At 64.7% G+C, this 53,387-nt stretch carries 41 protein-coding genes (1 of these 41 running past the window's edge); 18 read left to right on the top strand and 23 right to left on the bottom strand.

What is annotated here, in order from left to right; all coding sequences use genetic code 11:
• Positions 1–78 precede the first annotated feature (78 nt).
• From ACYVN4_RS41050 to eccD, 4 genes are read right to left on the bottom strand one after another with little or no spacing between them, the layout of a single operon-like run.
• Complete coding sequence (locus tag ACYVN4_RS41050) at positions 79–1,386, bottom strand: serine/threonine-protein kinase (RefSeq protein WP_460728977.1); 1,308 nt, start codon at positions 1,384–1,386, stop codon at positions 79–81.
• A 45-nt stretch (positions 1,387–1,431) separates the two neighbouring features.
• The gene (gene eccCa / locus ACYVN4_RS41045; RefSeq protein ID WP_460728975.1) at positions 1,432–5,454 is read right to left on the bottom strand and encodes a type VII secretion protein EccCa; all 4,023 of its coding nucleotides are present in this window, start codon (positions 5,452–5,454) and stop codon (positions 1,432–1,434) included.
• 17 nt (positions 5,455–5,471) lie between these two features.
• Positions 5,472–6,980 carry a type VII secretion-associated serine protease mycosin gene (mycP, locus tag ACYVN4_RS41040; protein ID WP_460728973.1) on the bottom strand — a complete coding sequence of 503 codons (1,509 nt, stop codon included), beginning with the start codon at positions 6,978–6,980 and terminating at the stop codon, positions 5,472–5,474.
• Positions 6,977–8,398, bottom strand: coding sequence for a type VII secretion integral membrane protein EccD (gene eccD, locus ACYVN4_RS41035; RefSeq protein ID WP_460728971.1), 1,422 nt, complete (start codon positions 8,396–8,398; stop codon positions 6,977–6,979). Before eccD ends, mycP begins: the two co-directional genes overlap by 4 nt.
• A gap of 210 nt (positions 8,399–8,608) precedes the next feature.
• Here eccD and eccA point away from each other — a divergent pair, with 210 nt between their 5' ends.
• The 4 genes from eccA (at position 8,609) to ACYVN4_RS41015 (ending at position 15,236) form a co-directional block, all read left to right on the top strand.
• Complete coding sequence (eccA, locus tag ACYVN4_RS41030; RefSeq protein ID WP_460728969.1) at positions 8,609–10,444, top strand: type VII secretion AAA-ATPase EccA; 1,836 nt, start codon at positions 8,609–8,611, stop codon at positions 10,442–10,444.
• 14 nt (positions 10,445–10,458) lie between these two features.
• Positions 10,459–12,645 carry a type VII secretion protein EccE gene (gene eccE / locus ACYVN4_RS41025; protein WP_460728967.1) on the top strand — a complete coding sequence of 729 codons (2,187 nt, stop codon included), beginning with the start codon at positions 10,459–10,461 and terminating at the stop codon, positions 12,643–12,645.
• A gap of 25 nt (positions 12,646–12,670) precedes the next feature.
• Positions 12,671–13,912, top strand: a complete 1,242-nt coding sequence (locus tag ACYVN4_RS41020) for a DUF7373 family lipoprotein (RefSeq protein ID WP_460728965.1) — start codon at positions 12,671–12,673, stop codon at positions 13,910–13,912.
• A gap of 70 nt (positions 13,913–13,982) precedes the next feature.
• Positions 13,983–15,236 (top strand): DUF7373 family lipoprotein, encoded by a 1,254-nt coding sequence (locus ACYVN4_RS41015; RefSeq protein ID WP_460728963.1) that lies wholly within the window; start codon positions 13,983–13,985, stop codon positions 15,234–15,236.
• Positions 15,237–15,239: 3 nt separating this feature from the next.
• Here the strand turns inward: ACYVN4_RS41015 and ACYVN4_RS41010 are convergent, their stop codons facing one another.
• A complete protein-coding gene (locus ACYVN4_RS41010) occupies positions 15,240–15,464 on the bottom strand; it encodes a hypothetical protein (RefSeq protein ID WP_460728961.1) in 225 nt (74 codons plus the stop codon).
• A gap of 310 nt (positions 15,465–15,774) precedes the next feature.
• Between ACYVN4_RS41010 and ACYVN4_RS41005 the strand changes: the two genes are divergently transcribed.
• From ACYVN4_RS41005 to ACYVN4_RS40965, 9 genes are all read left to right on the top strand, one after another.
• A complete protein-coding gene (locus tag ACYVN4_RS41005; protein WP_460728959.1) occupies positions 15,775–16,737 on the top strand; it encodes a helix-turn-helix domain-containing protein in 963 nt (320 codons plus the stop codon).
• On the top strand, positions 16,734–16,916 hold the full coding sequence (locus ACYVN4_RS41000; RefSeq protein ID WP_460728957.1) for a DUF397 domain-containing protein: 183 nt from the start codon (positions 16,734–16,736) through the stop codon (positions 16,914–16,916). The genes ACYVN4_RS41005 and ACYVN4_RS41000 overlap by 4 nt, the downstream gene beginning before the upstream one ends.
• A 68-nt stretch (positions 16,917–16,984) precedes the next feature.
• Entirely contained in the window at positions 16,985–18,220 is a 1,236-nt protein-coding gene (locus ACYVN4_RS40995) for a DUF7373 family lipoprotein (RefSeq protein ID WP_460728955.1), read from the top strand.
• 8 nt (positions 18,221–18,228) lie between these two features.
• Entirely contained in the window at positions 18,229–19,509 is a 1,281-nt protein-coding gene (locus ACYVN4_RS40990; RefSeq protein ID WP_460728953.1) for a DUF7373 family lipoprotein, read from the top strand.
• A 92-nt stretch (positions 19,510–19,601) separates the two neighbouring features.
• Positions 19,602–20,810: a DUF7373 family lipoprotein gene (locus ACYVN4_RS40985; RefSeq protein WP_460728951.1), complete on the top strand. Its 1,209-nt coding sequence runs from the start codon at positions 19,602–19,604 to the stop codon at positions 20,808–20,810.
• Positions 20,811–20,818: 8 nt separating this feature from the next.
• Positions 20,819–22,111 carry a DUF7373 family lipoprotein gene (locus ACYVN4_RS40980; protein ID WP_460728949.1) on the top strand — a complete coding sequence of 431 codons (1,293 nt, stop codon included), beginning with the start codon at positions 20,819–20,821 and terminating at the stop codon, positions 22,109–22,111.
• Positions 22,112–22,217: 106 nt separating this feature from the next.
• The gene (locus tag ACYVN4_RS40975) at positions 22,218–23,462 is read left to right on the top strand and encodes a DUF7373 family lipoprotein (protein ID WP_460728947.1); all 1,245 of its coding nucleotides are present in this window, start codon (positions 22,218–22,220) and stop codon (positions 23,460–23,462) included.
• An 8-nt stretch (positions 23,463–23,470) separates the two neighbouring features.
• Positions 23,471–24,784 (top strand): DUF7373 family lipoprotein, encoded by a 1,314-nt coding sequence (locus ACYVN4_RS40970; RefSeq protein ID WP_460728945.1) that lies wholly within the window; start codon positions 23,471–23,473, stop codon positions 24,782–24,784.
• 9 nt (positions 24,785–24,793) lie between these two features.
• Entirely contained in the window at positions 24,794–26,302 is a 1,509-nt protein-coding gene (locus ACYVN4_RS40965; RefSeq protein ID WP_460728943.1) for a serine/threonine protein kinase, read from the top strand.
• Between the two features lie 11 nt (positions 26,303–26,313).
• On the opposite strand, the gene eccB is transcribed toward ACYVN4_RS40965, so the two are convergent.
• The 12 genes from eccB to ACYVN4_RS40905 all read right to left on the bottom strand — a co-directional run bounded on the left by eccB (position 26,314) and on the right by ACYVN4_RS40905 (position 35,981).
• On the bottom strand, positions 26,314–27,906 hold the full coding sequence (gene eccB / locus ACYVN4_RS40960; RefSeq protein ID WP_460728941.1) for a type VII secretion protein EccB: 1,593 nt from the start codon (positions 27,904–27,906) through the stop codon (positions 26,314–26,316).
• 122 nt (positions 27,907–28,028) lie between these two features.
• The gene (locus ACYVN4_RS40955; RefSeq protein ID WP_460728939.1) at positions 28,029–28,361 is read right to left on the bottom strand and encodes a hypothetical protein; all 333 of its coding nucleotides are present in this window, start codon (positions 28,359–28,361) and stop codon (positions 28,029–28,031) included.
• A gap of 50 nt (positions 28,362–28,411) precedes the next feature.
• Positions 28,412–28,711 (bottom strand): WXG100 family type VII secretion target, encoded by a 300-nt coding sequence (locus ACYVN4_RS40950; protein WP_460728937.1) that lies wholly within the window; start codon positions 28,709–28,711, stop codon positions 28,412–28,414.
• 91 nt (positions 28,712–28,802) lie between these two features.
• The gene (locus ACYVN4_RS40945) at positions 28,803–29,591 is read right to left on the bottom strand and encodes an ESX secretion-associated protein EspG (protein WP_460728935.1); all 789 of its coding nucleotides are present in this window, start codon (positions 29,589–29,591) and stop codon (positions 28,803–28,805) included.
• Entirely contained in the window at positions 29,588–30,625 is a 1,038-nt protein-coding gene (locus ACYVN4_RS40940; RefSeq protein ID WP_460728933.1) for a PPE domain-containing protein, read from the bottom strand. Before ACYVN4_RS40940 ends, ACYVN4_RS40945 begins: the two co-directional genes overlap by 4 nt.
• Positions 30,626–30,641: 16 nt before the next feature.
• Positions 30,642–30,953 carry a PE family protein gene (locus tag ACYVN4_RS40935; RefSeq protein WP_460728931.1) on the bottom strand — a complete coding sequence of 104 codons (312 nt, stop codon included), beginning with the start codon at positions 30,951–30,953 and terminating at the stop codon, positions 30,642–30,644.
• Between the two features lie 33 nt (positions 30,954–30,986).
• Positions 30,987–32,330, bottom strand: coding sequence for a hypothetical protein (locus ACYVN4_RS40930; RefSeq protein ID WP_460728929.1), 1,344 nt, complete (start codon positions 32,328–32,330; stop codon positions 30,987–30,989).
• Entirely contained in the window at positions 32,327–32,641 is a 315-nt protein-coding gene (locus ACYVN4_RS40925; RefSeq protein WP_460728924.1) for a hypothetical protein, read from the bottom strand. The genes ACYVN4_RS40930 and ACYVN4_RS40925 overlap by 4 nt, the downstream gene beginning before the upstream one ends.
• 108 nt (positions 32,642–32,749) lie before the next feature.
• On the bottom strand, positions 32,750–33,037 hold the full coding sequence (locus tag ACYVN4_RS40920) for a YbaB/EbfC family nucleoid-associated protein (protein ID WP_460728922.1): 288 nt from the start codon (positions 33,035–33,037) through the stop codon (positions 32,750–32,752).
• A gap of 23 nt (positions 33,038–33,060) precedes the next feature.
• Positions 33,061–33,426: a hypothetical protein gene (locus ACYVN4_RS40915; RefSeq protein WP_460728920.1), complete on the bottom strand. Its 366-nt coding sequence runs from the start codon at positions 33,424–33,426 to the stop codon at positions 33,061–33,063.
• Positions 33,427–33,513: 87 nt separating this feature from the next.
• On the bottom strand, positions 33,514–34,299 hold the full coding sequence (locus ACYVN4_RS40910; RefSeq protein ID WP_460728918.1) for an ESX secretion-associated protein EspG: 786 nt from the start codon (positions 34,297–34,299) through the stop codon (positions 33,514–33,516).
• Entirely contained in the window at positions 34,299–35,981 is a 1,683-nt protein-coding gene (locus ACYVN4_RS40905) for a hypothetical protein (RefSeq protein WP_460728916.1), read from the bottom strand. The genes ACYVN4_RS40910 and ACYVN4_RS40905 overlap by 1 nt, the downstream gene beginning before the upstream one ends.
• A 309-nt stretch (positions 35,982–36,290) precedes the next feature.
• Between ACYVN4_RS40905 and ACYVN4_RS40900 the strand changes: the two genes are divergently transcribed.
• Positions 36,291–37,028 carry a hypothetical protein gene (locus ACYVN4_RS40900; protein ID WP_460728914.1) on the top strand — a complete coding sequence of 246 codons (738 nt, stop codon included), beginning with the start codon at positions 36,291–36,293 and terminating at the stop codon, positions 37,026–37,028.
• Between the two features lie 43 nt (positions 37,029–37,071).
• Entirely contained in the window at positions 37,072–37,812 is a 741-nt protein-coding gene (locus ACYVN4_RS40895) for a hypothetical protein (protein ID WP_460728912.1), read from the top strand.
• Positions 37,813–37,825: 13 nt separating this feature from the next.
• Here ACYVN4_RS40895 and ACYVN4_RS40890 read toward each other — a convergent pair whose 3' ends face one another.
• Positions 37,826–39,289 (bottom strand): nucleic acid/nucleotide deaminase domain-containing protein, encoded by a 1,464-nt coding sequence (locus ACYVN4_RS40890; protein ID WP_460728910.1) that lies wholly within the window; start codon positions 39,287–39,289, stop codon positions 37,826–37,828.
• A gap of 292 nt (positions 39,290–39,581) precedes the next feature.
• Positions 39,582–39,962 carry a hypothetical protein gene (locus ACYVN4_RS40885; protein ID WP_460728908.1) on the bottom strand — a complete coding sequence of 127 codons (381 nt, stop codon included), beginning with the start codon at positions 39,960–39,962 and terminating at the stop codon, positions 39,582–39,584.
• 210 nt (positions 39,963–40,172) lie between these two features.
• Between ACYVN4_RS40885 and ACYVN4_RS40880 the strand changes: the two genes are divergently transcribed.
• On the top strand, positions 40,173–40,952 hold the full coding sequence (locus tag ACYVN4_RS40880) for a DUF6585 family protein (protein WP_460728906.1): 780 nt from the start codon (positions 40,173–40,175) through the stop codon (positions 40,950–40,952).
• Between the two features lie 223 nt (positions 40,953–41,175).
• On the opposite strand, the gene ACYVN4_RS40875 is transcribed toward ACYVN4_RS40880, so the two are convergent.
• The 4 genes from ACYVN4_RS40875 to ACYVN4_RS40860 all read right to left on the bottom strand — a co-directional run bounded on the left by ACYVN4_RS40875 (position 41,176) and on the right by ACYVN4_RS40860 (position 50,808).
• The gene (locus ACYVN4_RS40875; RefSeq protein ID WP_460728904.1) at positions 41,176–42,042 is read right to left on the bottom strand and encodes an immunity 49 family protein; all 867 of its coding nucleotides are present in this window, start codon (positions 42,040–42,042) and stop codon (positions 41,176–41,178) included.
• A gap of 34 nt (positions 42,043–42,076) precedes the next feature.
• Positions 42,077–42,445, bottom strand: a complete 369-nt coding sequence (locus ACYVN4_RS40870) for a toxin-antitoxin system YwqK family antitoxin (RefSeq protein WP_460728902.1) — start codon at positions 42,443–42,445, stop codon at positions 42,077–42,079.
• A gap of 63 nt (positions 42,446–42,508) precedes the next feature.
• Positions 42,509–43,078, bottom strand: coding sequence for a suppressor of fused domain protein (locus tag ACYVN4_RS40865; protein ID WP_460728900.1), 570 nt, complete (start codon positions 43,076–43,078; stop codon positions 42,509–42,511).
• 56 nt (positions 43,079–43,134) lie between these two features.
• The gene (locus ACYVN4_RS40860) at positions 43,135–50,808 is read right to left on the bottom strand and encodes an alpha/beta hydrolase (RefSeq protein ID WP_460728898.1); all 7,674 of its coding nucleotides are present in this window, start codon (positions 50,806–50,808) and stop codon (positions 43,135–43,137) included.
• Positions 50,809–51,136: 328 nt separating this feature from the next.
• Between ACYVN4_RS40860 and ACYVN4_RS40855 the strand changes: the two genes are divergently transcribed.
• Both ACYVN4_RS40855 and ACYVN4_RS40850 read left to right on the top strand, forming a co-directional pair.
• Positions 51,137–51,892, top strand: a complete 756-nt coding sequence (locus ACYVN4_RS40855) for a hypothetical protein (protein ID WP_460728896.1) — start codon at positions 51,137–51,139, stop codon at positions 51,890–51,892.
• Positions 51,893–52,004: 112 nt separating this feature from the next.
• Positions 52,005–53,387, top strand: partial view of a hypothetical protein gene (locus ACYVN4_RS40850; RefSeq protein WP_460728894.1) — the 5' portion only. Its footprint extends 156 nt past the window's final position; only the first 1,383 of its 1,539 coding nucleotides appear in the window; the start codon lies at positions 52,005–52,007; the stop codon falls past the right edge of the window.

The following is a 53,387-nucleotide window of genomic DNA, read 5'->3' as shown; positions in this document are numbered from 1 at the left end:
CCCCACAGCCCCTTCCTCCGCCCCCACCCCGGCGTAGTCACCGAATCCGGCCCAGCACAGACGACCTGAGTCTCGCGGTCAACTCGCCATCACCGCGATGAGAACCACCAGCAGTACGACCGCAGCAATGACGGCCAGCCACTCACGGTGAGTCCACCACGCGTCCGGCGGCACGAGGTGCCGGACGTCGATGCGGTCCGGGACGGATGAATGCTGTTCGCCGAACACCCGATTGCCACCCGCCCGACCAGTTTTGGCGGCAAGGTTCGCGAAGGACTGCACGCCCTGCCGATCGATCGGCGGCGCCGGGGCGGCTGGGGTCGGAGGCGTCCACCGCGCCTTCGCCGCGCTCTCAGCTGCTCGGCGTTCGGCCTCTCGGCGGGCACGGTCCGCCTCCGCCTCTGCCTTGAGCCGCGCAAAGGGTGTATCGGGGGCGGCCGGGGCGACATTGCTGAGCAGGCCCGCGAACGAACGGGCACCGGCGACGGCATCCGCGGGCCGAGCAGGGTCCGACACTCGTACGGTCGCGGCAGTTCGCCGCGATGCGCCCGACATCGCTTCCATTGTGGCGGTGGTGAATTCGAGGCAGGTGGCGAACCTGTGCGCCGGGTCCTTGGCGAGGGCTTTTGCCAACACGCCGTCCAACGCGGGCGGCAGCGCCGGACGCAGGGCGGTGATGCGGGGTGGGGGCTCGTTCAGGTGGGCGAGCATGACGTTCAGGGCCTCGGTGCCGGGGTAGGGGTTTTGGCCGACCAGTAGGCGGTAGAAGGAGCAGGCGAGGCTGTATTGGTCGCTGCGGGGGTCTAGTTTGCCTGCCGAGAGTTGTTCGGGGGAGGCGTAGGCGACGGTGGCCATGAAGGCGCCGGTGCGGGTTAGTTCGGTGGAGCCGTCGGTGGGTTTGGCTATTCCGAAGTCGGCCAGCAGAACTCGCTCAGGGCCCTGCGGCTGAGGAGCCAGCAGGAAGTTCGCGGGTTTGACGTCTCGGTGGAGCATGCCGTGGTGGTGGGCGTGGTCGAGGGCCTTGGCGATTTCGGTGGTGATGTGGAGGACGCGCATCGGGGTCATGGATGCGGGGTCGTGGGTTTGGGCGGTGGCGGCGTCGGTGCCTGCGACGTATTGGAGGGCGATCCAGAGGCAGCCTTGGTCCTCGCCTCTGTTCTGGACCGCGACGATGTTCGGGTGGTCCAGGGTCGCAGCGAGATTCGCTTCGCGTTCGAAGCGGGCGCGGAACTCCGGGTCGGCGGCCATGTGGGGCCAGAGGACCTTGATGGCGTCGTGGCGGGGCAGGGCGGGGTGGGCGGCCAGGTAGACCGTGCCCATTCCGCCGCTGCCCAGCGCGCGTTCGATGCGGTAGCCGCCGAGTATCGAGCCGGGGCCGATGTTCATGCGGCTTCCTTGTCCTCCACAGGGTTACAGGCGTCCTCTCCTGGGTTACAGGGAGGGGAGGTCGGCGATTTGGATCATCTCGTCGCCGCGGGAGCGGGACCAGAGGATGCCTCGGCCGGGGGGCAGGCGCATGGGGCGGATGTCGCCGATGAGTTTGCCCTCGTCCCGGGAGCCGCTCATGAGGAGGGCGGGGACGGAGAGGTTCTTCATCGAACCGAGCACCTGGTCGTAGAGGGCGCGGGAGATGCCGCCCATATTGCGGGAGATGATCACGTGCAGGCCGATGTCGCGGGCCTGTGGAAGCAGTTCCACCAAGGCGCCCAAGGGGTTTCCGCCCGCGACGACCATGTCGTAGTCGTCGACGACGACGTAGATCTCGGGGCCGCTCCACCAGTCGCGGTCACGCAGCTGCTGCGGCGTGATGTCGGAGCCGGGGATGCGCTTGGAGAGGTAGTTGACGACTTCCTTGATCATGCCGCCGCAGGTCTGCGAGGACGTCGAATACCCGGCCAGCTGATCACCTTCCAGCACCCCGAGCAGGGTGCGGCGGTAGTCGATGAGGATGACGCGGGCGGTGTCGGCGTTGGAACTCTCGGCCAGGCCGCGAACGATGTTGCGCAGCACCGTGGTTTTGCCCGACTCGACTTCGGAGAACACCATGAAGTGCGGGTCGGAGGCGAAGTCCAGGACGATCGGCTGCAGTTCGGATTCGCCGATGCCGATGACCACCTTGGTCGGGCTCTGCACGATGCCGTTGCGGCGAGCCGCTTCCAGCAGCTGGTCGCGAGGCACGCTGGGCGGCAGTGTGCGGACCTCGGGTGCGCGCCGCTCGCCCCACAGGGCCTGCATCTCGGTGCGCGCGGCGGCGACGCCCTCGGCCAGGTTCTGGGCGTTGGTGTCGGAGTCCAGGCGCGGCATGGCGATGAGCATGTGCAGCTGGTCGGGGGTGAGACCGCGGCCGGGCCGGTTGAGCGGAACGTTGACGGCGACGCGGCGGCCCATCTCGGAGTCCGAGGGGTCACCCAGGCGCAGCTCGATGCGGGTACCGATCATGTCCTTCACGGAGGCGCGGATCTCGCCCCAGCGGTTGGCACCCAGGATCACGTGAATGCCGTACGAAAGACCCTGCGCGGCAAGCTGTCCGACCATCGGCTCCAGGCTGTCGAACTCCTCGCGGACGACCTGCCAGTTGTCGATGACCAGGAACACGTCGCCGAACCGGTCGACCAGCACCGGATCGTCGGCCCGCTCCGCGGCGAGCGCGGCGTGTCGACGCCGCCGGAACTCGGCCATCGATTCGATGCCCTGCGCGGCGAACCGCTCTTCGCGTTCCCGCAGCAGGGTGGTGAGCTCGGCGATGGTGCGGCGCACCCGATCCGAGTCGATCTTGCCTGCGACCGAGCCGACGTGCGGCAGGCCGACCAGACCGGCCATCGAGCCACCACCGAAGTCGAGGCAGTAGAACTGCACTTGCTCGGGCGTGTGCGTGGCGGCCGCGGACATGATGATGGTTCGCAGCGCGGTCGACTTGCCCGACTGCGGGCCACCGACCACGGCCACATTGCCTTGCGCGCCAGCGAGATTGATGGTCAGCACATCGCGGCGCTGCTCGTACGGCTTGTCGATGATGCCGATGGGCATCCACAGCTGCCCGTGCCGGTTGACCGACGAGCGCCAGTCCGGATCCGGCAGCAGCATGTCCACGGTCGGCGATTCCTCGAGCGGCGGCAGCCAGACCTCGTGTGCCGGGCGACCGTGACCGGTCAGGCGCTTGACGACCGTCTGCAGCAGGCTGTCGGGCAGCCCCTCGTCACCGGACGGCGGCGGGGGCGGCAGCAGGTCGAGCGGATCGAACGGGTTCTCCGGCTCGGGCTGCTCGAGGATTTCGACCGCGGCGGCGGTGAATTCGCGCGGCGGCGCGTCGACGACCGTGGTGCCGTCGGCGGCCTGCCGGGCGCTACGGGGCGCGACGTAGGGCCCCGACACGTAGGTCGCGTTGAACCGCAACGGATCCGACGCGTCGCTCTTGAGGTAACCCGAGCCGGGCACACCGGGCAGGTGGTAGGCGTCGGTGATGCCGAGCACCGCACGGGATTCGTTGGCGGAGAAGGTACGCAGACCGATGCGGTAGGACAGGTGCGAGTCCAGCCCGCGCATTTTGTTCTCTTCCAACCGCTGCGAGGCGAGCAGCAGGTGGACGTGCAGCGATCGGCCCAGTCGGCCGATCATCACGAACAGATCCGCGAAATCCGGCTTCTGCGAGAGCAATTCGGAGAACTCGTCGATGACCACGAACAGCGCGGGCAGCGGGTCCAGCGGCACACCGGCCGCGCGGGCCTTCTCGTACTCGACGACATTGGCGAAGTTACCCGCGGAGCGCAGCAGTTCCTGCCGCCGGTTCATCTCACCGGCGAGCGCGTCGCGCATACGGTCGACGAGTTCGAGTTCCTCTTCGAGGTTGGTGATGACCGCCGCCACGTGCGGCAGCGGGTCCATGCCGAGGAAGGTCGCGCCACCCTTGAAGTCGACCAGGATCAGGTTGAGCTGATCGGGCGAGTGCGTGGCGACCATCGAAAGAATCAGTGTGCGAAGGAATTCCGACTTACCCGAACCGGTCGCACCGATGCACAGGCCGTGCGGGCCCATGCCGTTCTCGGCGGATTCCTTGATGTCGATCTCGACGGGCGTGCCGTCCGGGGTGATGCCGATGGGCACCCGCAGGCGTTCGCGCCCGGCGCGGGGCCGCCATACCTTGGCCGGATCGATCTGCGCGGCGTCCGGAATCTTCAGCAAGGCCATCAGACCCGGGTCGGCGGCCGAGGTGTTGTCGCCGAGGCTGACGATCTGCGCCGCGGTGGCGATGCGGAAGCGGGCCAGGCTGCGCGAGAAGGCTTCCGCCTCGGCCAGGGTCACGCTGTCGGCATTCGCGAACTTCTCGGAGCCGGCCGCACTCTTGGCGAACACCTCTCCCCCGACGGCGACGAGCTGCAGCCCGCGCCGCGCGGCCAGGCTGTTCTCCGCGGAGCTGAGGTCGATGACGGTGACCGCGTCCAGACCGGACTCGCTGATCAAACGCTCACTGCCGCTGACGTATCCGTCGTCGATAATGACGACCAGGTGCATGCGCCCGGCGGTCGGCTGCGGGTTACGCATGAACCGCCCACGCTCGAGCAGGTCGTCGGCGAGCGCCGTCTCCAGCTCACCGAGCGAGCCGTAGATCATGCGGGCCGCGCCCATGCCGTCGCGCTCGCTCGCGTGCTGCACGTGCGGCAGCCATTTCGCCCACGCCCACGCCTCGCAGTCGGGTTCGGCGGTGACGATGGCGACGCCGACGTGGTCGGGTCCGTGGAATGCGGTGAGCTCCATGAGCATCGACCACACCAGCCCACGCGTGTCCTCGACCGGCCCCTCGACATTGATGGCGGGGAAGGCGCGCAGCGACACCGCCGTCGGCAGGTGGTGCACCACGGAATGCGTTCGCACGAAACGACGCAACGCTACGGTGGAGACCGGCTCCAAATCCTCGAGCGGACCGGTTTCCGGCCGCGCCAGCTTGGCCGCGAGCCGGTGCGTGCCGATGCCGACGCGCACGTGCCCGAAGTCCGGATCGTTGGGGCGGCGCTCCCACATGCGCCGGGAACCCACGATGGAGGGCAGGTCGGACGGTTCCGGGTGACTCCAGACCAGGGTCTCGAGCTGCTTCTGCCCGGTGCGCCGCACCTCGCGGCGGGTCTGGTCGAGGTAGCGGAAGTAGTCCTTGCGTTCCTCGTTCAGTTCCGCGGAGCTCTTGCTGCTGCCGCGCTGACCCATGAGCATGCCGGCCATCGACATGATCATCATCATCGGCATCATCATCATGTACGGGTTGGACAGCATCGAGCGGCCCATCAGGCTCATCATGGCGAGCATGCCGATCATGGCGACCACCATGACGACCGGCATCAGCTTGGCCATCAGTGGCGCGGCCACCGGACGCGGGATCTCCGGCGGCGCGGTCAGCGCCATCTCACCGCCCGGGGCGCGCGGTGGCGCGATGCGGGGCCGACGCACGAAACCTTCGGTTGCCATTGATAGTTCTCCGGTCGTTAAGAATCGAGGTCGGGCAGTTCGTCGTCGCTTCGGCGCTTGCGGAACGGAATCGAGATGGCGAGACCGATTCCCAGCGCGGACAGGCAGACGAGGGACCCGACGGTGGCGACGAGGCGCGGCAAACGTGGTGGGCCGATGGGCTTTTCGGGGGTGGGGAAGGCCAGCGACTTACCGGCCCCGGCCTGGCTCTGCAGCTTCGGCGTCTCCGCGGTGAGCACGTCATCGGGAAAGTACGTGCTGAGCGCGGCGACCGGATCGATCATGCCCGCGCCCACCCGATCATCACGCCCGGTGCCGGGCTGATGCGCGGTGAGCATGATCTGGTTCATCACCTTCCGCGCGAGTGTCTCGGGGTGATCGGACCATTCCGGGTGCTGAGCCTTCACCAGCGCGGCCAGTCCTGCCACGTAGGGAGCGGCGAAACTGGTGCCCTGAATGCCGACGTACACCTTGTTCTGTTCGTCGAATCCGGAGGTGTTGACGATCCCACCGGTCTTGCTGTCGAATCCGAGCACATCCTGCCCGATCGCGGAAACCCCGACCCACGGCCCGTAGAGGGTCTTCGTGGACGGGCTGCCGTCGCGGGTCATCCAGCCGACCGACAGCACATACGGGCTGAACCAGGCCGGACTCGCGATGGTGTTCAACGCATTCCAGCTGGCCTTCGGATTGGACTGCGCACCGTTCTGGGTGCCGCAGCCGTTGGCCGAATCGAGATTGCCCGCGGCCGCGACCACCACCACGCCCTGCTCGTATGCGAAACGCACTGCGGCGCCGAGCGCGTCGTCGCCGGTCGCGGAGCCCGCGGTCGTGCAGGCGGCCGCGGAGATGTTGATGACGGTGGCGTGCATATGAACGGCGCGCACGACGGCGGCGGCCAGGGTCGCGCTGAGTCCGTAACCCTGCTGGCTGGTGCTGCCCGGCGGTTTGTCGCCGCTCTGTTCCTTGGCCTGGTAGTGCTCGCTGAGCTGACGGATGGCCAGGATCTGTGCGTCCGGCGCGACGCCGACCAACCCGTCGTCGGGGCTGGGCTTGGCGGCGATGATGCCCGCGACCACGGTTCCGTGCCCGTCGCAATCCTCGGTGCCGTCACCGGTGGAGACATAGTCGCCGCCGGGCTGCACATCGATGCGCGGATTGCGGCTGACGCCGGTGTCGATGACCGCGATCGTCTGGCCCGCACCCCGATTCGTGGGGCCCGAATTGGCCTGCCAGGCCGCGGGCAGATCGAGCACCTTCTGCGAGACCGGCTCGTCACGCGGGACGCCGCCCGGCCGCAGGTAGAACTCGCTGCCGCACTCGATCTTCAGCTCGGTGACCGACAGCGGCGCGGGCTTGTCGGCCTGCCCGAGCGTGTCACCCGGCACCGAATCCGCGGGTGCCGGCGGCGTGACGGCGGTCGCCGTCTGCCCGGCCCCCGCCGTGGCTTGCGGTCCCAGCAATGCACCGCCGAGAACCGCCGCCGCACACAGTATTCGCGCCCAGTTTCCAGGACGCCGGCTCATATGTTCCGAGCCGTCGAGTAGACGTCCATCATCCACAGCACCAACGGGACGATCGACACGATCAGGCCGTATTCGAAGATCTCGTTGAAGCGTCGCTGGATCGGGGTGACCTCGACGTGCGGGCCGATGATGCCGAATCCGATGGCCCCCACCGCGAATGCCAGCAGCAGGCCCGCCGAGATCAGCAGCATGCCGTCGTCGTTCAACGCCAGTAGTACGGCCAGGCCGACGAAAGTGATACAGCCGCTGGCGATCAGCGTGGCGGCCTGGGTGAGATCGGCGAAGGAGCGGCCGCGCAGGCACAGAATGATCGAGATGACGACCGCGAGCGCGATGCCCTGCCAGCGCGCGGAGTCCAGCGGATCGGCCGCGCCGAGCGCACCGGCGACCGCGCCGATCGCGCTGCCGACCACGATGCCGGTCTGGAACTGATTGGCCGTGCGGGCGCGCTGCCCGAGACCGTGCGCGGACGGCAGTACCGTCGCACCGATCGCGCCGATGCCTTCGATGGTGGGCCGGGGTTCGTGGTCGGCCGGGTCGATGGCGGCACCGGCGGTGGGCACCGGCGGCACGGGTAGTCGGGCCAGCATGGCGGCCAGCCGCGGGACCATCGAGAGCACGATGATCGAGGTGACCAGTACGCCCGCAGCGACTTTCGGCACCCCGGCATCCCAGATCATGCGCACGGCGGCGCCGACTCCGGAGAGGATCACCACGGTGACGACGGCGGACACGACCGCCGCGCCCGCGCCGATGATGCGGTAGCCCACCACGGCGAGCAGCAGGGTCGCGGCCGCGCCGAGCATCAGGTGCGGACTGCCCACCGAGCCGGGTACGGCCAGCGCCGCACCGCCGAAGGTGAGCAGCAGCATGCACAGCGTGAGCCCGGTGGCGGTCAGCTCGTCGGCGTACTTGCGCATGGCGATGGCGCCCGCGACCAGTGCCGCGATCGCACCGCCCAGCAGCAGCGCCGGCGCGACGAATTTGTCACCGGCGGAACGTGAGATCAGTCCCAGCACGACCGCGAAGACCACCGCGGCCACCCCGGACACCAGTCCGGTCCAGCGGGCGGCGGTCGGCGACCAGCTGCGGAACTCCTCGGCCGTGAGCCTCGACACAGCGTCGATGACGTCGTCGAACAGTGCCGGGGCTTCCTTGGCGGAAACCGCGCGCAGCACGAGCAATTCGCCGTCGTAGATCTCGGCGTCATTGAGGGTTTGACTCGGCGCGATCATGTCGCGGCCCAATTTGGCCAGTGTCCAATGCTGCGACTGGAGGGGTGTTGCACCGTCCTCGCCGCCGATCGGATCCGGATTGCGGGATTCGATGAGACGCACCAGATCACCGATGAACGCGGCGATCGGCACGTTGGCCGGCAGACCGACGTCGAGCTGGGTATTCCCCCCGATGACGGACACTCGGCACAATTCGGGTTCAGCTGCCCGCGGGCCGCCGATCGACTGTGCTGTCACTGACTGAACTGCTCCCCTGTAGCTCTCAACAGTTGCCCGCCCAGGGCGGTTAACCATAATGTATCCGACTGTCCGCAGCTGTGCGATTCGCACGGTGTGGGTGGGGATTGTGAACGAAAGACCAACCAGGTTCGACGAATTCGGGGTTCGACTAGGATGATCGACACTCGCCAGGCCCAACGCGCCTTCGATGCGGGAGTGCTGTCCCTGGGGTTGAGCATCGAGGGCCAGGAATCGAACCGGGACCTCGACTACGCCAAACTCGCCTTCCAGCGCGCCACCGAGTGGGATCCCACCATGGCCGACGCCTGGCTGGGGCGAGCCGCCGCGGGCGAAGTCACCAAGGATGTTCTGAGCAACCTGTACAAGTGCAGCACCGTCTCGCTGGGACGGGAACAGCGCCGGTTGGGGCTGCAACCGCGACAGCTTGCCGGACGTTTTCTGCCGGGGCTCTACATCGACTACCCGCTGTCCAGTTTCAGCGAGATCCACCTGGCGTGGGCCGCGCATCTGATTGCCGAGAAGTCCTACGACGAGGCCGTCGAGGTGCTCGACGAACTCGAAAAGCACCGCCGCGCGCGGGCTTCGGAACCGGACTTCGACATCGATACGCGCATCGCCAAGTACGTGCGCGGCATCCTGCACTACAACACCCAGCGCTGGCCGGACGTGATGGCCGTGCTCAACGGCTCCGACGCCTGGGAAGACCCCTATCTCGCGGCCGGCGCCCACGTGATGGTCGGCACCTCCTGCGCGCAGCTGGGTCTGTTCGGTGAGGCGATTCGCCGGATGGAGGCCGCGGAGGCGGGACCGATTCCGGCCGCCCGCACGGCCGCCATGTTCTGCCGCGGCCTGTGCCTGCGCGAGAACGGCGCGGCCGAGGAGGCGCAGGCGCTGTTCGAGAAGGTGTATTCGCAGGCACCGGATTTCGAGGCCAATGCCTCCGCCATGCGCGACCGCACCTACCGGATCACCCTCACCAGCAAGGAGGTGATCGAGGCCCGTACCGACAAGTGGGATCCGGCCTCGGCCCCTTCGCTGGAGGAGAAGCAGGCCGCCGAGCACGAGGACCGCGCCAAGGAGATCCTGGCCCAGGCCCGCGCCGAGTTGGACAAGCAGATCGGTTTGACCGCGGTGAAGACGCAGGTCGCGAAGCTGCAGTCGAGTGCGCAGCTGGCGAAGATCCGCGCGGAGAAGGGGCTTTCGAGCTCGGCGCGCGGTCAGCACCTCGCCTTCACCGGTCCGCCCGGAACCGGTAAGACCACGATCGCGCGGGTGGTCGCCAAAATCTATTGCGGCCTGGGCATTCTCAAGACCGACAAGGTCGTGGAGACCAAGCGTTCCGATTTCGTCGGCCAGCACCTGGGCTCCACCGCCATCAAGACCGACACGCTGATCGATACCGCGATGGATGGCGTGCTGTTCATCGACGAGGCGTACACCCTGATCCAGCAGGGCCTTTCGGGCGGCGACGCCTTCGGTCGGGAGGCCGTCGACACGCTGCTGGCCCGCATGGAGAACGACCGTGACCGCCTGGTGGTCATCATCGCCGGATACGACGGTGAGATCGACCGCTTCCTGGCCGCCAACGACGGTCTGGCCTCCCGTTTCGCCAAGCGTCTCCAGTTCCCGTCGTACACCGCGGAGGAACTCGGCGCGATCGGCGGAGTGGTGTCCTCCAAGCGTGATTCGGAGCTGTCCGAGGACGCTCTGCGCACGCTGATCGAAACCTGCCAGAAGCTCTACGACATGGAGAGCACCGACCAGAGCGGGCAGCCCCGCCGCGGTGTCGACCTGGCCGGCAACGGCCGTTTCATCCGCAACGTGATCGAGGCCGCCGAGGAGGAACGCGAGTTCCGGTTGGCCAATGACGAATCCATCGATTTGAGCGCCATCGACGACGCGGTGCTCATGCGGATCGAGGGTCCCGATATGCGAGCCGCGTTGAGCACCCTGCTCAGCGGGCTCAACCTGGCGTCGGCCGCCGACTGAGGGGCATCTGAACTGTGAACGACTTTCCGCGGGGAGCGGGCGGCTATCAGCCGGGCGGAAACGGTGGGAACGGGGGCTACCCCGGAGACGGGCGATTCAATCGGCCACCCGGCGGTCCGCCACAGGATGGGCCCGGCGGTTACCGGCCCGGTGGCCAGCCGCCGAATGCGCCCGACGGCTACGGACAGCGCGACCCGCGCGAGTTCGGCCGGGGCGACCAGGGTTTCGGGCCGAACGGTCCGGGCAGCCGTCCGCCGGGCGGGCCGGGCAATTTCGCGCCCGCACCGCCGGGTGGTCAACCCCGCGGCGAGGTCGGGCAGGGTGGGTTCGACGGATTCGCGCAGGGCGGCTCGAGTGTCGCCGCGCCGCCGCGACCGGCGCCGCCGCAGCCGTCACCCGAACCGCGTCGACCGGCACCGCCCGCGCCGGAGCCGCCTCGGGCAGCACCCGCTTCCGCCGACCGTCCCGCGAAGGCCATCGCGTCCGAGCTGCGTTCCGATGATCTGTGGCTGCTGCGGAATCTGCCGCTGCAGCTGGTGATTCCGGTGGCGTTGATCGGCGTCGCGGCCTCGCTGGTCGCGGTCGCTCTGCATACCCCTTGGTGGGCGGCGCTGATCGCCGGGGTGGTGCCCATGCTCATCGGGCTGGCCCCGCTGGCCGGGACGCCGATCGGGCTGCGGCTGGGTCGTTGGGTCGCGTATCGCTGGAAGCAGGCGCGCCGCCGCAGTCTCGACGAGAACGCGCTGGTCGATGTCCCGATGCCGGATGGCGGCAGCTGTGGATTGCGCTGGGACGGCACGCTGTTGACCACCATGCTGCGGATCGATCCGCCGCCGGACACGCTGACGCTGCTTCGCCGTGGTTCGCTGAGCACCGATCAGTTGTTGCCGCTCAACGAGATCGCGGCGTGCCTGCGGCAATACGATGTCGAACTGCATTCCGTCGATGTCATCTCCACCGGCACCCGCACCGCCAGCACCGAGGCGGTGATCTCCGGTTACGCGGCCAGCATTGCCCCGCTGGGCCGTCTCTACGACGAGATCCTGGGCCCGCTGCCCGCCATCGCGCACCGCACCATGTGGCTGGTGCTGCGGTTGAATCCGCTCGACAACGCCAAGGCGGTCGACAATCGCGGCGGTGGGCCGGAGGGCGCGCTGCGCTCGGCGCTGGTCGCCACCCGTCGGGTCGCGAATCGCCTGGCCGGACACGGCATTACGGCCTCGGTCCTGACCACCTCGGAGATGACCTCCGCCATCCGGGAGCTGACCCGCGGTATCCCGGTCGGTGAATTCACCGAGAACCCGGACAATCTGGAGCACAACGGGGTTCACCTCACCAGCTACCAGATCGATCCGCAGCTGTTCAATTCCGATGGCCTGGCGAAGATCTGGGCGGTCCGCAGCCTGGGCACCACGGTGACCGTGCGCCTGCAGCCGGTCCCGGAACCGGGCGCGAAGCCCGGCCAGCCCGCGAGCGTCATCGAGGTGGATGCCCGCGTCCGCTACGACACGCCGTACGAGCACGGCGAACCCCCGGTGGCCGGGCTGAAAGAGCTTGCCCGCCGCCAGATGTGGGCGCTCATGGACATCCTGTCCTACGGCACCCAGGAGATTCGCCCCAGCGGCTACCGCGGCCCCGTCGACGTGCTCACCGACATCGCCATGCCGACCGCCGGCTGCGGCCAGTTGATCGGCGCCGACGCCAGCGGCAGCGGCATCGCCGTCCCCCTCATCGGCGACGGCTCCCGCCACATCGACATCATCGCCAGTCTCCAGCTGGCGCAGCAGGTCATCCTCCGGGCCATCGCCCTGGGCGCGGGTGCGGTGATCCACACCGCCCGTCCCGGCGCGTGGCAGGCCATGGTCTCGAATGTCGCCGCCCCCCATGCGCTCTCGCTGGCTTCCTCGGTCACCCACAGTTCCCGAGGCACCGCCATCACCGGCCGCCTGCCCAACCCCGCCGCCACCGTCATCGTCTTCGACGGCGTTCCCGCCAGCGCTCCCCCGGGTTCGGCCACCATCGTCACCGTCCACGAATCCATCCCGGCCGACTACGAACCCGACGCCGACGTGACGATCGTCCAGCACCCGGACGCCCCGCGCACCATCACCGTGCACACCCCCGCCACCATGCAGACTGCTCAGCTGGTCACCACACCCGCCGAGCAGCATTACTTGAGCGGGACCGCGGTACGGCGCTGATCGATCGACCAGGGGGGAATTTCATATGGGTTATCGCGTCGGCCGACTACGGTCGCGCCGTACCCGGCTGCGTGTGCTCGCCGTCGCAGCGTTGTCGGTCGCGGCGCTGACGAGCGCGGGCTGCGGGTCGGAATCTCCTGCGGCCCAGGATCAGACGGTCGATCTGGGCAAGCTCGACACCGGGAGTTACGCGACCAGGCCGCAGGATCCGAAGGCCGCCGATCCGGCGTCGCGGTCCCGCGTCATCGAGGCGCTGCGACTCGGTGATGTCGTGCCGCTGCCGTCGGAGATCGATCCGGCGCTGACGCACAGCACGCACGGCCCGCACGTGCTGTTGCAGGGGAATCTGTTCGACGGCTTCGTCAAGACCGATCACTTCGACGCCGACACACCGGGATTCATCGCTGGGTTCGCGACCGGGGCGCAGACGATGCCGAACACCGGTCTCTACTCCCTCGACGCCGAGGTGATGATTTTCGACAGTGACGGCGACGCCGCCAATGCGGCTGCCGCGCTGGCGCGCACGGGTCTCAGCGTCGACGACGACAAGCGCGCCGACGTGGTGGCCTTACCGCCGACGAAATACCCACAACAGCAGCTTCGCTGGGACTCGAAGAGGCAGCTCCTTGCCTCCTGGTACTCCACCGGACGGTTCGTCATGTTCCACTTGGTCCACAATCCCGAGAGCTTCTACCTGCAGAAGTACTGGAACTCCGCGCCCGATCCCGCGCCGGTGGCCTTGGTAGACAAGGCGATCGACCTCACGGCGGACCGTCTGAAGTCGTTTCAGGCGACGCCGCCGGAAAAGATCGCCGACCTTCCGGTCGACCCGCAGGGCATGCTCGCGCTGACCCTGGCGCGACCCGAAGGCGATCCGACCCCCGATGCCTTCACCGGAACCCTCGACCGGCACGGCGCGCTGCACGACGTAGAGGATTCGGCGCTGAGTCAGGCGCTGTTCGACCAGGCGGGCGTGGATCTCGTGAGTTACGGTGCGGGGCAGCTGGTTCGGACCCACGATGCGGGGGCGGCGCGGAACTATCTCGATACCGCGTTCGCTGACCGGCTGAGCCATCCCCTCGCTCCACCCACCGGGCTGCCGAGCGCGCGCTGCGTCAAATACAACGAGCCCGGCCGCGGTCAGTTCCCGTTCGTCTGCCACGTCGCCTTCGATCGATACGTCGCCTCGGTGTGGTCTCAGCAGCTCCAGGACGTGTATCAGCGGGTCTCCGCGCAATACGCCATCCTCGCCAACAATCAGAAGTAGGGCAGTTGTGAGGAATCCTGGAGCTCATCGGTCCAGCGCCAGAGCGCTTTTCGGTACGCTCGCCCTCGTCGTGGCGTCGACCGCGCTTGCCGGATGCGGAAGTGTGGTGGCGGGTGCCCCGGCAGCGGGCGAGATCGATGTCCGTACCCTCGCGGTGGGCAACTACCCGACCGATTCGATCGATCTCAGGGTCTCGAATGACTACGGCTCGAAGCCCGGTACCTCGTTGGCCATGGCGCGGTTGGGCGACAGTGTCGTGATCGGGGCCGATGTCGACCCGAGGTTCGGCCACAATGTGCTGACCGAGCCACTGTGGAACGCAATCGCATTGCGGTCCAAGCAGGTGCTCGGCAGCGCCATCGCACCGGTGGCGGACGGCAACGGGATGATGTTCGGCTTCTCGGCGACATCGAGCACGGACGAACTGGCGATACCGGCCACGCCCGGGTCCGCGGTGCCGAAGGTCTTCAGCCCCTTCGCCGGCGCCCACCCGAACGCGAACGCCACTTCGTTCAATGTGACGGTGCTGCAGTTCGCGGATCCGGCCAAGGCCAAGACCGCGGCCGAGCAGATCGACACGGCCGACTTCGGGGACGCCGCCGACCGGAATGCCCGCGTCGACCTCACCGCCCAGCCGGATGCCAAGGCCCACTGGCAGCCCGGACACGGTTCGCTGACCGCCACCCTGGCGCGCGGCGCTTACGTGGTGCACGTCTTCGTCGACCAACCCGCGCCGGACCTCGACGGACTGCGGAAGCTGGCCGAACAGGTCTTCGCGGCGCAGCTGCCGCTGCTGGATCGGACACCGGCCCTGACCGCGCGCGACTACTTCCGCATGCAGTACGACCCGGACCCGATGATGCGCCGGACCCTGCACCCCAGGAATTATCTGGCCTTCGACGAGACCCTGGAGATCACCCGCGCCCCACGCGGTTACCTGCATCGGGTGGACGATCACGTCGCTTTGAAGCGTCTGTTGGACGACGCAGGCGTCGACCGGGTCTCGACCGCCGAACGGGGCGGCCTGCTGTTGCGTGCCCGCGACGCCGTTGCCGCGGCGGCCCTGTGGTCCGGAATCAACAAGACCATGAACAAATCCGCTGAAGCTCCCGCGGGCGTGCCGAACGCGGCCTGTGCCGAGGGCCCGGATGCCAAGTCCGGCCACGCCCAAGTCGAGGATGACGCCTGGGACGGAGCCAACAAGTACATCTGCACGGTGCGCTACGACCGCTACGTCGCCCGGGTGGCGAGCAACCAGCTCATCGACGCCCAACAGAAGGCGGCGGCCCAGTACGCAGTGCTGGCCAACAGCCAGTACTTGTGAGCGTCACGCGAAGCGCTTCCCTTTCGTCATCAATGCGACCCGGCCGCGGGCGCTGATCCGCCACCGGCCGCGCGGGCGACTGGGCAGGATCAGGCCGCGAGATTCCAGTTGGGCCAGGGCATTTCGAGCGCGCCAACTCGTGAGGGTCGAGGCCCGACGAACCTGGGCGGCGGTCAGTGTGTGGTCGGGGTGCAGGGCGGCCAGGACGGCGACCTCGGCGGGATTCATGACCCGATCACCCTCCGCCCTGGGGCGCGGTGTCTTCCGACGGTGCGCCTGGGCGGGTGACTGTCCGCGTAGAAGCCCCAGACGGCCCAGCAAACAACGGCCACGCAGAGGCAGAAGATGCACAGCAGTGCCCATGTGTCCCAATGCATTACGACATCCCTTCGAATGCGTATCGCTGATTTTGGTTGGATTTCCGGCGGCTGCGCGCTATCGCCGATTCCCAGTAGACACCCGAATCGGCCTGGAAATTGAGTTCACGGTGAACTGTCCACGAACTAGAATGAAGTGTCGATGGTGAACGGTATCGGCTATGGACACAACGATTTTGGACATAGCCATCATGAACACTTATCCAGATAGCGAGACTAACGAAATGGCCGGATTGGCTGCTTCTCGCGTTGCATTCGGTTCATATGTCCGCGAACTGCGGACCCGGAGTGGCAAGAAGCCACTGGCGGCGGGATTGGAGATCGACAAGTCGCGGCAGACCGTCGTGCGGATGGAGAACGGGTACCCGACGAACGCCAGCACGAACGATATCGAGCGACTGCTCGGGTTCTACGGAGCATCACCGGACGACAGACAGGAGGCGCTGCGGCTGTGGCAGGACATGCGATCCGAGGAGAAGATCGCTCAGCAGCAGGGTGATTCGCGAGGGTACTGGCAACCTTATGCCGACCAGGTCTTTGCCCATATGCCTCGCTACCTGCGGCTCGAAGCCGCCGCCGACCGGGTGACGACCTATCAGTCGGTTCTGGTCCATGGGCTCTTGCAGACTCCGGACTACCGCCGCACTCTGGCCAGAATCGATGAGCCGGACGTATCCACAACCGACACCGAGCGACGGGTCGAGCTCGCGGTTCGTCGACAGGAGCGGCTGTGCGACCCGAACTTTCGACTCGAGCTACTCATGTCCGAATCGGTCCTCCGACATCAACCGGGCGGCCCGACGATTATGGCCGCGCAGCTGAGGTGGCTGGCGGAAGTCAGTCAGCGTGACAATGTCAGCGTCAGGGTCATTCCCTTCGATGTCGGCTCGCACCGCGGCCTCACGGTCCAGCCGTTCACACTCATCCACTTTCCACCTCTGGGCCGTGACGTCGCGGATGCCCCGGTGGTCTACCTCGAAAGCGGCTCGGCCGGTGTCTATCACTCCAAGCCCGATGTGGTCCGCGAATATCAAGCGGCGATCTCCCACATTGGAGCGGTAGCGTTGGACGAAAGCGACACAGTAGACGTCATTTTGAAGTTTGCGAAGGAGTACGAGGCGTGAACGGTCACCCGCGTGCACATCATTGGTTCAAGTCGACCCGGTCCAAAGCCTCCGAGACCTGCGTCGAGGTCTGCTTCGACGGCGGCCTGGTCGGCGTGCGCGACTCGAAGCACCCCGGCGGTCCGGAGCTGTTCTTCGAAGGGCCGCAATGGGATACGTTCCTAGGCTGGGTGAGGTAGCGACTCGGCGATGATCTCCTGCATGATGAACGTCGTTGCGACGTTGATCAACGAGGGGGGCTCGCGACATGGGGTACGGCACAGGCCGTCTACCGTCGGCCTGCATCAGGCTGTGTGCGGTGGCGGGCGCGATGCTCACGGTGCTGAGCATCGCCGCTTGTGGGTCGGGGCACGGTGCAGCCCAACCTGATTCGGTCGATCTGACGAAGCTCGATACCGGCGGTTACGCGACGAAGCCACAGCCGGTGGCGCCCGCGGACCCGGACCGGGCGGCTCGCTATCTCGAAGCCATCCGGCTCGGCGAGGTGATGCCGCTGGCCAAGGACATCGATCCGGCCTTGACCTACAACCCGGATGGCGCGTACCCCTTCACGAATGCGGCCACCTACGCGGATGCCAATCTGGGCATCGTCGATTACGAGCACTTCGCCGCGAACACCCCCGGATTCGTCGGCGGCTTCGGCATTTACGGGCAATCGAACCGGGACTTGGAGATCTCGTACTCGCTCTCGGCCGCAGCGCTGCTCTTCGACACCGACGAGCAGGCCAGCACGGCCGTACCGGCGCTCGCCCACACCGGATTCAGCACCAAATACCACTTCGACGAGGGATCCGAGCCCGCGTCCTCGGCCGCGTATCCGAGCGCGCGCGGGGTGTGGACACCGGACACGCAGATTCTGGCGTCCTGGTACGCCACCGGACGATTCGTCATCGTCACCGTGGCCGACAACCCGGAGGACGAGTCGATGCACGTGTCGGATCAGGCCGGTCTGGTGGCCCGATCCGATCACGCCACCGCGGTGATCGCGGAGCGGCTGAAGAACTTTCACCCGACCCCCGCCGACAAGCGGATCGAACTCCCGCTCGACCCCGCGGGGATGATCCGGCGCACGCTTCAGCGCCCCGTCGGCGATTTGACCTACGATCCAGTGGACGGTGTCTTCGATCGGAACACCGCCCTGCACCTGGCCGAGGATCCGGACGAAACTCGGCGACTCTACGACAAGACCGGCATCGAATTCTTGAGTACCGGTGCGGGAGAACTGGTTCGGGCCCGCGATGCGGCCGGTGCCGCGGCCTATATCGAGGCGGTCTCGATCGACAAGTTCCACCCCCGGATCGACTCACCGCCCGGTCTGCCGTCGGCCCGCTGCGTCACCTACCACGGTCCCAAACCACTTCAATTCCCCTTCCACTGTTACGTCTCCTATGGGCGCTACGCGGCCACGGTCTGGTCGCAGCAGGTACTGGACGCGTATCAGCGCATCTCGGCTCAATACGCCATTCTCGCGAACGACAAGTAGGGGCGATCGTGCAGATTCCGGGTCTTCGCCGCGTCGGTTCGCTGACCGGCGCGCTCGCCCTCACCGCCGCCGTGCTCTCCGGGTGTGCGAGCACTTCCGGCACGCCCGTCGCCGCGGAGATCGACGTTCGAAAACTGAATGTCGGCGCCTACCCGACCGAGCCGCTGGACTACCGCACCGAATACAGCCACATCACCAGCTACGGGCAGGTCCTCGCGTTCGCCCGGCTCGCCGATGCCGTCGCGCTCGGCACCGATATCGACCCGAGCCTCGCCTACGGCGGCCTGCACGAGAAGTCCGCCGACCCGACCGGCTCGTGGGGTGTGCTGGGTGCGGCGGTCACGCCGGTCTTGAAGAGCAATGACGCGGTGCTCGGTTTCAGCGCGGCGAGCAGCAGCAAGCCACTGGCCGAACCACTGAACTACGGAATGGCCAAGAACTTCGAACCATTCGGTGGCGCGGACAGAAACCCGGGGGCTACCGCGGTCAATATCACCGTTGTACAGTTCGCGGACACCCAGCACGCGCAGACGGCCGCCGAACAGATGGAGTCAGCGGATTTCGGCGTGGCGGCCGACCAGAACGTACATCTCATGCTCGACCGGTATCCCGGTGCCAAGAGCCATTGGCGGCCAGGCGTGCCGACCATGGTCGCGACTCTGGCGCAGGGCCAATACGTAGTGAATGTCTATGTCCAGCGGCCGGATTCGGATCTGCCCGCGCTGAAGGCCTTGACCGAGAAGGCTTTCGCGACCCAGCTCCCGATGCTGGACCGGCTGCCACCGCTCTCACGCCGTGACATCAAGCGGCTGGATTACGACCCGTACGGAATGCTGCGCCGCACACTGCATCCCGGTCGCAACGCGCGACCGGATCTCGATACCGAGATCACGCACGGCGCGCGCGGCTTCCTGAACCTGCGCACCGACCGGAACACCTGGAAAGAGCTCTTCGACAACGCCGGCGTCGATCGCATCTCGGTCACCGAGGGCGGCGCCCAGCTCATCCGCGCCCGCGATGCCGGTGCGGCGGTGGCCCTGTGGTCCGGCATCAAACCGCTGCAACCCGCCAAGGTCGACGACACATCCGGCGTCCCCGACATCTTCTGCGGTGAGAACCCGAAGCCGACCCACCAGGAGTGGCCCGTCACCTGGGATGCCGACAACCGCTACTACTGCACGCTGCACTACGACCGCTATGTTGCCCGCGTAGCCAGCTCACAACTGGTCGATGTGCAACAGCGCGCCGCAGCCCAATACGCCCTGCTGGCCAACAGTCAGTACCTGTGAGATACCCCCGGAGGTCTGACGCTGTGCCCCTCAGATATCGCGGCTTCGGCCGAGTACCGTCGGCCCGCGATCGGACGCGCACGGGAGCGGCTGTGGCACTGGCGATCTCGCTGCTGGCTTGCGCCGCATGCGGATCGGATTCGCGGGCGGCCGACGCTCCCGCGATCGATCTGAGCAAGCTCGAAACCGGCAGTTACCAAACGCAACCGAAGGACTTCGTCCCCAAGGACGCTGCGCGGATGGCCCGCACGGTCGAGGCCCTGCGCCTCGGTGATGCCATGCCGCTGCCGAGTGAGGTCGATCCGGCATTGGTGCACAACGATGGCGGGCCGCGCCCGTTCGTCTCCGCCGACGATATGGCGTCACCGGAGCTGTCGGGCGGCAACTCCTTGCTCGGCTGGCTCAGCTCCGCGGACTTCGCCACCCACGCAGCGGGATTCGTGACCGGTTTCTCCACCGCGGGACGCTCGAACGACGACTGGAATGCGTCCTACCAGCTCACCGACTCCGTCATGATCTTCGACAGCGACACTGCCGCGTCGAGCGCCGCCCGCGCACTGGCGGACGCCGGTTTCTACCGAAACCCCGCGTCACCGGGCGATTCCGACGACGAGCCCGTCGTGTCGACTCGCTACCCGGCCGCGCAGATCAGATGGATGCCCCACAAGCAGGCGCTGGCTTCCTTCTATCCCGTCGGCAGGCTGCTCGTCCTGGCCATCGCGCACAATACGGAGAACTTCTTCCTCGAGGAATCGGATCTGCCCGGGCTACTGGCGTTGTCCGACAAGGCAATTCAAGTCACGACCGACAAGCTGAAGACGTTCGAGCCGACACCCACCGACAAGCTCACGAACCTGCCTGTCGACGCGGACGGCATGCTCCGGGTGACCCTCCCACGACCGGCGGGTGATCAGACCGCACACGCCTTCGACGGCGTCCTGCACCGGCACGGCCAACTGCACGACGATGACGACCCGGTGGCGCGCGCGGCGCTCTACGAGAAGACCGGCGTAGATGTTGTCAGTCACGGAGCAGGATTTCTGGTCAGGGCTCGGGACGCCGCAGCGGCGACGACCTATGCCGACGCCACGGCCGCCGACATGTTCCAGCGTCTCATCGATCCGCCGCCGGGACTGCCGCACGCTCGATGCACGACCTATCACGGACCCGCCAAGCATGCCTTTCCCTTCACCTGCCAGGCCGCCTTCGGGCGCTATGTGGCTTTGGTGTGGTCTCAGCAGCAACAGGATGTGTATCAACGGATTTCCGCGCAGTACGCCATCCTCGCGAACGACAAGTAGGGGGAATCGTGAAGCGTCGCGGGACCGGCCGGACTCTCGGCCGACTGATGGTCGGTGCGCTCGCCCTGGCGTTGACCGCCTGCGGGAGCCAGGTGGACGGCACGCCGCGGGCCGGTGAGATCGATGTCCGGCACCTAGCCGTCGGCAACTACCCCACCGATCCACTCGACTTCCGCATGACCTACTCGCACAACGAGAGCGACGGTCAGAAGCTGGCCATGGGCCGCCTGGCCGACAATGTCGTCATCGGAGCGGACGTCGATCCGAAGTTCGGCTACAACCTGCTGACTCAATTCCTGAGTTCGTCGTCGCAGGTGTTCGCGGGTGCGGTGCAACCCGTATTGGCCAGCAACGGAATGCTGTTCGGGTATTCCGCGGCCGCCAGCACGCACCGGATCGCGGTGGAGGCCAGCTACCACATCTCGGACAACTTCAATCCCTTCGCGGGCGGCCAGGACAATCCGCAGGCGACCTCGTTCAACGTGTCCGTCCTGCAATTCCCCGACCCGCAGCGGGCACGCACTGCCGCCGATCAGATGGAGGCCGCCGACTTCGCGGTCGCGGCCGACAGCAACGTGCACCTCACCCTGGACGCCCAGCCGGACGCGAAAGCGCATTGGCGACCAGGCATTCCGTCCATGGCCGCCACGTTGGCCCACGGCAGCTACGTCGTGAACGTCTTCGCCATCCAGCCGACCCCCGACCTCGACGGGCTCCGGAAACTCACCCAGCAGATCTTCGCCGCCCAACTGCCGCTCCTGGACCAGGCGCCCGCCCTGTCGAAACGCGAGATGTTCCACCTGAATTACGATCCCGACCGCATGCTGCGCCGAACCCTGCATCCTGCGGAGTACACCAGCCCACACCAGTCCGTCGAAACCACCCACACGCCACGCGGTTACCTCCACTCGGTCGAGGACCAGGCCACCGGCAAACGCCTCCTGGACGACAACGGCGTGGACCGCATCTCCACCGCCAAGCAGGGCGGCCTCCTCTTCCGCACCCGAGACCCCAAGGCCGCCACCGCCCTCTGGTCCGCGATCAATCAGCTCGGCGGTACCCCCGCCGACGCGCCCCCGAACCTCCCCGACACCGCCTGCGTCCAGAACCCGAATCCCAAGTCCGGCTGGTCCCTGACCGCCGACGCCGATTCCAACTACGCCTGGGACGCCGACAACAAGTACCTCTGCACCATCCACTACGACCGGTACGTCGCCCGGGTCGCGAGCAGTCAGCTGGTGGACGCACAGCAGAAGGCCGCGGCACAGTACGCGGTTCTCGCAAACAGCCAGTCCATGTGAGATGTCCCCCAGGCGATTGACACGGTGCTCCTCGTATCCCGACCTCCCAGTACACTCTGCACACCAGAAGCAAGATGTCACTGGCAGTTCGGTTTCGGTGGGGGGAATGCTCGACATGCGTCATGGCTATGGCCGACTACGGTCGGCCCGTATCGGGGTGCGCGCGGCAGCGGCCACAGCGTTGGTGGTGTCGGCCTTGGTGAGCGCCGGGTGTGGATCGGAATCCCATGCGGCCGACGACCAGAAGGCGGATGCCGGGAAAATGGACACCGGCAGCTACGCGACCAATCCACAGGATCCGACCACTCCGGACTCGGCGAAGCGCGGTCGGGTTCTCGAAGGAGCGCGGCTCGGCAATATCGTTCCCCTCGCATCGGACATAGATCCGACGCTGATCCACAATGCCCCGGTTACAAACGTATTCACCGATGCGAACTCGTTTGGTGGCCTCGTCAATGTTGATCACTTCGCCGACGATGCGAAGGGGTTCGTCGTCGGCTTCGCCACCAGCGGACATCCTGCCGAGGATGCCTCCCTCGGATACACCCTCACCAACGCCGTCATGATTTTCGACAGTGACGCGGCAGCCGCCGGAGCGGCGACCTCCCTCGCCCACAGTGGCCTCACCCTGCCGGGCGGCACGCAGGTCGATTCTGTGCAGTCGAGCCAGCATCCTGCGGCGCAGATCCTTTGGGCGCCGACCGAACAACGGCTCGCCTCCTGGTATCCGACCGGGAAGTACGTCATCTTCTCCATGATCGATCAGGTCGAGAACAAGTCGGTGGAGCAGGCCTTCGGCCTCGCACCCGATCCCGCCCCGCTGGCGTTGGCAGACAAGGCCATCGACGTCACGACAGCTGCCCTGAAATCATTTCAACCGACGGCGCCGGAACAGCTCTCCACTTTGCCGCTAGACCCAGATGGCATGCTGCGATTGACGCTCTCGCGCCCGAAGGGTGACCAGACTGTCGAGGCATTCTCCGGAACTTTCAACCAACACGGCATGCTTCACCTCGTCGGGAAGCCAGCTGACTACAAAGCCCTGTTCGACAAGACTGGGGTGGACAGCGTCAGTGACGGTGCGGGATTCCTCGTCCGAGCCAAGGATGCCGCGTCGGCACAGATTTTCGTCGACGGAGTCTCCGCTTCACGGTTCCAGAATCGGATCGACCCACCAGCTGGTCTCTCATCGGCTCGCTGTGTGCAGTACCACGGCCCCGACGAGCACGCGGCCCCCTTCCATTGCTATGTCTCACATGGCCGGTATGCCGCGACCGTTTGGTCCCAGCAGAAACAGGATGTGTACCAGCGGATCTCCGCGCAGTACGCCATTCTGGTCAACGACAAGTAGGGGGGCACATGAAGAGACCGAGCACCTACCGATCCACTGGGAGAACGGTTTTCAGTGCGCTCACACTGCTTTTGGTCACGGCATCGCTGACCGGATGCGGGAGCAAAACAGATGGTATAGCAACCTCGGGCGAGGTCGATGTGCGACAACTTCCAGTCGGCAACTACCCGACCGATCCACTCGACGTCCGCATTAACTACCAGCACAATGCCAACGACGGCAGGACTATCGCGATGGCGCGACTGGCCGACAACGTTGTCATCGGGCCTGATGTCGATTCGAAGTTCAGCCACGGTGTCATGGCCCAGTCGATCTACCCAGCGACCTCGGCACTAGGCACGTTATCTCGGGTCTTCGCAGGCCCGGTAAAGCCTGTGCTCGACGCAAACGGCATGATGTTCGGCTACACCGCTGCTGCGAGTACCCGTGACCTACCCAAGTCGCGCGCGGTCGATCAGTCCGACAATTTCAACCCGTTCGGTGGCGCACTTGGCGATCCACAGGCCACCGCGTTCAACGTGACCGTGCTGCAATTCCCTGACCAGCAGCGGGCTCAGAGCGCGGCTGACCAAATGGAGTCGGCCGACTTCGCCGTCGCTGCCGATCAAAATGTTCACGTCGTGCTCGACAAGCAGCCGAAAGCCAAGGCCCACTGGCGGCCAGGCGTTCCGTCTATGGCGGCGACAATCGCCGTCGGGCAGTACGCAGTGAATGTCTACGTTGCCCAACCCAATCCCGATTTCGATGGCTTGCGGACGCTCATCGAACAAGTGCTCGCGGCGCAGTTGCCTCTACTGGAGCAAGCACCCGCACTGTCACCACACGAGATCTTCCGGCTGGACTACGACCCGGATGCCATGTTGCGCAGAACCCTTCACCCGAAGAGCGGGCTGGAGATCGATCCCATCCACGAGGTCACTCACACGCCGCGAGGCCACCTCCACCTCCTATTCGATCAGGCGGCCTGGAAGCGACTACTCGACGATAGTGGTGTCGATCGTCTATCCACTGCCGGGAGTGGTGGCTTGCTACTTCGAGCTCGAGACGCCAATGCCGCCGAGAAGTTGTGGTCCGGAATCAACGCCACCGAAAACGGGTCCGTTGATGCACCCGAACACGTTCCAGGTGTTGCTTGCACGGCATACAAGGGGAACATCGGCCTCGCATGGTGGGGATACTACGACTCCACCAAACTCACGACATATATCTGCACCCTGCACTACGACCGCTATGTAGCACGCGTGGGCAGCCTCGATTTGGTATCCGCGCAGCAAATGGTCGCAGCACAGTACGCCCTACTGGCCAAGAGCCGGTATATGTAAGGAATTGGGATGAATATCGGACCGGGCACCATCATTCGCGGCTATCGCGTCGAGCGCGTACTCGGCGCGGGAGGCATGGGCACGGTGTATCTGGCCAAGCATCCGGAGCTACCGCGCTGGGACGCGCTCAAAGTCCTCAGCCCACAGTACAGCCAGGACGCCGAGTACCGGGCACGGTTCGAGCGGGAGGCGAATCTCGCTGCGGCCCTGGATCATCCCAACATCGTCTCGATTTACAATCGCGGCGAAGACAACGGGCAACTCTGGATCGCGATGCAGTACGTGAACGGCATCGACGCTGCGGCGGCCGCCGAACAGGACCCCCGTTCGATCACGCCGTGGCGCGCGCTGCACATCGTCACGGAGGTCGGACGGGGCCTCGACCATGCACACCGTAGGGGGTTGCTGCACCGCGACATCAAGCCCGCGAACTTCCTACTGTCCATGGGCGACAACGGTGAAGAGCGAGTGCTGCTCACCGATTTCGGCGTCGCGAAGTCCACCGAGGACACCAATGAGCTGACCCAGGCGGGTGGTTTCGTAGCGACAATCGCCTACGCCTCGCCGGAGCAGTTGAGTGGAACACGGCTGGACCATCGCGCCGATATCTACAGCCTCGCGTGCTCGTTCTTCCGCCTGCTGACCGGTCAGAACCCTTATCCGGGAACGCAACCCGCAGTGGTGATGATGGGTCACATCAGCGAACCGCCACCACGGATCACGGCTGTGGATCCAACACTTCCAGCGGCGGTCGATGACGTTATCGCCGTCGCGATGGCGAAGGATCCAGCGGACCGGTTCGATACGTGCCACGAGTTCACCACCGCACTCAAATCTGCACTCGAATACGGCGTTTCCGGCCTGAACATGCAAACCCTGTCGCATACTCGCCCCCCGGCGAACGCCGAATCCATTGCTCCGGAATCCATTGGACCGACGAAAACGGTAGCGCGCAAACGCACCTGGCTCATCGGCGGTGTCGCGGCGACCGTCATTGCGTTGGCTGCAGGGGCAGGTATCTGGGCGACACAGCAGAACTACACATCAGCTGCGCCCCGTAGCCCACTGGCAGATGCCAGGTCCCAGAACCCGGTCTTCAACAGCAAATCAATTGTTGTGGTCGATGTTTCGGGCCAGAGTGGCAGCAACGTCGAGCTGGATGTTCAGCTGAAGCCGGGTCCTCAATCGAAATTCCTCGAGGACCTCGGCTTCGCCTACAGCCCGAACTTCCTCCGAAAGGGAGACGAGCCGAACCCCCGCCCGATCGGATCTGGTTTCAATACCCAGTACGACGTGCTTCGGTCCATCAGTACCGGGTATGTACTCGCCGTACGCAGCGACACCGACGCGGGTGGCGGCGGTCTGGTGAATCTCCCTTCGGCGATGACCGGGAGTAAGGCGTCGGTCATCGTCCTCGACGACCCGGCCGCAGTCACCGCGATCCGCCAATGGTCGGACAACTCTGAACAAATCCTGCTCGACAAGCTGCTGCCGATCCTGCGCAAGACCGTCACGTAGATCCGGCTCGGCTACTTGGGGCATGCCTTGTCGCACAAGGGCGGCAAGGTATCCCAGCTCTTCTGGGCGTCCTCTACGGACAAGGTCGGACCGGACATCAAAGCACCCACGATCGAATACGGTGCCAGGTGGGGTTTGGTATCCAGACCCAAAATCTGCGCCGTCTTCATATCCGGGATGCTGTATCGAATGCCGTTGTCGGCAATGTAATACAGGCCGTCGCGTTCCTGACTGCCCGGTTTGACGCCGGTCGTCCGCACGAATTCGCCTGTGGACGGCGCTACGTAGACCCCGTTGAGCCGGACACCAGCTGTACCGTCGGCCGTCGCCAGCGCGACCGGCGCTTGCGAATCGCTCAGCGGCCAGCGCGTACCGACCAACAGTTGCACCGAGGCCCAGTCGGCCGGACTTTCCGTGGCATCGGACTGATCCTTGCCGTATCCGGCCTTCTTCGACCAGGTGATGCAGGCGACCGGGTTCTCCGAGGCGGAGATGATCTTCGGTGCGACAGTGGGGAAATCGTCGACGGGCAGGCCCGGGTCGTTCTTGTCGCTCGCGTGCTTCTGCTGGATTCCGGCGATCATGTCCGGCGTCACCGAGGTGAAGCCGTCAGGATTCTGGTTCTTCGAGTTCGCGAACGTGATGAACTGGGCTGTGAACAGGGAAACTCGCTGAATCGCATTGTCCAGCACTACATATAGGTCCGACCGACCTGAACCATCCATGGCCGCGACCTTGATGATGCTGCCGACCTTCACGCCGTTGAGTCGCCCCGGTCCGTCATTGTCACCGGCATGCGGGATGGTCGGAGCGACCAGCGGTGGCACGCTGACACCCGCGGCGACCATGTTCGCCGAAACCGGCCGCGCGGTGGATAGATCGAGCACCTGCGCGAGCGCCTTCTGCGTCACGGCGTCGTTCTGCGGATTGACCTCGGCGATCTTCCCGTCGTAGATCAGGTAGGTGTGGACCAGGTCCTTGTTCTTGTCGTCGGCCCGCTTCACAAGGACAGCGGAGCCTGGATCAGCCACATTGACATGGTCATTGAGGTGCAGGCTCCCGGCCATCACCACGGTTTCCGCACCCGTCGACGAAGCTGAACCGCCGGACGCCGACAGCGGGATCTTGTCGCACAGCGTCCACTGTGATTGGTCACCTTGCCCGCTGCCGGGCAAAGCGGCTGGTACGCCAGGGATTCCGCGGATGGGACCGCGCGGAACAGTGTTGAGCTTGCTGTCCTTGACCGAGGTCGGCTTCTCGGCGGTACCCGAGAGCAGGCGCGCCGACGCGAGATTCAGCGTCGGGAACAAGGTCATCTTGTTCTTGTCGTCCTTGTCCCGGACGACGGTATAGAGCGCACCGCTGTCTTTGCCCATGACGATGTTCGCATTGCCGATGGAGCCCTGCGGGCGAATGAAAGCCATGATCGCGGCACCCGCGACCACCAGCACCGCGAGAACCGCTCCGACCATCAGCGATCGGAACTGCGACCGCATCGGGTCGTGCAGCATCCGCACATCGCGGCGTACCAATGCGTGGTCGAGCCTGCGCAGCAGGAAGCGGTACCCATTGACCTGGGCACGGGTGGTCAATTGGGCTGGCACTAACCAAATCCTCCGTCGAACCGGGAGCTACGGGCACAAAGACTACGGGGGTGCCGTCCAACGACAGCGCACCCCTCCGAAGTGGAGGGGCGCGCTGTCGCGAGTGGCACTGCTATCCCTCGTCAGGCGAAGGAGTTGCCGACCTTGGCGTCTGCCGCGAGAGCGTTCGACAGCGCGCTCTCGACCGCCTTGGTCACGTTGTCGAGCGTGGTCAGGCACTTGTCGGCGTACGCCTTGTCCCAGTCGGACTTCGCCGCGATGACGGACTGCAGCGCACCGTTCTCCGCGCCGCTGTTCGGGTCCGACCACGCCTGCTTCAGCTTCTCGACCGCCTGGCCGAGGTCACTGGAGGTGTCGACCGCGGCGGTACCGTCACCGGCGACCGCAACCAGGTCACGGTGGAACTGACGGAGCTGGTCCGCCAGGTGGGTCATTCCAGCCTTGTCGTAAAGCATTTCAAATCCTTTGCATGTGTTGGGGAAGGTGGGGTGGGCGCGAGTCTCTGCTAGAGGTTCGTAAGGGCGGCCGTGAAGTCGTCCTTGTTGGAGGCGTCCACGTTCGAGAACACGTCGGTGCCCGCACCGACCTTCTCCTGGAATTCGTCCATCGCACGGTTCAGCGCCTGAGCTTCGTTGTCCCAGGACACCGCAGCGGTGTTGAACGCGCCCGCGGCCTCACCCTGGAAGCTGCTCTTGGAAGAGTCGACCGTATCGGTGATCTGCTTGAGGATGCCCTTGATCGAGGCGACTACGTCGGCCATGTGGCTCTGCGCGGCCTTGGCAACTTCCGCTTCATTTGCAACCATCGTCTGTACCTTGCCTTTTCTTGGGATGGATAGGCGATGCGTTGCGCATCACCGGTTCGGGGTGAACAGCTGTCGGTGGGTCACGCCGGACTCACGCCAGCCACCTCCCCCCAGGCAGCGAGTCGATCAGAGTTGAGATCGACTGCGCGATACGGTGATCACTGCCCGGTGTCAGCGTGGACCAGAGTGTCTGGTCCGGGGCGACCCCCGGTGCGGCCACGATGCGGCCCCGTGCGGTGTCGTAGACAGCGACGGCTCCGGGCGATCGGTCTGTGAGGCCGTCGGCGTAGGCGTAGGCCACGATTTCGGCGTAGGAGTTGGTCGAGGAGAGGGCGAGGCCGTAGGCCGTGGCGTCGGTATCGGGGACGCCGAGGTTGTAGACGGTGCTCGCGTAGTCGGCGGAAGTCGTTGCGGTGTCGAGGCGTTCGGCCAGATCGACGGATTCGGCGCTGAAGGCGGCCAGTTCGGCGGGCGGGCAGTGGCCGAGCGCGTCGAGGAGCGGGCGGGACAGGGAGTCGCCGGTGCCGTCGGACCACAGGGGGTGGATGTCGAGGGAGTCGCCGCGGCGGATGGCCACGGCGTGGTGCTCGGCGCGGCGGGCCACGCAAACGCGAACGGCACCTTCGGCCGTGTGGACCCGCATGGCTAGTTCACGCTCGGGCGAGGAGAGCACGAACAGTGCTGTGGCGGTGTCGGAATCGACGTCACCGTGGGCGTCGATGATGCGACGGGCGCGTAGGTCCTTGCGGGCCTGTTCCTGCGCCTGTTCCCACTCTGTGTACGAATCCTGTTGCGGGCCTACGGATAGCACCAGGGGCAGGGTTTGCACACCCAGGTGTCCGGCCAGCGCGATCATGCCGTCGTTGGTCAGCGTCGTCACGATGCCGCCCCCTGACGAGTGCCGGAATCGCCATCACCGGAGGCACTTTCGGAGCCGGTGCTACCGGCATTGAACGCGATGTCGACCGGGGGACGCTGCGCGGCCGGGTCCACGCCGCCGAGCACGGCGGGCGCGACCTGCATGCCCGAGGTGAGACCCAGCTCGGCGTCACCGGTGGGTGCGCCGACGAGCCCGGCGCGCGGGATGTGTTCCTCGTCGCTGTCCTGGCCCGCGCCGCCCATCGCGGTAGGCGCCATGGCAGTGCCGGTCGTCTGGACCGTAACCGGCTGTGTCGCAACGCGTTGCGTAGTGGATTCCTCCGCCTGGACGGTGGTGTTCGCACGCAAGGTCGACAGCGGCATCGGCGGCAGGTTGAGCGACCCGAGGGACAAGGTCGGCATCGAGGGCATCGCGGGTGTCGGCGCCTCCGGCGTCTCCACCGGTGCGGCCGGCTGCTCCGTGGGCGTCAGCCCGGCGGTGACCTGCGGCGGCGCTTCGTGCTCCCACGGCTTGGCCAGTGATTCGGTGGCCGCCTCGTAGGTCCGCATCACCCGGGCCGCTTCAGCTTTCGCCTTCTCGGCGTCGGCATCGGTCCCGGCCAGTCCGCCGAGCAGCGGCAGCCCGGCCGCGAGCCCGAGCTGCTGCATCAGCTGCTGGATGTCCTTGAGCTTCTCGACCTCGTCGACATCGGGCATCGTCAGTTTCGCGAGTTCGTATGCGGCCGCGTGTGATTCGGCCTGCACCGCATTACCGGCCGCGGCCGACGCGGACGCGCCTAACCAGTCCCGGAGCGCCTTGATGCGCTCGATGAACGGCCCGCTGTTCTTGGATTCCCAAGCACTGTCGAGGATTACGAGAATCCGCTCGTATTCGAGTGCCGCCGCCGCGAAACCCGCGCTCAAACGCGTCCACGCGAGACCGGCCTCGGCGGCGGGTACCGCACCGGCACCCGTCACCAGGTCACGCGCCAGCTGCTCGGGCGGTCGGGATTCCCAAACCGTCTCGGTGAAGCCGGGTTTCGTCGGTTCCAGCATCGAAGAAGTGCTCCGCTCAGGCGAACCCGAGGACGGACTGGTCCTCGACCCGGCCGAAGGCGTCGAACTGGCTGCGCAGCGTGGAAGCCAGGTTGCGCAGCTCGGTGACGCCGTCGCCGCCGGAGTTCACGAAGGACGCCGCCACCGCGTTGAGGGTCTGCGCGGCGCGCTGCGACACCTCGTCGGCCCCGGCCGGCGCGAAATCGAGCTTGGCCTGCTCGACGCCGAGTCCGCCTGCGATGCGGTCGGCCAGCGCGTCCAGCTGGGCCGCGGCATCGCGGGCGGTCGAGGCGTCGAAGCGCAGACCGTCGAATGCGTTGGTGCTCATGCCAATCCTCCTGTTACCCCTGGCTATTGCGTGTTACAGCGTGAGTGCCTTGTCCGGCGGCTCTTCTATCGCCTCGATGGCGCCGACGACCGGCAGCACCACGCCCTCGATGACACCGACGACCTCGTCGCCGTGTGCGCCGGTGACGAGTCCGGAACGATCCGAGGTGGACTCTTCGTCGGCCGCGCCGGCCCGGCCCGCGGCACCGGAGGCACCGCCCATGCCCGGCGACGTGGTGGCCGTGGTACGACCGTTGGCCTCGGTGGTGGTCTTGGGAACGCCCGCGCCTGAAGTAACCTCGCCCGTCGGAATCCGGTTGGCGCCCAACGTACTTGCCGGTGTCGCGGTGGTGGGTGTGCCACCACCGAAGAGGGTACTGAGCGGGCTGCCACCACCGCCATCGGTTTTGGTGGTGTCCGGGCTGTCGGTCTTCTTCTCGTCGTCGGTCTTGGTGGTGGTGACCGTCGGCGTGTTGGTCTTGGCGTTCGTATTCGTATTGGTGTTGGTGTTCGTGTTGTTGTTCGAATTGCTGTTGCTCAGAGCCGAACTGAGGTCGCTGGCGCCGGTCGACACCACCGACGCGCCCTTCTCGACCACCTTCTCGGCCACGGTCGGGGCGACGCTGGTGATGGGCTGCAGCGCGGTGCCGACCATGTTCACCAGCGACTCGATATTGGACGCGAACGGCGCGCCCGCGATCATGATCTTCGTTCCGGCTTCCGCGATCTGGGCGGTGCTGCCCGCGAGCTGCATGCTCGTCTTCGCGGCGATGCCGATGCCCGCGTTGATCGTCGTGGTCGCGGTCGCGATCAGCCACGGAATACCGGCGGGAGTCGCCAGCAGCGCGACGGCTCCGGTCACCTGCGCGATGAATTGCGCGATGAGAGCGGTCATTTCGCCGTAGCCCTCGGCGACGATCGCCTGGGCGGCGGCCAGGATGATGTGCTGCTGCGTACCCTGAGCGGCCACCTCGCCGCTCTGCGCCTCGACCGTATTGCTCTTGTCCTGAGCGGCGGTCGCGGCGTCACCGGTCCAGGAGTTCATGACCGTACTGGTCGCCGACTTGCTCGCCGACGTGGCCGAAGTCAGCGCGCTGATCAGCGAGGTCAGGATGCTCGCCGGATTGAAACTGCTGCTGGTGCCGGTGCCGAACGACTGCAGCAGGCTGGTGACCGGCGAGATCAACGACGTCAGATCGATCGTCGGCAGCGTGGGTAGCTGTATGCCCGATAGATCCGGCAGGCTGATCGACGGGAGCTGCGGCAACTGCGGCATCCCGATATTGCTCAATACGTCGGCGACCGGCGTATCGAGGTATGGACCGATCGGACTGCCGCGAAGCTCGTCCAGAACAGTCGGATTCGAAGGACTGGTCACAGCACCGACGAGAGGAAGCTGGCAGCCGAGGTCACTTCATTGGTGCCGTAGGCGCCGACGGCCGCGTAGGCAGTGGTCGCCGTGTTCGCGTGCACCGCGGCGATCTCCGCCGAGGACATCAGGAAGTTGCCCTGTGCGACAGCGAAAGCCGCCAGGAACTCCTGACCGATGAGCCCGAACACCGGCACGGCCTGCGCGAGCGAAGTCGCCACATCCGCCGCCGCCGACCCCGCGACCTGCGTCGCGATAGCCGCCTTCTGAGTGCCGTACGCCAAGATGGGCGCGAAATCCGCCGCCACGTGATCAGCCATCAGTGTCCCTCCCACTACCTTTGATCTTGCACAGGATACAAGTACGAAATTTCTTGTGCCAGACCGCAAGATGCAAACTCTGGCTCAATCTTGTGTAAACAAACCGGCCTACTCGGCCAGCTCCTCATTGAACCGGTTCACGATCTCGGCCCGCCGCTCGAACGCCCGCCGCGCCGCCTGCGCCGCCGTCGTCACCACGGCCTGCTCGAACTCCCCCGGCGTCATCCGACTCACAGCACTACTGAACTGCAGATCCTTGAGCGCCCCGTTCCCGTCGACCTCGGCCATCACAGCCCCGTCCTCGGACGTCTCCCGCCCCCGAACCGCAGCCATCTGCTCCGCCAAGTCCTGAAACCGATACAGCTGCCGCCGAACCTGCTCCTGCAACTCATCCATCGACGAAACCACGAGCGCCCTCCCTACACCGACCTGAGCCAACTCTGCGGCTCAGTATCGTAGTCCTGCTCCTCAACGATTTCCTGCCGAGCGACTTCGGCCTCGGTCGGCAACCCGGCCCTGGCGATGCTCTCAGCATCAAGCCCGGCCTCCTCCAACTGCTTCCGCAGCGCGAGACCAGCCCGGTTGGCAGCCTTCTGACACAGCCGAAGGATCTCCCCCGCGAGCTGCGTCGGATCCCGATGCAGCTCATTGGATTCGACCTTCACCGCAAGCGGCAGCCCCTGGTTGGTAGCCCGCACCCGAATCGACCCGGACGAATTGGCAACAACCAGCGAGGCCCAATCCTCCCCGCCAGCACCAGAACTGACCGTCCCCGACTCAGTCACGCCGAACTCCCCTCCAGTTAGCTATGCGTATCAGTACCATATGACGTCGCGCGGAGGCCAGGTATATTCCTCCGCTCGAGATCCCGGTCACCCGCGCTCTTCCTTGATCACTCGAATCACCTCGGCAATACGGTTGTTGATCATCGACGTCAGCCGCTTGACATCGACCGAGGTTGCCTTCCATGGAGGCGCGTGGAGTATGGCGTACCGCCCGTCATCCGGTAGATCGCGCCACTCCACTCGGTGACTGCTTATGCCACGCGGTCCGTACTTCGATTGGCCTTGAACAACATCGATCGTGCCGATCAGGCCGAGCTGTCGGTGCAGAAACCGTTGAGACCGCCGCAGGAGGTCATCCTGTGATTCCGCGCCTACGGCTGAGATTCCATAGCTGTAATCGACATCGTCCGTGGCTTCATGGGGCGGTGCCAGGGGAATCTCTGGCACCCGCCCGGGTTCAACCAGAGGCAAGGCCGCGACAAGCTCGTCCGCCAGGCACAGTGGATCGCATTCGGTCACAATGAAACTGCCACCGCTCGCGTGACTTTCTGAACCTACCTGTTTCACCACGAAGCCAAAGCCGCGCTTACGAGCAGCAAGCATCCTGATCCGACAGGACAGATCATTTGGATTCTGAGGATCCCAGCCGTGCGCGACCAGCCGTATATCCGGAGCCGAGAGCGTATCCATTACGGCAGCGAAGGGGCCTTTGAGAACCTCCTCCAGCCGTTCGGCCGCCTGTCGCTTTTCCCTCAGATAGTCGTAATACATCGGTGTGCTACTGATGAATTCGAACGGTTCAGGAAGGGAGTCTCCTACGAGCCGTTCCCAGAGCACGAGAAACTCGAGATCCTCGAACTGCCAGCTACGCATTACTTTTCAGCCACCGGAGTAACTGCGGCAGGGGCTTCACCAAGCACTTCCTCGAAATTTTCGAGGTTGGTGAGGAACTGAGGGCGCTTGTGTTCCTTGCCCTGCCCCTGCGAGCCGGCCGCACCCATCGGCGAACCACCCATCCCGCTCGAGGTTCCCGAGGACGACGTCGACGATGTGGATGCCAGTCCCGCACGCGATGCCGTCGCAGTTTCCCCTTCGACTTCCGTCTCGGTCGCCGACGTGGGAGTAGCCGCCTTCGGGGACGGTTGCGTCTTCGGTGTCTGGGGTGCGCCCGTTGGCGTGCCACCCGTCGGGCTGCCGCCGGTCGGAGTTCCGCCGGGGCTGTCGGTCTTCGGAATCAGGCCGAGGTTCTGCAACTGCTGCGTCAGCTGATCGGTCGGGTCGGTCGTCTTTTCCGTGGTCTTCGTCTGTGTTAAAGCAGTCTGGACCGCCGACGCGATCTTCTCCGCGCCCTGTTCCGCGGCGGTGATGCCCGCCTGAATCACCGTACTGGCCTGCGTGATCAGCGTCTGCAGCGTCGTGTCCGTCGTTGTGGTCGGAGTGTCCGTCTTGGTGGGGTTGGCGGGATCAGTATTCTTCGGATCCGTGTCCGTGGGAACCGTGGGGGTACTGGGCGAGCCCGGAGTTGAAGGGGTGCCGCCCGGAGTGGTGCCGGGCGTGGTGCCAGGAGTAGTCCCGGGGGTCGTTCCAGGCGTCGAAGGGGTACCGTCCGTTGGCGATTCGATTGCGCGCAGCTGAGTGTTGTACTTGATGATTCCGGCTATGTAGTAGCTGTCGCAGTCGTATTGGTAACCAAGCAAACCCTTCGCCTGGACACTTGCCGGTAGACCAGGAAGCAGAAGCGTCGACGAAGAGGACGGCGCGTTCTCGGTCTGCGGCATCAGCGGTTTGGTCGTTTTCAACCACGCGGCGGCCTCGAGCAAGTCGCCCCCGACCTGCCCCGTCACCGTAGATAGCGCTTTGCCATCCGAGACAACCTTGTTGACAGCCCCGATAGCACTGCCGGCCGATTTTCCCACCCAACCGTCTTGAATACCTTTGTCGACAGCAGTACTTCTGAACTCCTCGAAGTACGCGAAGACCTCCCCAGACATCCAGGTCCAATGGCGCGCAGCCAGTACCACCGGGTCAGGCTTGATGCTCTGCCCGAACTTGAAAAGCTCGTTCCAGTTCTTGTTGTAGGGATTTTCGGGTTGTACAGCACGATAATCTGCAGGTGCCGCATAGACTTTCGAGATTTCGGACTCCAACGGGAGCTGAATATCCGTAAGGTAAGGCTTTGGCGTGGCAACAGAATCCCACGCTTTAGCGGGATCCGGTAACGGATTCGAGAAGCCGCCCGGCACAGTCGTCATCGCGATCTTGGCAAAGCTGGCCGCCGACTCGCCGTCAACTGCCGCGAAAGTCTTTGCGGCCTCCTTGAACGTGCCGGCCATGCTCTGAACGATGCCGATGTGTGCGCCTAAGGCCGTGTCCAGGTCATCGGCGAGGCTGGAGTACTGTTCCGCAAGTCTGACCCCGGAATGGAAGTCGCCATCCGGTCCAGCAAACGCGCCGAGGTCCTTGACGTCCTTCGTCGATTGCCGCAGCGCAAGTAGATGCCCGATCAGAGTGCTGCACGCGTTGAGGGCCGTCGCCGCCGCGTCGGCCTTGAACATGAGCGTGTCCGTGCCGATCCCCGACTGAAGCACGCTCCACGAAGGGATGTCTCCCACCGAAGCCCCCGATTCTCTCGATCTCGACATCTGCGACTGCCGGAAGCCATCCGAATCCGACCTCGACCGACATCGGGGCCTGGATACGATTGCACTGGTGGATATTCCGTCGGCCGATCGCATCGCCCCCGAGGCGGACAAGGGCCGACGCTACCACGCCGGATCGGCACCGGCTCGCCCTCGCGCTGGCCGATCGCTTCCACGAGCATCTGATAGCGTGGCGCCGCAAGCGGGAGTTAAGGGGCACTGCTAGTGGATACAAATGGCGGGATTCCGATCGGGTCACCAACGGCTCCGACACTGCACGGTGGCGGATACCAACAGTTCCCGACACCTCAGCCACCGCAGTCTCGATCACGCGGCTATCTCTGGCCGTTAACCGCTGTATTCGCCACATCCACCATTTGGGCTGGTGCGCTGTTCGGCATCCACATGATGAACAAACCAGCGTCTAGCGCATATCTGGCAACGAAGCCCGACATTCGTGGTTACCACGTGGTGGACGACCTGTGCAAGGCGACCAACCTCTCCCCGGTCGAAGCTGCCGGCTTCAAGGTCTCGGCGTCGCCCGTCTCGCCCCCTGCCGCCTTCGTACAACGCCATTCAGCCATGGACGCGGCAAAGTGTGAAATGACCTATGAAAAGGGCAATCTCGCAACCGTGTTCGTGACGACCACCGCGGTTGTACACAAGGAAAGCAATCCGCTTCCAGCCTTCCGACAAGAGTTAGATATCGCGAAGACCGAGTCGGGAGGCAGCTCCGACGAATTCCAGGAAGTGACCGGCCTGGGCGACGCGGCATACGTCAGTTACGACAATTTTGGATCCAAGGCAATGACTGTGACCGTCCTCGACGGCTGGTTCGTCTACTCGGTGGCCTGGACACCCTTGTCGAACGTCTCGACAGGGCAGGCCGACGCCTCCATGGCAGACAAGCGCCGAATCCTGACCGCGATTGCCACGACCAGCATGCCCATGCTTCGCAAGTGACGTGTGAGTCGACACCGGCGCACATCAGCCCCGAGGAACCAACGTGTCCAACCCTTTTCCGCCCCAACCACACATGCCGCCACAGGGACCGACCCGCCCGAAGGACCGTCGTTGGTTGTGGACAATTTGCGCAGTCATTGTCACCTCCGCACTGTGGGCGATCGGTGCGATCGCGACCGGCTACGTCGGAAAATCCAGTGTGAACACGGATGATCCGAACCCTCACGCCGATCTACGTGGCTATCACACGGTCGATGATCTCTGCACGGTGGCCAACCTCTCCGCGGTCACAGGCATGGGATTCTCGCTTCCATCGACAGCTTACGGACAACGAAATCCGACTGCGTCCACAACCAAACACCCTGTCTCCGACCGCATGATCTGCAACGTCGTGTTCGACGTGCCAGGCTTGAAGCCAACCGATTCGGCGCACGCAACCCTGGGTATCGCCGTGATACTGAACAAGCAGCAAGATCCAGGCCCCGAGTTCGCAGCGGCGTATCAGTCGGAATACAAGGGAGACTTCGGCCCTACCTCTCCGCAGCCCAAGATCACGAAGATCACCAGCACGGGCGATGACGCGTTCCAGACGATCTACCCCAATCCGACCCAAACCCAGCGAACCAGTGTGCAGTTGCAGATCCACGAGGGCTGGGTCGTCACACAGCTGACCTGGATGGAAGAGCTCGGTGGTGGTGAACCCGGTCTACTGCCATCGGAAACCGATGCGAACGCGATGTTGCTGAAGGTCGCCGAGGCGACTCGGATCAAATTGCGTACATGATCGCCATCATGGCTTACGTGTGCGGCAGTGGTGTCTCGACGGCAAGCTTGCCCAGCAGGTTATTCGCGGCTGCGGCAGCCTGAGAATCATTGGGCAGCCATGGAATCGAATACGACACGATGGTGTCAGGGCGTAGCGAAGGGGCCAACTTCGAGCCGCAGGTTGCGAAGCAGGGCTGGCGTTCGCTGAAGAGGGACGTGATCTGGTCGGGCTTGTATCCCTTCGCAGTCAGCTGGCTCAGCAGGTCCTCTTCGGAACGGTCCACGGGATTATCTCCTTGGGAGTCGCCGGAGCCCAGGATCAAATCGCCGTTCTGCGGGTCATTCCAGCCGGGAACCACGGCGACAAGGAGATTGGCTCCGGAAGGAGTGTTCCGCGAGCGGCGGGCGCTATCCGCGGCTTGGCTGAGGTTTTCGCTTCCGTACGGAATTTGCCGATATGTGCAGGACTGTCCACATGTATCCCGGGTGCGACCGGAACCCTGTTCGGCACGAACGGTGGTGACCAGGCGGTCGATCTCGGCCTGCACCATCGCACTCGCTTGGACGTCGACATGACTCCTGATGTCGATGGGGTAATCGACAGTGATATCGCGGTTTTCGGCGCGCGCCTGCGCATCTACCTTCGCCTGATTGCGGGCGTTGATCCCCGCGATGATCGGAGCAACACTGCCGTCGACACAAGCCATCACGGAACTTCCATTGATAGGAAGGGTTTGGGTTGTGGAGCAACCACTGCTGGGCTGTCCATCGATAGTCAGCGACGCCCTCATTACTGCGGAGACGTTGCCTGATAGTCGAGCACCCTGCGCCGCGGTTGTGACGGTCGAGACCGTTGCCGACACAGTGCAACTGTCATTGGTGCACTTCAGATCTCCGGACTGCTGAAAGTTGAACTGCACGCCGACATCCACGGCATCGGTCAGCGTCTGGGTTTGCGCAATGACGTCATTGAAGGCTTGTTCCCGGTCGGCGGGTGTCATGACAGTGAAGACGATCGGGCCCTGGGACTGATCCACCACCGCGTTCACGCCTCCCCCTGCAGTCGGTTCGACCGGGGTAGAAGTGGAAGTCTGCTGATCGGTGGTTCTAGGAATCCAGCGCAGGACCCGATACGGCGTGGTCGCCGAAACAGCCAGCGTGCCATCAGGTGTCGCGACCTCGTATGCCTGATCAGCGCCAACCTGAATGGGTGAGGCACCGATTCGTGGAAACGCGGTAGCACGATCCAGCGCACGCATCAGCCGGTCCGCCAACTGGTGTGGAGGCTGCGCCTCGGCTGGAACCAGCTTGGCGGGCAGCTCGGATCCGGTAACCCACTTACCCGCAACCGATGTGGGCGAGACCCCTGTCGGCAGATCCGAAAGTCGGCTGCCGTTGGGAGGTCTGACATACGTCTTGCCACCGACGCTCAGTACATCGACCTGCGGCTGCCCCGGCGCGGTCGCATTTCCGAGCGTCTCTCCCTCAGCGGTCACACGAACATCCCAGTTGCTTCCCCCCGAATCCGCCCCTGAGTAGTGCGCTACCCGCTGTGTCATCAGATCGAGGACCGCACTATAAAAGGGGACGGTATTTGCCGCGGCCCCAGCATGTCCCGACACAGCGGAGCATCCGGCCAGCGCTACGGCGGAGAGAACTGTCCCGAGAACTGCCATTCGCACACCGAGCAATCGCCTCACCCGCCTGAGACGCGGTAGATCGAAACCTTCGGTCATTGTGCTGATCCCTCCCAGCTTCCGGGCATTGGCCACTGCCACGAGACGGTCGTCATCTCGCCGTGATCACCCGGACAGCCATTTCCTTGGCGGCCGCGCTGACCTCGCCGATCCGAAAGTCACGATCGCGGATGTGCCGCACCAGGTCCGGCTCCGGCGGAAGGCCATGCTTGCGCAGGTAGTGGTGGACCGAGCCGGACCAGATCCAGACGCCGTCGGTGCGGAAGGTCAGGGGTACGTCGCGGTCCGAAGGGATGAACTCGTCAACTTCGAAACTACGGGCCGCCAATACGATCGGGGCGCTCTCCAAGTAGGCGAGGACCTGCTCGCGCAACTGCGGCGACAACGCTTCTCGCGCGGCGACCGGGCGACCGTCCGTGTCACGCGCGTCGTAGACGTGCGCGAGCCGCGGTAGCTCGATTCCATCGGCCATGCTGATCGCCTCCCGCTCCCCAATACATACTCATCTCGATCTTAGTGTCGTGTTACGCAAGATCGCCCGGGGCCGTGGACAGCACCGTTCTGCCGTGGCCGTTAGCGGCAGCCGCACGCGTACAGCGGGCCAGCGCAGTGGCCCGGAGCATCCTGATGCGCCTCGGTTAGGCTGCGGGCGTTTGACGAACGTTCGATCACAGGGGGAATCGTGACCCAGTCGGGCATACAAACCGATGACATCCAGCGCATTTCGGAGACGGCCGCGCGAATGGGCTTGGGGCAGCACATCAAGACCTACGGCGCGATCATGACGAACTGGCGCGCGATCCAGAAAGCGGCGCTGATCTGCGTCGTTCTGGTCGCGGTCACGGTGCTCGGATACGCGGTACACGTCGAGTTGCTGGAAGCCGCGATGTACTTCGCTGTGATCGCGGGGCTGACGGCGGTGATCGGGACCGTGCACGGGATCTACCACGGGAAGCGGAATTCCGGTAAGTGGCTCGAGCTGTTCGAGCACGGGTTGATCTTCAAGTCCAATGAACAGCTGCGCGTAGTCCGGTACGACTCGGCCAGCGTGATCCAGGACTTGGTCGAGCACCGCAGGAACGGTGTCACCACCCGGGTCACCCACGCCTACCAGATGCACGACCTCGACGGCCGCGCACTGCGCCTACGTGAGGGAATCATCAACCCCCAGGAATGGGGAGCACGAATCCAAGAAGGTGTCGCCGCCCATCAGATGCCAAGCGCCCTGGCCAAACTGGGAGCGGGACAGTCGATCGAGTTCGGTGTGATCACGGTGAGCCCAACCGGCGTCACCGGCTACGACACCCACGTGCCCTGGACCGACATCACCGACGTCGACATCGCCGCAGGCCGCTTCCGCATCAAAACCGCCGCCAAACGCCCGCCGATCACCGCCCCCATCAGCTCGCTGACCAACTTCAACCTGCTCTATGCGCTGATCAAGCGGGGCCGCGGTCTGTAGAGCCGTCCAGTCGGCCAACCTCAGATAGCTTGTCTCGCAACCAAATCGGAGTGTGGGCCTCATCGCGCGGGAAGTGGTCGAAGTCCGACGCATAAGTACCGTTCGTCCTACTTCCGAACGGTGGTCAGGTGGCCTGCACGTTGGGATGCCAACTGCGCCAAGTCCCCTTGTGAACGGCTCACCGCGAAATGTTAAGCCGCGGATCTTGCCTCGACGACCTCACCTACGTTGGGAACTCACCCAGCCAGCTTCGCTGCACGATATGCCGAGGCAAGTAGTCGGACTCGACATCGATCGGGATCTCGGCGTCGTAGGCGAGGCAGGCCATGGCCAGTGGACCGGCGGCGATCATGCCGTCGCGGTCGTCTCGGCGGTCGTCCTCATCCGAATTCCAGTACGTTTCATGCAGCTGGAGTGCCTGTTCCAAGCTGTCATTGAACTCGTCGCGTTGCTCACCGAAGAACCGGTAGAACAAATCGATTGGCGGATAGAGAATCTGGAGCATGAGATTCGGAGGCGCATACCTGGCGTTTGCTGGGTCCGTACCTTCGAGGGCAGACCGGAGCTTGCCACCGAGATCCACACCTTCCGACCAGTAGGTTTTCAAGGTTTCGACCCAGTGATAGATGTACTCGTCGAACACCGATCCGGTAGCGCGAAGCATTTCGATCGGAACTTCCGAAAGCATGTTCAGACGAGTCTGATCACGACACATGACCGCGAAGTAAAACGCCATCACCCAGTTGCCGGCGTCAGCGATACCTCGGGTGGATCCAGCTGGGATCGTCAATGTCCGCTCACCGAAACGGAACTCGACAGAACCCTCGGTGGCGGTCGCTACGGCAAAGATCGCCGAGGACACCTGCATAACCTTTACGTAGGCTTCCCAGGTCTCGACCTTGTTTGCCGTCGGATCCAAGCCGGAGCGCAACCCTGCGAGCCTCAGCGAAGCCTGGAGAACGCTCTTGAAGCGTCGAGGATGTTCCTCGATACGACCGAGATGGCGCTCGATCCCGTCATTGATACTCCGGTCTTCGCGATCCGGATCGTTGGTAACTAGGTGATGTCTAGTTGCTGCCCTGGTAGCCACTTGGCTGCGCCTCCTTGGAAACCTCGCGGTTGCGCTACAACTTGTCCCAGGGTCGCTTTCTCTCGATCACGCTCCCGTCCTCGCCCCAGGCTCGGACTGTACGCAATCGGCCCATGTCGTCGAAGTGGCTCTCCTTCGCGAGTTGACCATTGCGGTGCCATTCCTTGTGTACGCCTTCGGGAGTGCCGAAGACGACTTCACCCTCGGACTTGAGCTGACCGTCGGACCACCACGCGCGTTGGAGCCCATGCCGGACTCCGTTCACGTAGAAGGTTTGAGTCAAGAGCTGGTCGCCGAGTGTCGTGACTACCTCGCCCGTGAAGGGCTCGCCGCGGTACTCGAGCCTCAGATCGTCACCAGTGGAGATCTGATCGTCGTCGTAGGTCCGATCGATCCTTTTCACGACTTCCTCTCCTCACTACTTCGGCAACTCACCCAGCCAGATTTCCACCCACCGCTATCACACCTAGACAACAGAAGACCTGTTGATATCCAGAATATTTGTCGCATTCGCTTTCCAAATATCCCACAATTCATCGGGGCTGTTTTCTGCTGCATATTCAGCCTCGGGCTTCGTAACAGGTATGAGAGTTACGGTCTGCAACTCGGGCCGCTTCGCGTCGGAGCCATAGAACAGATCAAATTCGGGACCAAAAAAAGGGCTCGGATATCCGAGCACGCCGCAGATCTGCGTACCTTCGATCAACGGCGACTCGTTCATGAACACCGAATCGTATTCCAGGCCTCTACGGTTGCGGATAACCAGACCTGCTGTCAAATTTACAAGGTGGTGCGCAAAGCCTTCCTGGCCCGTATGAAGCGTGCATATGAGCTCCTCCGGAAACAGTGCATCGATATCCTGGAATCGTAAGCCGTTCGTCACGACGGAGGTTACCTTGTATTCCTCCTGGTCAAAAAATGCCAGGTCGTATCCACGGTTTCTCGTACCATCATCCGCAGGCTCCGCATACCTGAAATTCCCCAAGTATCGAACGTTATGTTCGAACAGTCCTTCAAATTCACGGGGCGATGTCAACAAGTCTCCTTAGTCCTGAACTACAGCAGCGGCCTACACCAGGCTACCCCAGCACCCTATCTCGGGGCGCTGCCCGGCTTTCTTCGGCCCTTTACAATTTCAGCGTCGTCGGGCGCATTCGGCAGTGGCGGATACTTCTCCGCGAGTTCGGCATAATGTCCATATCCCGGTGTATCCAGCTCGAATCCGTGACCACGATTGGCGCTGCTATCCTCGAGTCGGTAATGAGTTCGATCATTGTAGGCACCCTGGAAGCCCGCCTGCGTAATTGGATGATAGATCGCAAATTGCTGCAGTCGCCAATATTCCGCATTCTCAACATGCCCCATATCCGCGACATATGGAGCAGGCTTTGTGAACACCGAATCCTCGTCGACAATCGGCGGTTCGTCGACAACCTCCGCAGAGGAGGAAGAGGGATCGCTAGATAGTTCAGTTGCGTGCGAACCATCCTCGACATTGTGTTCCTGGTACCAACCTGGCGCTGGCACCCGCCTGGCTCGATCTTTATCATCCAATTGAAAGAATTTCGGCTCTCCACTGTCGAGACGTTGCACCTCCAGCCTCTTTCCAGAGGTCGCACATACCATCGTGCCATCCGTCCGCATATCGGCTTTCATGAAGGTAGCGTGTTTCGTGACGGCTCTGAACCCTGGCCTCGAATCGCCATAGACCCAATCGTAGAGTTTTCCGGTTATATGATCGGGCACAACGTCCGGAGTGTGGTGTTGGTCAGGACTTTCGTGTGCAGCACCCTGATCATCACCATGCGTCGGTTCAGTGCCTCGTTCAGAACGGTCCCGAGCACCCTCCGGATTAAGGTTGTGCTTATCCTCATCTCGAGTTCCGGGGACGAATCCGTCCTCGGAGACTTTGATTTTTGCGCCGTCCGGGCGGATGAACTCCCAATCACCATCCGGGGGAATACGAGGGCGGCGGAGACCTTCGGGCGTTATCTCGGCGGTCGACGAGTAGACGTGGCCAAGGTCGTCAGTCCACGCTGGCCTGGTGGGCGCCAGGACGCCGGTACCGGTGGCTTTGGCCAGGTGGGCCGCTGCGTCCGTAGAGGCAGCGTCGCAGCCGATCAGGCGGATGGGTCGACCGTCATATCCGAGTTCCGGGAGACGGGCGGCCAACTCCTGCATCGTGTATTCGTGGCCGTCCAGGAGAACAGTTCCACGTTCGGTCAGGTGGGCGTCGATCGTGAAGAAGCGAGGGTCTTCGGGGACCAGATGCGCAAGAGCGCGCATTTCGGGGTCGGTGTGTAGAGAAAGACCCGCGGGGGTGCGGTCTGCGTAATGTCCCAGTGGATCGGCCGGTGGAACGTGCTCCTCGAGTGGATGGGAGGGATCCCGCTGAGGTTCAGCATCATTCGGGCGATGTCCTGTGGCATCGGAGGCGCGATCAGCACTGTGAGGAGCTGGTTCGTGGCGCGCAGCGGTATCGGAAGGGTGCGGTAGCAGCGCTTCGTGGTTCTCCGCCAGGTACTTGTAAAGCTCGGGGTGGTACTCGTTGAGTAGTCGACTGGGGGTATGTGCCGTCGACGGGTCGAGCATGCCGAGCTTGTCCATCAGGTCGCCGAGTCCACGGCGGAGATGGGGTAATTCGGCAGCCCGAGTCGGATCATGGTAGGCGGAGGCGATGTCGAATATGCGCTGGTGCATCTCATTGAAGCGGTCGATCAGATGCGGTGTCAGCGTTGATGGTCGATCGATCGAGTCAATGGGTGCACGCTCGGGACCCGCGTCCACGGTATGCGGAACTTCCTGCGGGCGAGCCGATTCGACAGGTTGCTGCGGCCCGTCGTCCATGGGGCGTTCGGATTCCGTAGGGTGCGGCGAGGTTTCGGCCGGATCGTTACGGACAGGAGCGTCGTCCAAGGGGAGTCCGCCACCATGGGATTGGACCGATTCATCCGGTGGACGTTGCGGTGAGTCCTTCGGATGGTATTCGTCTACGAGGTTCTCGGGTCGAGGCGGGAAGTCGGTATGGCGACCGCTGTAGTTGTGGGCGTCCCCCATGGTGCGATTGCAGTTGGCGCAGTACGGAGTTGGCTTCGGACCACCTCGCTCGAACGGCTTGTAGGTCTGAGAACGAAGCTCCGCCAAGCCTCGTTGATCAGTCGGCATTTCGGGCTCCCGCGAACCATTCGCCCGATTCTCTGCATTCAACCGCTCACGTTGCCACAGTGCTTGATTCGCGGCCTTGACCTCCGCGTGCCCCAGCGGATCGTCGAAGTGAGGGTGCGGCCGAGTTCCCGGGGGAAAGCCCTGGTACTGCTTGGCGAGGTCTGGTTCGCCACGGCGATTCAATGCCGGGAATCCCTGCTCAGGGCGGTTTCGGGCCTCGGCTTCCATTGCCAGGATGTTCTCTTGAAGCGTGGGATGAAGGTCCTCCCAAGGGATCACGTCGCCAGGCAGACCATTCACACCTTCGTACGCGATGCCTGTACGGGGATCGACTACAACCGCAGTGACGGTACCGTGGGTTTGGTCCGGATGAACGAATCGCCCTTCATCTTCGAGCTGTTTGACCCTTCTGTTGCGTCTGCTCTGCGTCTCTCCCGGACGTTGTTTCGTCTCCTCATATGCGGCTCGAATCTGCTCGGCGCGCTCTTTCGCCATCACTTCCACGTGTTCTTCAAGCGGCCGACCGGCGACCTCGACGATCAGGTCGCCGTCCCTCGTTACTCCCTCGGGATGCTCCACCAGGTCCGCAAGAGCCTTGACCTCGTTGGTAAGTGGCGCCTGAGTGTGGTCATGAGTGATTGCAGTTCGATCCGAATCGACATCGCTCGTTGTACCGTCTTCGTGGGTTCCATGCTGATGGTCACCCTGGTCATCCGTCGGGCGGGAATCTTCCGCCGTGTGCTGGTCGAGGGGCGCTCGGCCCTCCTCGATGGGTGGATGCTCTCGCAGCTGCTGCTGTTCGTTGGTCAGTGAGAACGGTTTGTCGTCTGGGGAGACGACAGGGCCGGGTGTTTCACCATCCGGTCGCAAATCCGCAGGATGCTGGCGCGCCGAATCCGGATGTGGCTCTGCGGTGTCCGCGCTGAACGGCTTGTAGTTCTCGTCGGGGCCATCGAAGCGGGGTTTACCGGACGGGTCCTCCGGGGCTAGCTCGTCTCGCCCGACTCTCGGTTGATCCGATTGATCTCCGATTCGCCCCACGCTTGCCAGATCTTGATCTGGTCTTCCGTGGCCGGGCGGCGTCCCTTCTTCTCCAGGTCGGCCGTGTTCTGGCGGATGGTCTCCGCCCACTTCTGGTCTTCCGGTGAGAGGGGTTTGCGGTTTTGCATCGCTTGCTGGACTATCCGGTCGAATTCCTCCCGGTTCATGGTCGGCCCTTCCTAGGTCCTGGAGTTCGATGACGTACTTGGGGTTGCCGTAGCGGTCGGTGGTTGGGTAGTGGTCTTTGACGAGGAATTTGTTGCCCGGGGGGAAGACGACCTCGTCCTGGTTGCCTGTGGCCCAGGAGATGTCCTTGCCGAAGCGGGAGTCGATGATCATCTCGATGTTGCCGCCCGGCATCGAGCCTTCCTTGTCGGAGGAGGCGAAGCCGTGGTCGACGGGGGTTTTGCCCTGCTGGTAGTCGTCGAGGAAGCGCGAGAGTTTGACCGGGTCGTCGATGTACAGCGACCTGTAGACCACCCCGTTGTGGTCGGGGAGCTTGTTGTAAGCCGATATCAGAGTGCGGATTTCGACGTCGCGATCGTGCAGGGCCTGGGTGTTGCCGTTGCGGGTGGCGTCGTTGACCGGCTCGTTGAGGTGGAAGTACTGGTTGCGGCGGATCGCGTCCAGTTCGGGGTCGGTGAGACGGGCGATCTCGGGGTGGTTGGCCGTCTGTTGTGCGCGGATGTCCTGGATCTCTCCGTCGCCGAGGCGGTTCTTGGCGGCGTATTCCTGTGACGCTCTCGGGTCTTCGTAGTGCGGGTTCGCGTAGTAGGGCTTGTCCTCGACCGGGAGCTTGGGGTGCGAATCCGGTTGGCCGATGCGGGCTTCCGGGAGTGACGGGGAATGGTGCGCATCCGCAGTGGAGTCGTGCGGGTGGAGGGGATCGCCGTGCGAGTCGTAGATGATCGCGTGTGTGTTGGCGACGTTGGTGCGGTCGCCGGGGAAAGGGTGCGGGCCTTCGCCCAGGGCGGGATCGTGGATGACGAGCATGCCGCCGTCGTTGGTGACGGTGTAGGCGTGGGCGCCGACTCCGTTGTCATCGACAGGGCCGTGGTACTCATCGACGACGATGGCGGTGGCGCCGTCGCCTAGTCGGTATAGCTGGTCGGCCAGGACACCCGGGGTGTCCATCGGCTGCATGTGGGCGCCCGCGGCATTTTCGAGTTCCTCGGCCGACATCCCCCGGTGGGCGATCTGCGGATCGTCGGGGACGTGGATGTTCGGATTGCCGGTCAGCTCCTGGACATGCTGAAGGGCTTGTGGGCCACAGTCGTTCGGCGAGCGATGTTCGTCGGGTACATGCGGCGTGTGGTCCGCGACGGGGTCCGGGTTGCGGTACTCGTTGACGAACTCGTCGTATCCGTGTGGCGGACCCTCTGCCAGTTCGTATTCGGGGCTGCGAAACTTGGCCGGATCGTGCGGCGTCGAGCCGAAGGTCCGTTGAAAATCACCGAGATCCGAGCGATCCGGGCGCGGGTATTCGGGGATGATCTCGTGCGACTGGCCCGCGGCGATCTTGCCGAAGTTGTAGAGGGACTCACTCGGTGTGCTTCGGAAGTCGCCGTCGTGGAACTTGTAGTAGGCGGTGTGGGTGCCGATATCGTTGAAAGTTCTTATACCGCCCGGGAATTGAGCGGTGATCCGGCGAGCGCCGAATGCGTCGACCGACGGGTCGAGACCCAATCCGAGGCCGAGAGCCGGTGCGGCGCGGGAGATGTCGTCCGGATGACTGGAGCCGATCCAGGTGACCGGGTCGCGCGGCGAGCTGGCGACGAACACATTGTCGCCGATGCCGAACCGGGAGGCGTGCGGGACCGGACCCGCACCGGGAGATCCCAGCAGGGTGATGGTCGTGACCTCACCCGCCAGGCGGCCGCCCGCACCGGCGAAACTCGTTGTGGTGGAGCCATAGCTGTGACCGAAGAGGTGCACGTCCGGAACGGCCGCGCCGTCGGGCAGCCCGGCGTTCATCTTGCGGGTTTCGTTGAAGGCGGCCACATCTCGGGCCAGCAGCTGACCGCCGCGCTTGGCCAGATCGGTGTGGGCCATCTCCTTGAAGATCTTCGGAATGCCGCTCGGCGCGTCGTAGCCGATCCAGGCGATCGACGCCACCGCCCCGGGATCCTCTGTGTTCCTGGAGGTTTCCCAGAAGTGGTTGAACGAGTTGTTCAGGTTCACCTTCAGGCTGCGCACCGTGGTGGTGATGCCCGGGATGTGGTACGACACCGTCGATGCCTTGTCCACGTCGCCGAACGCGACGACGGCGCGACCCTCCCCGTTGAATGCCCGCGCGTCATAGGACAGCACCCGAACGGGCGGTCGATGACCGTCGTTGCGCTGGGCGTACGTGTCGGCGAGCCTGTCGGCCAGCCTCAGGTTCTCGACGGTCTTGCTCAGGTTCTTGTACTCCCGATAGCCGTCCGGATCGAAGAACCTGTTCATGAATTTGTCTACGCGCGGGTTGTTCTCGCGCAGGTCCACCATGTCCCGGGCGATCGACAACCGGTTGGCCTGGTCGCGCACGGGCGTCGGAATGCCGTCGGCATTGCCGATTTCGCGCGGATGCACCCGCGCCATCGCGTCCTGCTGATCATCGGTCAGCGAATGCCACCACTCGTGATTCTCCCGAGCCCGATTGTGCGCACCGGCCTGATCGGTGTTCTCGGGATGGAGCAACGAGGAGGGGTCCTCATGCCCCAGTCGTTCGAGCGCTTCCTGCGCGTGTAGTCGTTCCGCATCGGTGATCGGCCGATCCTCCGGCAGCACAGGGTGATTCGGATGTTCGGATGGTGTGGGAGCTTCGTGCTCGTGCGGCTGCTGAGGATCGGAGGACGGCTGGTCGTGCTCGTTGTGGCTGTGCCCGTCCTTGTCGTGATTCTGCGCTTCCTTGTCGCTGCCGTGGGTCTGGTCGGTCGGCTGAGAGCGGTTGCCGTGGTCCTTGTCACCGGTGCCGTCATGGTCGACCGCCGCATCATCCGGGCGAGCGCCGATGCGGCCCTCCGGCTTGTCTCCATGCTTGGCACCGTTGTCGCCTTCATGCTGGGCACCGTTGCCGTCAACCGGGCGAGCCTTCTCCGGATGTTCGCTCGGGACACCCGCACCGTGCTCCTGCTGCACGACCTGAGCGCGGTCGCTGACCTTCGGTGTGGCGGCCTCGATGCCGGTCGGCTTCGCCTGGGCGGGAGCACCGATCCCGGTGTCCCCCTTCGGAGCCGCCCCGGCCTTCGGCGTCTCGGGCGGCGGCGTGGCAGAGTGCGGCGTCTCGGTGCGCGGAGCGGCGGTCCCAGCGGGTCGCACCTCGGCCGGGGTGGCGCCACGTGCAGGGTTCGCGGGTTGAGCGACATCGGAAGCCTTTGGCGTTCCGACGTTTTGCGGACTCGGTGCGGCTTGACCACCCGGCGCGGCCCCCGACTGCAGATTGGTGAGCTGCTGCCCGTTCCCGGTATCGGCGCCAGGGCGAACGGCGTTGTCTGCCTTCACCTCCGTGGTGGAAGCCGGGTGGGTGTTCACCTCGTTCTGCGGGGCGGACTGACTCGCGGGTGTCTCGCTGCTCGGCTTCTGGATTTCCGGCGACACCGCGGACGGGTCGGTGACCGTCGGCACCCGTGCGTCTTTGTAAGAGTGCAGCAGCCCGGAGCCGAGGCCGCCCACGGCCCCCGCGGTGATCATGCGAGGGTCCAACTCGGTGTTGCCGGTCGCCAAAGCGCTTGCGCCCCAGCCAGCCAGACCGGCCGTCGCGCCCGTGCCGATGGTCGTGATGCCGCCGGCGAACACCTTGCCGACGGTGTTCTTGACGAGGGGGGTCCTGCCGAGAACGTTCTTCAACCCCGCGCCGACGGGCGCACCGACCAGGCCACCGACACCACCGGCCAGGGCCATGGTGCCGACCTCGCCCCAATCGAACTTCTCGCGACGGCCTTCATACCGTTGCCACGCCTGGATGCCCGCATCCGGGGCCGCCCCGAGCCCCGCGCCGATCGCCGCGCCCAGCCCGAGCTTGGCCGCGTAGATCGCGAAGTTCTTGAGGGCCTCCTTGATCTCGGCGGCCGTGGCCCACTTCGCCTCGTGCCCGGCCAGATACTTGAGCAGACGCTTTATCAAAAACCGCACGGTAATACGGGTTGCGGCGACCTCGGCGGCCTCAACCGCCGGGCTGAAGATCAGCGACGCCGCGGCGGCGAGAAGTTCCGCGGCCAGGATGATCAACGTCGCGTTGAACATGAGTTTCGTGTACTCGAACTCGTTGCCCGTGCCGTCGGCCATCGCGGCGATCTGGTCGAACCATTTGATCATGCCGTCGAGCGATGCCGCGCTGCCGTCGCCGCCGTACTTCAGCACTTTCAGCTGTTCGATCATCTCCTTGCCGCCATCGCCCTGCGGATAGGCGAGCTGCACGGCAGAGATGGCATCGTCGACGTCGGATTTGATGCTTTCGAGTTGCTTCGCGGCGGCCCGCCAGTCGTCGGCGAGGCCCCACATCTGATCTTCGTTGCCCTCGGGCCACTTCATGCCGACCAGGTAGCCGAGGGTCCCGACCGCGGGCGGCTGCCAGATCACTGTGCTCTCCCCGATCCGAAAAACGTGCGCTCAGACGCCGTTTCGGACCGCTGCCCCCGTGCTGCCACTCCCGCCCCCGGACCAGAATCGACCTGTCAGCGATTCAACTGTCCACCAGGTGTTTTCACGAACGAACAGTCGATAATCGTGCGCTACGCTGCCATACAAGTCGCCGATCGGCAACCCGGAAATCCGGATCGGCTATCAATCAGCAGCCTCGGAAAGGGACGGCATGCGATCGCTGTGGTTCATTCCCCAGGGCAACACCGTGATCGAGCCCGAAGCGACCACCGGCTATCGAGGCGGTTGGTCGTCCACGCTCCGGCCCTTGACCGAACGGCAGGCGGCGGCGGTCGCCGCGCATGGACGACGCCGCGCACGGGAGATCGTCTCGCTACTCGAAGGCGCGGGCTTTGTCGCGGATGCGACGGGTGCGGAGCGCTGGAACGAAACCGAGCTCGTCGGCGAGGGATTCAATCGTTTCGACAAGGGATCGAACGGCCGTGTCCACTCGGTGTCCGCTCGACTCGCACTGCCCGAGACCACGCCCGGAATCGGTGAGCTGGCCGCTCGTTTCACACGCTTGCCCGACGACGTCGTCGAGCGGGTCCGGGCCGACAAGCCCGACCGGACGTACACGTTGTTCCTGCCGTCTCGTCACGGGCATGCAGCGCAGGTCACTCTCGCCGCACGGGACGAGCCGCGGCGAATCACCGCCACGATCGTCGCGAACAGCAAGCCCCACTTCTATCGCTGGGACAAACGAGACTCGGTCTGGCAGATGCTTCGCAGTGGAAAGACCGAAGACCACGATGAACGCCGGGCAACCGAACTCGCTCACCTCGGTTTCTCCAGCCGGGACTGGCCCGTGCACGCCGCACTGCCCGATGGCATGCCGGAGCAGGAGGCCACCGAGCGGGTCCGCCTCTATCTGATGGGTGCCGGTGTCGGGATCGCGGGGGCGGCGCTCGATCCCCGGCGTGGCGACGGTTGCTGGGATGTCTCGATCTCCGGCGACGCCGCCCTGGATACCCTCGGCGCGCTGCGAATCACCGATACAGGGCGCATCAGTCCACCCGAGTGAACTTGGAGCAACCGTCACGTCCGGATCTGAAACACCGCTCGTGAATGTGTAGGGTCGCAGGCGTATCCGAACGGGTGGTCCACGCTTCCCGGTCGACGAGGGGAGCGACATCGTGAGCAGTCCGCAGGGCGGAAATCCGGACGAGGCCTTCTTCAAGGACCTCGCGTCCGCGTTCGCGGAGGCCGGCGGCGACGCTGCTCCCGGCATCGACATCGTGTCCCATCCCGGCCCCGAAGCGGTCGTCGACGAGAAGCAGACCGCCGAGCGAGCGCGCCAGCTCACGCATCAGATCGCTCGAGAACTCGCCGCCGACGGGCCGGAGGGCTGGGAGCGCATCGACGCGGTCTTCGCCTGGACCGTTGTCGCACAAACGTGGAACCTGACCTACTCCGCGAACGGACGCGCGGTACGGGCCGAACCCTCGCAGAACGCTTTGCTCGCAGTACAGGAACAGCGGGAAATCGCTGCGGAACTGCCCGCCGGACCGTGGTGGCGAATGCGCCTCATCATCACCAACTCCGGTGAGGTCCAGACCGATTATGACTACGGAGACGAACCGTTTCCCGACGATCAGCTCTTCTCCGCCGAGGCGTATCGCGCGGATCTGGAGCAGTATCCACGCGATCGACTACCGGTCTGGCTGGCCGCCTATGTCGGCCATGAGGGCAAGCAGCAGCGGTCGCCGCGGGTCGCGGCCGAACAGGCTCGCATCGACCGTGGCAAAGGCATTCACGGTGAGGTGAGCACCGCGGATTTCCCGCCCCTTCCCCTGGTTTGGGCTCGATGGACGGCCTTGGCGGCGGCCTATGCGGCGCTCGCGTCGCCGCAGGGTCCCCGAATTCTGCCCGCACTCGGCTGGTTCGAGAGCTCTCGGCGTAGTGGAAGCACCCTGTACGTGCTGCCCGGTGATCGGGCGGTCATCTCCGGAGGTGTGTGGAACGCACCCGAGCTGGATGCGGCGTACAACGGGGGCAAGCCGTTGCCGGAATTCTATGCGGGCGCACCGGATTGGATCACGGACGCCATCCTCAATCCACGTGCTGCCTCGGGGCAGCTGTCGTTCTGCTACTGGTGGGAGAACGGGCGCTGGCATCGCGGCGAATCACCTGGCGGGCAGGGGTTGGTCGAAGCGGTTCCAGGGATCTGGACCGCCGAGGCGACCGTGGGCATCATCGCGAACGTTCTCGCCACGGCGACCGAACAATCGGTGAGCGACACCGTGAAGACGTCCATCGCGACGCTGGTGGCGGCTGCGGAAGCCGGTGTCGTCACCTTCGAAACCATCTCCGCTGCTTTCGATCCGACGCGATTCGATGTCGATGCCGCGTTGAACCAGTTCTCGCTCGCCGGATTGCGCACGTTCGTCGTCCTCCCGCCGCTGTCTCGAACTGACGCGATCGAGCAGGTGCGCAGGCATATTCGAAACACGGGCGCGGACACCACCGGCTATCCGCTGGAACAATTGACCGCGGATCGCATCGACGCGGGCTGGATG

Source organism: Nocardia heshunensis (genome assembly GCF_054782115.1).
The sequence above is the reverse complement of the archived record's forward strand: the minus strand, read 5'-3'. Positions and strand labels throughout refer to the sequence as shown.

Bases quoted from the DNA above. Each gene is read 5' to 3' on its own strand.
- ACYVN4_RS41050 (WP_460728977.1), bottom strand. From the start codon at position 1,386: ATGAACATCGGCCCCGGCTCGATACTCGGCGGCTACCGCATCGAACGC.
- eccCa (WP_460728975.1), bottom strand. From the start codon at position 5,454: ATGGCAACCGAAGGTTTCGTGCGTCGGCCCCGCATCGCGCCACCGCGC.
- mycP (WP_460728973.1), bottom strand. From the start codon at position 6,980: ATGAGCCGGCGTCCTGGAAACTGGGCGCGAATACTGTGTGCGGCGGCG.
- eccA (WP_460728969.1), top strand. From the start codon at position 8,609: ATGATCGACACTCGCCAGGCCCAACGCGCCTTCGATGCGGGAGTGCTG.
- ACYVN4_RS41020 (WP_460728965.1), top strand. From the start codon at position 12,671: ATGGGTTATCGCGTCGGCCGACTACGGTCGCGCCGTACCCGGCTGCGT.
- ACYVN4_RS41010 (WP_460728961.1), bottom strand. From the start codon at position 15,464: ATGAATCCCGCCGAGGTCGCCGTCCTGGCCGCCCTGCACCCCGACCAC.
- ACYVN4_RS41005 (WP_460728959.1), top strand. From the start codon at position 15,775: ATGGACACAACGATTTTGGACATAGCCATCATGAACACTTATCCAGAT.
- ACYVN4_RS40995 (WP_460728955.1), top strand. From the start codon at position 16,985: ATGGGGTACGGCACAGGCCGTCTACCGTCGGCCTGCATCAGGCTGTGT.
- ACYVN4_RS40975 (WP_460728947.1), top strand. From the start codon at position 22,218: ATGCTCGACATGCGTCATGGCTATGGCCGACTACGGTCGGCCCGTATC.
- ACYVN4_RS40970 (WP_460728945.1), top strand. From the start codon at position 23,471: ATGAAGAGACCGAGCACCTACCGATCCACTGGGAGAACGGTTTTCAGT.
- ACYVN4_RS40965 (WP_460728943.1), top strand. From the start codon at position 24,794: ATGAATATCGGACCGGGCACCATCATTCGCGGCTATCGCGTCGAGCGC.
- ACYVN4_RS40955 (WP_460728939.1), bottom strand. From the start codon at position 28,361: ATGCTTTACGACAAGGCTGGAATGACCCACCTGGCGGACCAGCTCCGT.
- ACYVN4_RS40950 (WP_460728937.1), bottom strand. From the start codon at position 28,711: ATGGTTGCAAATGAAGCGGAAGTTGCCAAGGCCGCGCAGAGCCACATG.
- ACYVN4_RS40940 (WP_460728933.1), bottom strand. From the start codon at position 30,625: ATGCTGGAACCGACGAAACCCGGCTTCACCGAGACGGTTTGGGAATCC.
- ACYVN4_RS40935 (WP_460728931.1), bottom strand. From the start codon at position 30,953: ATGAGCACCAACGCATTCGACGGTCTGCGCTTCGACGCCTCGACCGCC.
- ACYVN4_RS40925 (WP_460728924.1), bottom strand. From the start codon at position 32,641: ATGGCTGATCACGTGGCGGCGGATTTCGCGCCCATCTTGGCGTACGGC.
- ACYVN4_RS40920 (WP_460728922.1), bottom strand. From the start codon at position 33,037: ATGGATGAGTTGCAGGAGCAGGTTCGGCGGCAGCTGTATCGGTTTCAG.
- ACYVN4_RS40910 (WP_460728918.1), bottom strand. From the start codon at position 34,299: ATGCGTAGCTGGCAGTTCGAGGATCTCGAGTTTCTCGTGCTCTGGGAA.
- ACYVN4_RS40905 (WP_460728916.1), bottom strand. From the start codon at position 35,981: ATGTTCAAGGCCGACGCGGCGGCGACGGCCCTCAACGCGTGCAGCACT.
- ACYVN4_RS40885 (WP_460728908.1), bottom strand. From the start codon at position 39,962: ATGGCCGATGGAATCGAGCTACCGCGGCTCGCGCACGTCTACGACGCG.